General features: G+C 59.9%; 54 protein-coding genes and 1 tRNA gene. 31 read left to right on the top strand and 24 right to left on the bottom strand.

What is annotated here, in order from left to right:
• Window positions 1–80: 80 nt before the first annotated feature.
• Window positions 81–1238 (bottom strand): glutamine-hydrolyzing carbamoyl-phosphate synthase small subunit, encoded by a 1158-nt coding sequence (carA, locus tag V7Q10_RS10190; RefSeq protein WP_333868983.1) that lies wholly within the window; start codon window positions 1236–1238, stop codon window positions 81–83.
• Window positions 1239–1413: 175 nt separating this feature from the next.
• Here carA and V7Q10_RS10185 point away from each other — a divergent pair, with 175 nt between their 5' ends.
• On the top strand, window positions 1414–1866 hold the full coding sequence (locus V7Q10_RS10185; RefSeq protein WP_333868982.1) for a GatB/YqeY domain-containing protein: 453 nt from the start codon (window positions 1414–1416) through the stop codon (window positions 1864–1866).
• Between the two features lie 155 nt (window positions 1867–2021).
• On the opposite strand, the gene V7Q10_RS10180 is transcribed toward V7Q10_RS10185, so the two are convergent.
• The 4 genes from V7Q10_RS10180 to lipB all read right to left on the bottom strand — a co-directional run bounded on the left by V7Q10_RS10180 (window position 2022) and on the right by lipB (window position 5760).
• Window positions 2022–2504 (bottom strand): DUF2244 domain-containing protein, encoded by a 483-nt coding sequence (locus V7Q10_RS10180; RefSeq protein WP_333868981.1) that lies wholly within the window; start codon window positions 2502–2504, stop codon window positions 2022–2024.
• Between the two features lie 103 nt (window positions 2505–2607).
• Complete coding sequence (gene ctaD, locus V7Q10_RS10175) at window positions 2608–4278, bottom strand: cytochrome c oxidase subunit I (RefSeq protein ID WP_333868980.1); 1671 nt, start codon at window positions 4276–4278, stop codon at window positions 2608–2610.
• A 279-nt stretch (window positions 4279–4557) separates the two neighbouring features.
• Entirely contained in the window at window positions 4558–4995 is a 438-nt protein-coding gene (locus tag V7Q10_RS10170; protein WP_333868979.1) for a c-type cytochrome, read from the bottom strand.
• 105 nt (window positions 4996–5100) lie between these two features.
• Complete coding sequence (gene lipB / locus V7Q10_RS10165; protein WP_333868978.1) at window positions 5101–5760, bottom strand: lipoyl(octanoyl) transferase LipB; 660 nt, start codon at window positions 5758–5760, stop codon at window positions 5101–5103.
• A 155-nt stretch (window positions 5761–5915) separates the two neighbouring features.
• On the opposite strand from lipB, the gene V7Q10_RS10160 reads away from it, so the two are divergent.
• A tRNA-Leu gene (locus V7Q10_RS10160) sits at window positions 5916–6002 on the top strand.
• Between the two features lie 184 nt (window positions 6003–6186).
• Complete coding sequence (locus V7Q10_RS10155; RefSeq protein ID WP_333868977.1) at window positions 6187–7566, top strand: amidase family protein; 1380 nt, start codon at window positions 6187–6189, stop codon at window positions 7564–7566.
• Here the strand turns inward: V7Q10_RS10155 and V7Q10_RS10150 are convergent.
• A complete protein-coding gene (locus tag V7Q10_RS10150) occupies window positions 7563–8258 on the bottom strand; it encodes a GntR family transcriptional regulator (protein ID WP_333868976.1) in 696 nt (231 codons plus the stop codon). The two genes, V7Q10_RS10155 and V7Q10_RS10150, sit on opposite strands and share 4 nt — an antisense overlap.
• Window positions 8259–8506: 248 nt before the next feature.
• Between V7Q10_RS10150 and V7Q10_RS10145 the strand changes: the two genes are divergently transcribed.
• From V7Q10_RS10145 to V7Q10_RS10110, 8 genes are all read left to right on the top strand, one after another.
• A complete protein-coding gene (locus V7Q10_RS10145; protein WP_333868975.1) occupies window positions 8507–9487 on the top strand; it encodes an ABC transporter ATP-binding protein in 981 nt (326 codons plus the stop codon).
• A 49-nt stretch (window positions 9488–9536) separates the two neighbouring features.
• Window positions 9537–10808, top strand: a complete 1272-nt coding sequence (locus tag V7Q10_RS10140; protein WP_333868974.1) for an ABC transporter substrate-binding protein — start codon at window positions 9537–9539, stop codon at window positions 10806–10808.
• Window positions 10809–10869: 61 nt separating this feature from the next.
• Window positions 10870–11724 (top strand): ABC transporter permease, encoded by an 855-nt coding sequence (locus tag V7Q10_RS10135; RefSeq protein WP_442885855.1) that lies wholly within the window; start codon window positions 10870–10872, stop codon window positions 11722–11724.
• Window positions 11724–12563, top strand: a complete 840-nt coding sequence (locus V7Q10_RS10130; RefSeq protein WP_333868972.1) for an ABC transporter permease — start codon at window positions 11724–11726, stop codon at window positions 12561–12563. The genes V7Q10_RS10135 and V7Q10_RS10130 overlap by 1 nt, the downstream gene beginning before the upstream one ends.
• On the top strand, window positions 12563–13216 hold the full coding sequence (locus tag V7Q10_RS10125) for an aspartate/glutamate racemase family protein (protein WP_333868971.1): 654 nt from the start codon (window positions 12563–12565) through the stop codon (window positions 13214–13216). The genes V7Q10_RS10130 and V7Q10_RS10125 overlap by 1 nt, the downstream gene beginning before the upstream one ends.
• Window positions 13217–13233: 17 nt before the next feature.
• On the top strand, window positions 13234–14136 hold the full coding sequence (locus V7Q10_RS10120; RefSeq protein WP_333868970.1) for a polysaccharide deacetylase family protein: 903 nt from the start codon (window positions 13234–13236) through the stop codon (window positions 14134–14136).
• Window positions 14137–14210: 74 nt separating this feature from the next.
• Window positions 14211–14423, top strand: a complete 213-nt coding sequence (locus V7Q10_RS10115) for a hypothetical protein (RefSeq protein ID WP_333868969.1) — start codon at window positions 14211–14213, stop codon at window positions 14421–14423.
• Window positions 14416–15333, top strand: a complete 918-nt coding sequence (locus tag V7Q10_RS10110; protein WP_333868968.1) for a CobW family GTP-binding protein — start codon at window positions 14416–14418, stop codon at window positions 15331–15333. Before V7Q10_RS10115 ends, V7Q10_RS10110 begins: the two co-directional genes overlap by 8 nt.
• An 8-nt stretch (window positions 15334–15341) precedes the next feature.
• Here the strand turns inward: V7Q10_RS10110 and V7Q10_RS10105 are convergent, their stop codons facing one another.
• The 5 genes from V7Q10_RS10105 to V7Q10_RS10085 all read right to left on the bottom strand — a co-directional run bounded on the left by V7Q10_RS10105 (window position 15342) and on the right by V7Q10_RS10085 (window position 20264).
• On the bottom strand, window positions 15342–15518 hold the full coding sequence (locus V7Q10_RS10105; protein WP_333868967.1) for a hypothetical protein: 177 nt from the start codon (window positions 15516–15518) through the stop codon (window positions 15342–15344).
• Window positions 15519–15637: 119 nt separating this feature from the next.
• Window positions 15638–16210 carry a pyridoxamine 5'-phosphate oxidase family protein gene (locus V7Q10_RS10100; protein WP_333868966.1) on the bottom strand — a complete coding sequence of 191 codons (573 nt, stop codon included), beginning with the start codon at window positions 16208–16210 and terminating at the stop codon, window positions 15638–15640.
• Window positions 16197–17237, bottom strand: coding sequence for a lipocalin-like domain-containing protein (locus V7Q10_RS10095; RefSeq protein ID WP_333868965.1), 1041 nt, complete (start codon window positions 17235–17237; stop codon window positions 16197–16199). The genes V7Q10_RS10100 and V7Q10_RS10095 overlap by 14 nt, the downstream gene beginning before the upstream one ends.
• Window positions 17227–19617 (bottom strand): ABC transporter permease, encoded by a 2391-nt coding sequence (locus V7Q10_RS10090; protein WP_333868964.1) that lies wholly within the window; start codon window positions 19615–19617, stop codon window positions 17227–17229. The genes V7Q10_RS10095 and V7Q10_RS10090 overlap by 11 nt, the downstream gene beginning before the upstream one ends.
• Entirely contained in the window at window positions 19614–20264 is a 651-nt protein-coding gene (locus tag V7Q10_RS10085) for an ABC transporter ATP-binding protein (protein ID WP_333868963.1), read from the bottom strand. Before V7Q10_RS10085 ends, V7Q10_RS10090 begins: the two co-directional genes overlap by 4 nt.
• A gap of 427 nt (window positions 20265–20691) precedes the next feature.
• Here V7Q10_RS10085 and V7Q10_RS10080 point away from each other — a divergent pair, with 427 nt between their 5' ends.
• From V7Q10_RS10080 to speB, 5 genes are all read left to right on the top strand, one after another.
• Window positions 20692–21795 carry an ABC transporter ATP-binding protein gene (locus V7Q10_RS10080; RefSeq protein WP_333868962.1) on the top strand — a complete coding sequence of 368 codons (1104 nt, stop codon included), beginning with the start codon at window positions 20692–20694 and terminating at the stop codon, window positions 21793–21795.
• 76 nt (window positions 21796–21871) lie between these two features.
• Window positions 21872–22945: an ABC transporter substrate-binding protein gene (locus V7Q10_RS10075; RefSeq protein ID WP_333868961.1), complete on the top strand. Its 1074-nt coding sequence runs from the start codon at window positions 21872–21874 to the stop codon at window positions 22943–22945.
• Window positions 22946–23016: 71 nt separating this feature from the next.
• Window positions 23017–24279 (top strand): ABC transporter permease, encoded by a 1263-nt coding sequence (locus V7Q10_RS10070; RefSeq protein WP_333868960.1) that lies wholly within the window; start codon window positions 23017–23019, stop codon window positions 24277–24279.
• Window positions 24280–24289: 10 nt separating this feature from the next.
• Window positions 24290–25210, top strand: a complete 921-nt coding sequence (locus V7Q10_RS10065) for an ABC transporter permease (RefSeq protein ID WP_333868959.1) — start codon at window positions 24290–24292, stop codon at window positions 25208–25210.
• 9 nt (window positions 25211–25219) lie between these two features.
• The gene (gene speB / locus V7Q10_RS10060; RefSeq protein WP_333868958.1) at window positions 25220–26188 is read left to right on the top strand and encodes an agmatinase; all 969 of its coding nucleotides are present in this window, start codon (window positions 25220–25222) and stop codon (window positions 26186–26188) included.
• Here speB and V7Q10_RS10055 read toward each other — a convergent pair.
• Genes V7Q10_RS10055 through V7Q10_RS10025 form a run of 7 tightly spaced genes read right to left on the bottom strand, consistent with a single transcriptional unit; the run spans window position 26171 to window position 32458 of the window.
• Window positions 26171–27109, bottom strand: a complete 939-nt coding sequence (locus V7Q10_RS10055) for an AEC family transporter (RefSeq protein ID WP_333868957.1) — start codon at window positions 27107–27109, stop codon at window positions 26171–26173. The genes speB and V7Q10_RS10055 overlap by 18 nt on opposite strands.
• Window positions 27106–27906, bottom strand: coding sequence for an MBL fold metallo-hydrolase (locus V7Q10_RS10050; RefSeq protein WP_333868956.1), 801 nt, complete (start codon window positions 27904–27906; stop codon window positions 27106–27108). The genes V7Q10_RS10055 and V7Q10_RS10050 overlap by 4 nt, the downstream gene beginning before the upstream one ends.
• The gene (locus V7Q10_RS10045; RefSeq protein WP_333868955.1) at window positions 27906–28694 is read right to left on the bottom strand and encodes a TatD family hydrolase; all 789 of its coding nucleotides are present in this window, start codon (window positions 28692–28694) and stop codon (window positions 27906–27908) included. Before V7Q10_RS10045 ends, V7Q10_RS10050 begins: the two co-directional genes overlap by 1 nt.
• Window positions 28695–28704: 10 nt before the next feature.
• Window positions 28705–29823 (bottom strand): DNA polymerase III subunit delta', encoded by a 1119-nt coding sequence (locus V7Q10_RS10040; RefSeq protein ID WP_333868954.1) that lies wholly within the window; start codon window positions 29821–29823, stop codon window positions 28705–28707.
• Complete coding sequence (gene tmk / locus V7Q10_RS10035) at window positions 29820–30440, bottom strand: dTMP kinase (RefSeq protein WP_333868953.1); 621 nt, start codon at window positions 30438–30440, stop codon at window positions 29820–29822. The genes V7Q10_RS10040 and tmk overlap by 4 nt, the downstream gene beginning before the upstream one ends.
• The gene (locus V7Q10_RS10030) at window positions 30440–31606 is read right to left on the bottom strand and encodes a D-alanyl-D-alanine carboxypeptidase family protein (RefSeq protein ID WP_333868952.1); all 1167 of its coding nucleotides are present in this window, start codon (window positions 31604–31606) and stop codon (window positions 30440–30442) included. Before V7Q10_RS10030 ends, tmk begins: the two co-directional genes overlap by 1 nt.
• Window positions 31607–31609: 3 nt before the next feature.
• Window positions 31610–32458 carry an SPOR domain-containing protein gene (locus V7Q10_RS10025; RefSeq protein ID WP_333868951.1) on the bottom strand — a complete coding sequence of 283 codons (849 nt, stop codon included), beginning with the start codon at window positions 32456–32458 and terminating at the stop codon, window positions 31610–31612.
• Window positions 32459–32809: 351 nt separating this feature from the next.
• On the opposite strand from V7Q10_RS10025, the gene V7Q10_RS10020 reads away from it, so the two are divergent.
• From V7Q10_RS10020 to V7Q10_RS10000, 5 genes are all read left to right on the top strand, one after another.
• Complete coding sequence (locus tag V7Q10_RS10020) at window positions 32810–33721, top strand: lipid A-modifier LpxR family protein (RefSeq protein WP_333868950.1); 912 nt, start codon at window positions 32810–32812, stop codon at window positions 33719–33721.
• A 194-nt stretch (window positions 33722–33915) separates the two neighbouring features.
• Complete coding sequence (locus tag V7Q10_RS10015) at window positions 33916–34914, top strand: Hint domain-containing protein (RefSeq protein WP_333868949.1); 999 nt, start codon at window positions 33916–33918, stop codon at window positions 34912–34914.
• A gap of 260 nt (window positions 34915–35174) precedes the next feature.
• Window positions 35175–35795 (top strand): 30S ribosomal protein S4, encoded by a 621-nt coding sequence (gene rpsD, locus V7Q10_RS10010; protein WP_333868948.1) that lies wholly within the window; start codon window positions 35175–35177, stop codon window positions 35793–35795.
• Window positions 35796–35939: 144 nt separating this feature from the next.
• Window positions 35940–37025 (top strand): histidinol-phosphate transaminase, encoded by a 1086-nt coding sequence (gene hisC / locus V7Q10_RS10005; RefSeq protein ID WP_333868947.1) that lies wholly within the window; start codon window positions 35940–35942, stop codon window positions 37023–37025.
• 2 nt (window positions 37026–37027) lie between these two features.
• Window positions 37028–37960, top strand: a complete 933-nt coding sequence (locus V7Q10_RS10000) for a prephenate/arogenate dehydrogenase family protein (protein ID WP_333868984.1) — start codon at window positions 37028–37030, stop codon at window positions 37958–37960.
• Here V7Q10_RS10000 and V7Q10_RS09995 read toward each other — a convergent pair.
• Window positions 37957–38946: a DUF2125 domain-containing protein gene (locus tag V7Q10_RS09995; protein ID WP_333868946.1), complete on the bottom strand. Its 990-nt coding sequence runs from the start codon at window positions 38944–38946 to the stop codon at window positions 37957–37959. The genes V7Q10_RS10000 and V7Q10_RS09995 overlap by 4 nt on opposite strands.
• 62 nt (window positions 38947–39008) lie before the next feature.
• On the opposite strand from V7Q10_RS09995, the gene V7Q10_RS09990 reads away from it, so the two are divergent.
• The 3 genes from V7Q10_RS09990 to V7Q10_RS09980 all read left to right on the top strand — a co-directional run bounded on the left by V7Q10_RS09990 (window position 39009) and on the right by V7Q10_RS09980 (window position 42356).
• A complete protein-coding gene (locus V7Q10_RS09990; protein ID WP_333868945.1) occupies window positions 39009–39542 on the top strand; it encodes a gamma-glutamylcyclotransferase in 534 nt (177 codons plus the stop codon).
• Between the two features lie 71 nt (window positions 39543–39613).
• Window positions 39614–40783 (top strand): biopolymer transporter ExbB, encoded by a 1170-nt coding sequence (locus V7Q10_RS09985; protein ID WP_333868944.1) that lies wholly within the window; start codon window positions 39614–39616, stop codon window positions 40781–40783.
• 1 nt (window position 40784) lies between these two features.
• Complete coding sequence (locus V7Q10_RS09980; RefSeq protein ID WP_333868943.1) at window positions 40785–42356, top strand: peptidoglycan -binding protein; 1572 nt, start codon at window positions 40785–40787, stop codon at window positions 42354–42356.
• On the opposite strand, the gene V7Q10_RS09975 is transcribed toward V7Q10_RS09980, so the two are convergent.
• The 3 genes from V7Q10_RS09975 to gloB form a co-directional block, all read right to left on the bottom strand.
• Window positions 42353–43288 (bottom strand): M23 family metallopeptidase, encoded by a 936-nt coding sequence (locus V7Q10_RS09975; RefSeq protein ID WP_333868942.1) that lies wholly within the window; start codon window positions 43286–43288, stop codon window positions 42353–42355. The genes V7Q10_RS09980 and V7Q10_RS09975 overlap by 4 nt on opposite strands.
• A complete protein-coding gene (clpA, locus tag V7Q10_RS09970; protein ID WP_333868941.1) occupies window positions 43285–45606 on the bottom strand; it encodes an ATP-dependent Clp protease ATP-binding subunit ClpA in 2322 nt (773 codons plus the stop codon). Before clpA ends, V7Q10_RS09975 begins: the two co-directional genes overlap by 4 nt.
• Window positions 45607–45777: 171 nt before the next feature.
• Entirely contained in the window at window positions 45778–46545 is a 768-nt protein-coding gene (gene gloB, locus V7Q10_RS09965; RefSeq protein ID WP_333868940.1) for a hydroxyacylglutathione hydrolase, read from the bottom strand.
• A 100-nt stretch (window positions 46546–46645) separates the two neighbouring features.
• Between gloB and V7Q10_RS09960 the strand changes: the two genes are divergently transcribed.
• Complete coding sequence (locus tag V7Q10_RS09960) at window positions 46646–47419, top strand: class I SAM-dependent methyltransferase (protein ID WP_333868939.1); 774 nt, start codon at window positions 46646–46648, stop codon at window positions 47417–47419.
• Here V7Q10_RS09960 and V7Q10_RS09955 read toward each other — a convergent pair.
• Window positions 47406–49286 (bottom strand): hypothetical protein, encoded by a 1881-nt coding sequence (locus tag V7Q10_RS09955; protein WP_333868938.1) that lies wholly within the window; start codon window positions 49284–49286, stop codon window positions 47406–47408. The genes V7Q10_RS09960 and V7Q10_RS09955 overlap by 14 nt on opposite strands.
• 380 nt (window positions 49287–49666) lie before the next feature.
• Between V7Q10_RS09955 and V7Q10_RS09950 the strand changes: the two genes are divergently transcribed.
• The 6 genes from V7Q10_RS09950 to V7Q10_RS09925 all read left to right on the top strand — a co-directional run bounded on the left by V7Q10_RS09950 (window position 49667) and on the right by V7Q10_RS09925 (window position 54972).
• Window positions 49667–50227 (top strand): F0F1 ATP synthase subunit delta, encoded by a 561-nt coding sequence (locus V7Q10_RS09950; RefSeq protein WP_333868937.1) that lies wholly within the window; start codon window positions 49667–49669, stop codon window positions 50225–50227.
• A complete protein-coding gene (gene atpA, locus V7Q10_RS09945; RefSeq protein WP_333868936.1) occupies window positions 50227–51765 on the top strand; it encodes a F0F1 ATP synthase subunit alpha in 1539 nt (512 codons plus the stop codon). Before V7Q10_RS09950 ends, atpA begins: the two co-directional genes overlap by 1 nt.
• Window positions 51766–51788: 23 nt before the next feature.
• A complete protein-coding gene (locus tag V7Q10_RS09940; protein WP_333868935.1) occupies window positions 51789–52655 on the top strand; it encodes a F0F1 ATP synthase subunit gamma in 867 nt (288 codons plus the stop codon).
• 17 nt (window positions 52656–52672) lie between these two features.
• The gene (gene atpD, locus V7Q10_RS09935) at window positions 52673–54115 is read left to right on the top strand and encodes a F0F1 ATP synthase subunit beta (RefSeq protein WP_333868934.1); all 1443 of its coding nucleotides are present in this window, start codon (window positions 52673–52675) and stop codon (window positions 54113–54115) included.
• Window positions 54116–54124: 9 nt separating this feature from the next.
• Window positions 54125–54517, top strand: coding sequence for a F0F1 ATP synthase subunit epsilon (locus V7Q10_RS09930; protein ID WP_333868933.1), 393 nt, complete (start codon window positions 54125–54127; stop codon window positions 54515–54517).
• A gap of 104 nt (window positions 54518–54621) precedes the next feature.
• The gene (locus V7Q10_RS09925) at window positions 54622–54972 is read left to right on the top strand and encodes an H-type lectin domain-containing protein (protein WP_333868932.1); all 351 of its coding nucleotides are present in this window, start codon (window positions 54622–54624) and stop codon (window positions 54970–54972) included.
• On the opposite strand, the gene V7Q10_RS09920 is transcribed toward V7Q10_RS09925, so the two are convergent.
• Window positions 54969–56183 (bottom strand): methyl-accepting chemotaxis protein (locus V7Q10_RS09920; RefSeq protein ID WP_333868931.1); only part of this gene is annotated, 1215 nt, incomplete at its 5' end. The two genes, V7Q10_RS09925 and V7Q10_RS09920, sit on opposite strands and share 4 nt — an antisense overlap.

Here is a 56183-nt window from a genome sequence, read left to right as displayed (position 1 = left end):
ATAACGGACATCTTGCCTCCGGACGGTCAGATCACTCTGCGTCCGAAGGGTTAATCTTTGCTTAAGATCAGGCGGCGTCTTTAGCCGCGGCGCGCGCGCATGGCGGTGGCAAAGCGGTCAAACAGATAATAGCTGTCTTGCGGGCCGGGCGAGGCTTCGGGGTGGTATTGTACCGAAAACACCGGCTTGCCCTCGACCGCGATGCCGCAGTTCGATCCATCAAACAACGAGACATGGGTTTCCAAAACACCCTTCGGCAGGGTCTGGCTGTCAACGGTAAAGCCATGGTTCATCGAGGTAATTTCAACCTTACCCGTGGTGAGGTCTTTCACCGGATGGTTGGCGCCATGATGGCCGTGGTTCATTTTCACCGTGGTCGCCCCCAGTGCCAAGGCAAGCATCTGGTGGCCCAGACAAATGCCAAACACTGGCAGATCCTTGGCCAGAACGCCCTGAATCATCGGCACCGCATAGGCCCCCGTCGCCGCCGGATCGCCCGGACCGTTCGACAGGAACACCCCCTCTGGGTTCAGGGCCAGCACATCTTCGGCGGTTGCGGTTGCGGGCAAGACGGTGACATCGCAGCCGGCCGAAGCAAGGCAGCGCAGGATATTGCGCTTGGCACCGTAATCAATCGCCACCACGCGCAGGCCGTCGCCCTGACGTTTGGTATAGCCCTCGGGCCAAGCCCAAAGCTGTTCGTCCCAGCGGTAGGATTGTGTGCAAGACACATCCTTGGCAAGGTCGAGCCCAACCAGACCTGCCCAAGCGCGGGCCTTGGCAACCAAAGCGCCGACATCAAACTTGCCGTCAGGATCATGCGCCAAGGCGACATGTGGCGCGCCTTGTTGGCGGATGGCACGGGTCAGGCGGCGGGTGTCGATGCCGCCCACGCCAATGCGGCCCTTCGAGGCCAGCCAGACCTGCAAATCCGAAGTCGAACGCCAGTTTGACGGCTCGGTCGGATCCCATTTCACCACCATGCCGGCGGCGACAGGGGTTGCGGTCTCGTCGTCTTCAAGATTGACGCCGGTGTTGCCGATATGGGGGAAGGTGAAGGTCACGACTTGGCCGGCATAGGACGGGTCTGTCATGATCTCTTGATAGCCGGTCATGGCGGTGTTGAAGACCAGCTCTGCCACTGTCTCTCCAACAGCGCCGAAGCCTTTGCCGTAGAACACCGAACCGTCAGAGAGGGCGATGCAAGCGGTCGGATGGTCTTTGGTGGAGGTGGGCATTGTGGCGACTCCCATTGGCAAAATCTGCCGGACACTAGTTGCGCGGGCGGCAAGGGTCAAGGGTTTGCGGCAAATGGATTTTACAACAAAATCAATGCGTTGATATTTGGCGGCTTGGTTGCGCGAAATCTGGTGCGGGTGTAGGATCGCGGCAATGATTTAAGGAGTGCGAAAGATGGAGTTGCGCGAGCGGCTAGGGGCGGCGGTGAAGGATGCGATGCGGGCCAAACAGGCCGAGCGGCTTTCGACGCTGCGGATGATGACGTCTGCGATCAAGGATCGTGAAATTGCCGCACGCGGCGAAGCGGGAGAGATTGGCGAGGCCGATCTGCTGGCGCTGTTTGGCAAGATGGTCAAGCAACGCCAAGAAAGCGCCAAGGCCTATGCCGTAGGCGGGCGGCCAGAGTTGGAAGCCAAAGAGCTGACCGAGATCGAGGTGATCTCGGAGTTTTTGCCGCAGCAGTTGGAGGCGGAGGCGGTGAGCCAAGCAATCGCCTCTGCGATTGCCGAGGTTTCTGCCAGCAGTATCAAGGACATGGGCAAGGTCATGGGCGTGCTGAAGGCGAAATACACCGGGCAGATGGATTTTGGCGCGGTGGGTGCTTTGATCAAGGCGCAGCTGGGCTGAGGCTTTGGCGATTTAGGTTTTGCAAAAAGGCATGGCATTTGGCCGTGCCTTTTTTTTGGCCTTGCGCGCGGGGCTGCGGGGGAATGGGGGTTTCACACCCCCAAAGCCCTGCGGGCTTTCCCCCCGTGGGATATTTTTAGACAGATGAAGACGGTTTAGCGGTGGCGTTGCAGGGCGTCTTGCAGTTCGCCGCGCAATTGCAGGCGTTCGGCGGGCGAGAGGAAGGCACCGAGTTCAACCTCGCGCGGGCCGCCTTGCAGGGTCAGGTAGTTTGGCACCGGACCAGAGCTTGCATGCAGGATGATGCGGACCCAATGCGGATTGGCGGCCCAGGTTTGCACGCCTTTGCGGCCATGATGGGTCAGGGTGAGTTCGGTTTCAGACAGGGTAAGGTCTTCGAGGATTTCGCCGTCGCGAAAGCTGCGGTTGAGCGCCCACCAGATGCCGGCGATGGCGGCCAGCAGAAAGGGCAGCAGGCCCCAAAGCGCCATGGTGCCGATCAGGGCTGCCAGCGGCAGGGCGATCAGGCTGATGGTGATTGACAAAAACCACACCATGCCGCGGCGGGGCAGGCTGCGATAGGGCCAGAGATGCAGGTGAGTTTCACCGTTTTGAGGGGGGAGCCATTCGTAGGGCATGGGGCTTTGCTTTGATCTGCGGGGTTGCGTCCAAGGTAGCGCGGGGCGGGTTAAAAAAAAGCCCCGCATCGCTGCGGGGCCTTTGATTGTTTTGCCGCTGGCCTTAGTGGCCGTGGGCGTGGTCCCAATCTTCGCGCTTTGGCAGCTGCTCGAAGGTATGTTCGGGCGGCGGGCAAGGCAGGGTCCATTCCAGCGTGTCGGCGTATTCGTTCCAGTAGTTGTTCTGGGTGATCTTTTTGCCCCAGAGCAAGGAATAGAACACGATGCCGATGAAGAACAGGAAGGAGGCGAAGGACAAGAAAGCGCCCAACGACGACACATGGTTCCAATAGGCGTATGCCTCTGGATAGTCGATGTAGCGGCGCGGCATGCCTTGGCGACCCAGGAAGTGTTGTGGGAAGAAGGTCAGGTTGGCGCCGATGAACATCGCCCAGAAGTGCAGCTTGCCTGCCCATTCAGGATACTCGCGGCCCGACATTTTGCCAAACCAGAAGTAGATGCCGGCAAAGATACCGAACACGGCGCCCAAGCTCATCACATAGTGGAAGTGCGCGATGACATAATAGGTGTCGTGATAGGCGCGGTCCACGGGGGCTTGGCTGAGAACGATGCCGGTGACGCCGCCCACGGTGAAGAGGAACAAGAAGCCAAAGGCCCAGAGCATTGGGGTTTTGAACTCGATCGAGCCGCCCCACATGGTGGCGATCCAGGAGAAGATCTTAATGCCGGTTGGCACTGCGATCACCATGGTCGCCAGCATGAAGTAGGACTGCTGGGTGACCGACATGCCGACGGTATACATGTGGTGCGCCCAGACGACAAAGCCCAGAACACCGATGGCAACCATTGCGTAGACCATTGGCAGATAGCCAAAGATCGGCTTTTTCGAGAAGGTCGAGATCACCTGAGAGATGATGCCGAACGCCGGGATCACGATGATGTAAACTTCGGGGTGACCAAAGAACCACAGGATGTGCTGATAGAGGATCGGATCGCCGCCACCAGCGGGGTCGAAGAAGGTGGTGCCGAAGTTCCGGTCGGTCAGCAGCATGGTGATCGCGCCTGCCAGAACCGGCAAGGACAGCAGGATCAGCCAGGCGGTCACGAAGATCGACCAGCCGAAAAGCGGCACTTTGTGCAGGGTCATCCCCGGCGCGCGCATGTTCAAGAAGGTTGTGATCATGTTGATCGCGCCCAGGATCGACGAGGCACCCGACAGGTGGACTGCAAAGATCGCAAGGTCCATCGAATAGCCGCCTTCACGCACCGAAAGCGGTGGGTAAAGCACCCAGCCGACGCCCGAACCCAGCTGATCATCGCCACCTGGCGACAACAGCGAGGCCACGGCAAGCGAGGTGCCCGCAACATACATCCAATAGGACAGGTTGTTCATCCGCGGGAAGGCCATGTCTGGCGCACCGATTTGCAGCGGCATGAAGTAGTTGCCAAAGCCGCCAAACAGCGCCGGAATAACCACAAAGAACATCATCAAGATGCCGTGCGCGGTAACAGTGGTGTTCCAGAAGTGGCCGTTCGGGGTGCATTCGCGTGTGGCGTCTGCGACAAAGCGCATCCCCTCCATGCACATGTATTGCACGCCGGGTTCCATCAGCTCCATCCGCATATACACGGTGAAGACCACCGAGATAAAGCCGACTAGCGCCGAGGTGAACAGGTACAGAATCCCGATATCTTTATGGTTCGTCGACATGAACCAGCGGGTGAAGAACCCGCGTGTGTCATGATCGTGGCCATGGATGGCTGCGTCGGCCATTGGCATCTCCCGTTATCATTGCATCTTCTCCGCGCATGGCGACGCCATAACGGATTACAAGACCTGTTTAGTTTGCAGGCGGGGCTAGGGCAATGTCTGACTTTGATCCAGATCAATTTTTCCCGCAGATTTTGCGCGATTTTTACACGGTTTCGGCCGCTTGGCCCTGCCTGAGACGCAATGTCGCAGAGCGGGATATGCGGCGTTTTGTCGCCCAAGCAATAGAAAACCGGCCGCGCGTTTTCACGCGGGCCGGTGTCATTTGCGGCTGTACGCTTCTTATTGCGCGGGTTTGACCGAGGCCAGATAGGCCGCCATGTCTTCGCCGCCCGAGGTCAGCTTGAACGCCATCTTGGATTTCGCCTTGGCGTCGCCGGTTTTCTCTTTCAGCCAAGCGGTCGGGTCTGCGACGTAAACCGCAAGGCTCGCTTCATCCCACACCGAGCCATCCGCGCCCGCGGCTTTGATCGAATCGCCGTAGTTAAAGCCTTCAAGGCTGCCGATCTGACGGCCAATCACGCCGTAAAGATTCGGGCCGACTTTGCCGCCTTTGACGATCGCTGTGCCATCATCGGCCACGATCGAATGACAGGCTTTGCATTTCTTGAAATCAGATTCGCCCTTGGCGGCATCACCTGCAAAAGCAGGGGCAGCAAGCAGGGCAAAAGCAAGCGCGGGAATCAGGCTGTGTTTGGTCATGGTGTCCTCATCAAACATATGGCGGGGCTTTGGTCTGATCGGCAAACCAATACGCCCTTGGCAGGCGGTCAGTTTGCCGTGTTGGGCTGGAAAATGCAAATGTCGGATGGTCGCAGGCAGCGCCTAGGGAAAAAACCGGGGAAATGTCGTCATCAGCGCCGCGTCCAGATCGGCAAGGGTGACAGGCAGGCCCAGATCAACAAGCGAGGTGACGCCATGTTCGCGGATGCCGCAGGGCACAATGCCCGAGAAATGCGACAAATCCGGTTCGACATTGATCGAAATGCCGTGAAAGCTGACCCATTTGCGCAGCTTGACCCCGATTGCGGCGATTTTGTCTTCGCGCAGGCTGCCATCTGGATTGGGGGCAAGATCGTGGCGCACCACCCAGACGCCAACACGGCCGCTGCGACGCTCGCCGCGCACATTGAACTCGGCCAAAGTGGCGATAACCCAGTTTTCCAAGGCACAGACAAATTGGCGCACATCGCGGCCACGGGTGTTTAGGTCCAACATCGTATAGGCCACCCGCTGGCCGGGGCCATGGTAGGTATATTGGCCGCCGCGCCCGGCCACAAAGACCGGAAAGCGGTCGGGGTCGGTCAGATCCGCGCTTTGGGCCGAGGTGCCTGCGGTATAAAGTGGCGGGTGTTCCAGCAGCCAAATCGCCTCGGGGGCGGTGCCTGCGGCAATCTCGGCAACACGGGCCTCCATCGCGGCCAGAGTTTCAACATAGGGGGCAAGACCTGCCAGATGCTGCCATTCGACCCGATCTTGTGCCATTTTGCCCCGCCTCTCGCTGCCGCGCTGTCAGAAATGGCCCGCCTTGACGGCGATTGCAACCACGCTGCGGCGCAGAGTTTGAAACCTATGCAGAATCCCTCTTTTCATCGGCAAGATCTGTCGCTAGATAGCCCCCATCCTAGCCGGATCTAAGTGCGGATGTGGCGGAATTGGTAGACGCGCAGCGTTGAGGTCGCTGTTCTTTAATCGGAGTGAAGGTTCGAGTCCTTTCATCCGCACCAATCCGGCAGGGATTTAAACAGAATCATGGCCTTGGCCGCTCTTGCGCCCCGGTTCTGCATCCCCCATCAGAAAATCATCTATCCTTGGGCGCAAAGACGGCTTTGCCTTGCCGCTTTGGGGTTCTCTTTTCGGTGCAGGCGCGGCAGGCTTGTGCAGAGCCTGATTTTGCACATGGGGGCCCCGATGCCGCAGCTTTACAGCCTGACCGCAACCGAAATGCGTGCAGCCCTTGGCGCGGGGGAGACCTCGGCGCGCGCGCTTGTGGCTTCGGCCTTGGCGCGCGTTGATGCGGTGAACCCGCGGCTGAATGCGATTGTGCAGCGCTGCGACGAAGAGGCTTTGGCCCAAGCCGATGCGCAGGACCGCGCCTTTGCCGCAGGCGAAGTGCTGGGTCCGATGGCGGGGGTTCCGGTGACGATCAAGGTGATCACCGATCAGGCGGGATTTGCCACCACCAATGGTTTGCGCCTGCAACAGGGGTTGATGGCGACCCAAGACAGCCCCGTGGTGGCCAATCTGCGCCGCGCGGGGGCGATCATCATTGGCCGCAGCAATACGCCTGCGTTTTCCCTGCGCTGGTTTACCCGCAATTCCCTGCATGGGGCGACGATCAACCCGCGCAATCCAGACCTGACCCCCGGCGGATCTTCGGGTGGGGCGGCGGCCGCGGTGGCCAGCGGCATGGGGCCGATTGGGCATGGCACTGATATTGCCGGATCGGTGCGCTATCCGGCCTATGCCTGCGGCGTGCATGGCCTGCGCCCCTCGCTTGGGCGGGTGCCTGCGTTCAATGCCACGGGGGCGGATCGCTTGATCGGGGCGCAGTTGATGGCGGTTTCGGGGCCGATTGCGCGCTCGATTGCCGATTTGCGGCTGGCGCTGACGGCGATGGCGGTGCCCGACAGCCGCGATCCTTGGTCAATGCCGGTGCCGCTGATGGGCCCTGCCGCGCCGCGCCGTTTGGCGCTGTGTCTCGCGCCCGAAGGCATGGTGGTGGACCCTGCCATTCGCGCAGCGCTGCGCCAAGCCGCCGATAAGGCCGAAGCTGCGGGCTGGCAGGTCGATGAGGTGCAACCGCCGCCCTTGCGCGAAGCCGTGGCGGTGCAACTGCGCCTTTGGCTGGCCGAGATGCGCCGCACCGGTGGCGCCGCGATCTATGCCGAGGGCGATCCTGACGCGATTTTTGTTTATGAAAACCTGTGCCGTCACGCGCCCGAACCCGATCTGAACGGCTTTATGGACCTGTTTGCCACCCGCTCGCGCTTGGTGCGGCAATGGCGGGCGTTTTTTGCAGACTACCCCGTGCTGCTGTGCCCGGTTTCGGGCGAATTGCCCTTTGCCGATCACCGCGATGTCGCCTCGCAAAGCGATTTCGATGCGGTGATCGAGGCGCAGACCCTGCAAATCGGCCTGCCTCTGATGGGGCTGCCGGGGCTGACGGTGACCACGGGCGCGCTGGGCAATACGCCCTTCGGGGTGCAGCTGGTGGCCGATCAGTTCCGCGAAGATCTGCTGCTGGATCTGGGCGATCTTCTTGGCGCCGACATTCCCGTGGTGGGCTAGGCCTGCCGCAAGATATCGCGCAGCGACCCGCCGACCTGCGGCTTTTCACGCAGATCAAGGTTGGCCAAAAGGTCCACCAGATGCCCCTTCATCAGGTCTTCGGCCCGCGCGCCGTCGCGCGCGGCAATGGCGTCGGTCAGCGCGTGATGCGCGTGGCTTTCGCACAGCGCCTGCGGGCGACGCCAATAGAGCGCCACAATCAAAGACGAGCGCGCCACAAGCGTCGAGATCATCGCAGCGATGGTGGCTTGATCCGCCAGATCGGCAATCGCCATGTGATAAAGCCCCGACAGATAGACCGCCTTGCCCAGATCGCCCGCCTGCAAGGCCTGATGCTCTGCCGCGATATGTTTGTGCAACAGCTTGACAGCGGCAGGCGTGGCACGCTCTGCCGCCGAACGCGCGGTGCGGGGTTCCAACAGGGCGCGGGCCTCAAAGACCTCACGCGCCTCGCGCACCCCCGGGTCTGCGACAAAAGCACCACGATTGCGGATGATCGTCACCAAGCCCTCATGCGCCAAAGCCTGCAAGGCGGTGCGGGCAATCGAACGGCCCACACCAAAGACATCGCTGACCTCGTCTTCGACCAGTTTCGACCCCGGCGCCACGCGATGCGCCAAAATGGCCCGCCGCAGCGACCCCACGATATCGTCTGAACTGGGATTAAGCGGCAGATCGGATTGCAGAAGCATGGGTCTAAATCACCTTTGGCATGGCTCTGTCCTAAGATGATTCCCCTCAAAAGCCAACAGCCGCGCCTTGTCGGCAGTTTTATGATAAATTGTAGACAATTTGAGATTACTTTGCGGGCAATGTGAAAAGTTAGTGCCGCGTAAATAAGCGGATAAAGTTTTCCGGCCAAGCAAGAAGGGCGCAGGCTTGCCACGACCAAGGCTGGCACCGCCATGATCACCTCAAGACCTGAATTTGGGGGATAGGCGTGCGCACTTTGCTTGATTTGGAACTTGTGGCTCTGACCAAACGCTATGGCAGCACGGTGGCTGTCGATGCGGTCAGCCATCTGTTTCCAAGTGGCAGCTATGTCTGCCTGCTGGGGCCTTCGGGCTGCGGCAAATCGTCAACGCTGCGGATGATTGCGGGGCATGAGGCGGTCAGCGATGGCGCGATCATTCTGGCGGGCAAGGATATCTCGAAGCTGCCGCCCGCCCAGCGTGGCACCGCGATGATGTTTCAAAACTATGCGCTGTTCCCGCATCTAAGCGTGATCGACAATGTTGCCTTCAGCCTGAAAATGAAGGGCGTCGAGAAGCCCGAGCGGCACCGTGCTGCCGCTGAAATGCTTGAACTGGTGGATATGGCGGCGATGGCGCAGCGGATGCCGGCGCAGCTGTCAGGCGGCCAACAACAGCGTATTGCGCTGGCCCGTGCGCTGATCACCAAACCGCAGGTGTTGCTGCTGGACGAGCCTTTGTCGGCACTGGACCCCTTCTTGCGCATTCGGATGCGGGCCGAACTGAAACGGTTGCAGCGCGAATTGGGCATCACCTTTTTGCATGTCACCCATGGCCAGGACGAGGCCTTGGCTCTGGCCGATCAGGTGGTGGTGATGAACAACGCGGTGATCGAACAGGCGGGCTCGGCGCGCGATGTGTTCAACGCCCCCAACACCGAATTTGTCGCGCGCTTTATGGGCGGGCATAATGTGCTGACACTTGCAGGCCAAAAACAAGCGCTGCGCGCCGACCGCACCCGCCTTGCCCGCAGCGGCGAAGGCCTGCCCGCCACGGTCATCTCTGTGGAGTTTCAAGGCGCGCACGTCGCCGTGGGCCTAAGTGGCACGACCGGCGGCGAGTTTACCGCTTTGGTCCCCGAGGCCGATTTCTACGCAGATCCTTTCGCGCTGGGCGATGCCGCGGTCGCGGCTTGGTCGCCCCAGCATCTTCATTCCCTAGCCAAGTGAAACCCTTCGGGAGCAACCCGAGATAATTTTAACCAACAGAGGACTTAAAATGTCGAAACCAAAGATTTCCTACAGCCGCCGCTCGATCCTGAAAGGTGCTGCCGCTTTCTCGGCGGCCTCAACGCTGTCTGCGCCGATGATCTGGGCGCAAGATATCAAAAACGTCACCCTGCGCCAGTTTGGCACTGGCGTGTCGAACCTGAACGATGCGGCGGTGAAGGTGAAAGAGGATCTGGGCTTTACCCTAGAGATGACGGCGCTGGATTCCGACAGCGTGACCCAGCGCGCGGCAACCCAGCCCAAAAGCTTTGACATCGCCGATATTGAATATTGGATCTGCAAAAAGGTCTGGCCAACCGGCAATTTGCAGGCGATGGACACCAGCAAGATCAAACTGTTCGACAAGATCTCGCCGATTTTCACCACTGGCAAGCTGACGCCCGAAAGCGTGGTGGCCCAAGGCACCGCACCTTCGACGGTGGGTTTTGTTGCCGATCAGGGTGCCAAGGAATTCGCCCCCGAGGTCACAAATTGGATGACGCTGATCCCCACGATCTATAACGCCGATACGCTGGGCATCCGCCCCGACCTGATTGGTCGCCCGATCGAAAGCTGGGCCGAATTGCTGAACCCTGAATTCAAGGGCAAGGCCTCGATCCTTGATATTTCGTCGATCGGGATCATGGATATGGCGATGGTCTGCGAAGCCATGGGCGAGATCAAATATGCCGACAAAGGCAATATGACCACCGATGAGATCGACAAGACCATCGCGATCTTTATCGAAGCAAAAAAGGCTGGCCAGTTCCGCGCATTCTGGAAATCCTTTGACGAAAGCGTCAACCTGATGGCTTCGGGCGAGGTGGTTATTCAGTCGATGTGGTCGCCTGCAATCACCGCTGTGAAATCGCAGGGCATTGCTTGCGTTTATCAGCCGCTGAAGGAAGGCTATCGCAGCTGGGGTGGCGGTTTGGGTCTGTCGGCCAACCTTTCGGGCATCGAGCTTGAGGCGGCTTATGAATATATCAACTGGTATATCTCGGGCTGGGTTGGCGGTTATCTGATGCGCCAAGGCTATTATTCGGCGGTGCCAGAAACCTCGAAAGAGTTCATGGACGCAAACGAGTGGGGCTATTGGTACGAAGGCAAGGCCGCGACCGGCGATATCACCAGCCCAACCGGCCAGAAACTGGCAAGTGCTGGCGATCTGCGCGATGGCGGGTCTTACAGCGACCGTATGGGCAAGGTCGCCTGCTGGAACGCCGTGATGGACGAAAACCAATATATGGTGCGCAAGTGGAACGAGTTTATCGCCGCTTGATCTGAACCTTTGGCCGCCCGTTGCTGGGCGGCCGCTTTTTTTCTGGATGATCCCTATGGCGATGCCCCGTTCTAACACGGCCACCGGATGGCTGCTTGCCGCCCCGCTGACGCTGGTGCTTGCCGCCTTTTTGGTGCTGCCGATCGTGATGATCGTGATCGTCAGCTTTTGGGGCGCGACCGAGTTTTCGATCTATCCCGCCTTTGAATTCGACAATTACAGATACCTGTTCGGGTCATCTGTTGCATGGCAGGTCTTTGGCACCACCTTTCGCTACGCCTTTGTCACTTGGGCGCTGACGCTGAGCATCGGCTTTACCGTCGCTTATTTTCTGGCCTTTCATGTGCGGACGCTGACCTGGCAGATCACCTTGGCGCTGATCTGTACCGTGCCGTTCTGGACCTCGAACATCATCCGCATGATCTCTTGGATCCCGTTTCTGGGCCGCAATGGCATTGCCAATTCAACACTGTTGTCGATGGGCGTGATCGATCAACCGCTGGAGTGGTTGTTGTTTTCCGACTTTTCGGTGCTGCTGACCTTTGTGCATATCAACACGTTCTTCATGATTGTGCCGATCCTGAACACGCTGCTGCGGATCGACAAATCGCTGATCGAGGCTGCGCGCGATGCAGGCGCCACCGGCCCGCAGATCTTGTGGAACGTGATCCTGCCGCTGGCCAAGCCCGGCATCATGATCGGCACGATTTTCGTGCTGACGCTGGTGATGGGCGATTTCATCACGGTGCGCTTCATGTCGGGCAGCCAATCGGCCAATGTCGGGCGGCTGATTTCAAACGACGTCGGGCTTTTGCAATACCCCTCGGCTGCGGCCACTTCTGTTGTGCTGCTCTGCACGGTGCTGATCGTGGTGGCGGGGCTGTTGCGGCTTGTCGATATTCGCAAGGAGTTGTGATGGAACAGCGGTCGCGGTCTTTCTATGTTTTGGCGAGTTTTTTCGGGCTTTATGTGCTGTTTCTATACGGCCCCACGATCACCATTGGCATCTTGTCGTTTCAGGGGCCCGGCGGCGGGCTGACCTTTCCGATGCGGGGCGTTTCATTGCATTGGTATGACGAGCTGTTTCAGCAACAGGCGGTGGGCGATATCTGGGGCGCGTGGCGGCGCTCGGTGGCTTTGGGGCTGATGGTGATGGTGACGACCGTGGTCGTCTCGGTCATGGGCGGGCTGGCGTTTCGCAAGCGGTTTCGCGGCTCGGGCGTCTTGTTTTACCTGATCATCACCAGCCTGACGATCCCTTCGATCCTGATCTCGCTGGGGGTTGGGCTGATCTTTTCGCAAAGCGGGCTGGATGTGCATTGGTCCACCTCGGCCTTTGGCGCGCAGCTGACATGGACCTTGCCCTTTGGTCTGCTGATCATGTTTGCAGTGTTTAACCGTTTTGACAAAAGTTATGAAGAGGCCGCCCGCGACCAAGGCGCAAGCAATTGGCAAACCCTGCGCCATGTGGTCTTGCCGATCATCGCGCCCAGTTTGATCGGCGTGGCGCTGTTTGGTTTTACCCTGTCTTATGACGAGTTCGCCCGCACGCTGCTGACGGCAGGCAGCTATAACACCCTGCCGTTGGAAATCTTTGGCATGACAACCAATGTCACCTCGCCGGTGCTTTATGCTTTGGGCACGCTGACGACGGTGTTTTCGCTGGCGGTGATCGGGATTTGCCTTGGCTTTGTGCTGATGGCGCAGCGCAGACGCGCGCGGGCGGGCTCTGATGCGGGTAAGGGGCTGGTCTGATGCGCTTGCTGGTGATCAACCCAAATGCCACCGCTTCGATGACGGAAAAGATCGCAATCGCCGCGCGTGCCGCGGTGCCTGCGGGGGTAGAGGTGACTGCGCTGACCAATCACGCCGGGCCTGCTTCGATCCAAGGGCCTGCGGATGGATTGGCTGCCACGGCGGGGCTCTTGGATCTGCTGCGGGGCGCGCAGGCCGATGCGATTGTGATCGCCTGCTTTGACGATACCGCCTTGGCCGAGGCGCGCGCGCTGGCCAATGTGCCGGTCGTGGGTCTGTGCGAGGCCGCCTGCCACGCCGCGATGATGCTGGGCAAAGGCTATTCCATTGTCACCACGCTGTCGGTTTCTGTGCCAGTGATCGCGGAAAATCTGCAAGCCTACGGTCTTGCCACGTCCTGCCTGCGCATCCGCGCCAGCGAGGTGCCGGTGCTGGACCTTGAACGCGAAGGCAGTGCGGCCGAGGCCAAGATCTCGGCTGAAATCGGGCGCGCGGTGTCCGAGGATCACGCGCAAGCCATCGTGCTGGGCTGCGCTGGCATGGCCGATCTGGCCCGCCGACTGTCTGATGCCCATGGGCTGGTGGTGATCGACGGCGTGGCTGCGGCTTGCGGCATGGCGGTGGTCTTGGCTGGGCTGACGGCAAAATCATAACTCAAACGGAGGACGCGATGACCAAGAAAATTCTCTGCGGCTTTGGCACCGATATCGACTCGGTTGCGGGCTGGATCGGGTCTTATGGCGGCGGCGACAGCCCCTCGGACATTCAGCGCGGAATTTTTGCCACCGAAGTCGGTGTGCCGCGCCTGCTGCGTCTGTTTGACAAATACGCGATGAAAACCAGCTTTTTCATACCCGGCCACAGCCTTGAAACCTTTCCCAAAGAGATGGAGATGATCGTCAAAGCCGGTCACGAAATCGGCGCGCATGGCTATTTGCACGAAAACCCCGTGGCGATGACGCCCAGCCAAGAAGAAGACGTTCTGGTCAAATCCATCGAGCTGATCGAGGCGCTGACAGGGCAAAAGCCGCGTGGCTATGTGGCGCCTTGGTGGGAGATGTCGGCCTCGACAGCGGCACTTTTGCTGAAATACGGCTTTGACTATGATCACAGCCAAGGCTACCGCGATTTTCTGCCGTTTTATGCGCGGGTGGGCGATGCGTGGAACGTGATTGATTATTCCAAACGCGCGGCCGATTGGATGCATCCCTTAAAGCATGGCCATGAGATCGACCTTGTTGGCATTGCGGCCAATTGGTATGTCGATGACCTGCCGCCGATGATGTTTATCAAGGGCGCGCCGAACAGCCACGGCTTTGTAAACCCCCGCGACATCGAACAAATGTGGCGCGATCAGTTCGATTGGGTTTACCGCGAGATTGACTATGGCATCTTCCCGATCACCATTCACCCCGATGTTTCTGGCCGCCCACAGGTGTTGCTGATGCTTGAGAGGTTGATCGACTATATCAACAGCCATGCCGGCATCGAATGGGTGCCCTTCGAGACCATGGCCACCGATTTTCGAGCGCGCTTTCCCTTTGAGGGCGCCGCCCGCCCGCCGTTGATCTGATGTGTTCGGGTTGCGGGGCGCCGCCGCTTGCGGGCCATTGGACAGATGCAGGCGGGGCGAGTGCGGCGGACCGTTTGCGTATCAGGGCGGCCCGCGCGCAGGTCTTGGCGCGGGTTTTGGCGCCGCATGGGCTTGGGGTGCGCGACGGGCTTTTGGTGCCGGGGCTGACGCTGCTGGCTTCGGGCGGGCGGCAGGCTTTGGTGGCCGATCTGGATGCGCTTTGGGCGGCGGCGGCGCGGCTGAACGGGCAGGGCGTTGACCCTTTGGCGGGGCCGATGGGTGGCTGATCTGATGCGCCTGACGATTTTGGCGGGGTTTTTGGGCGCGGGCAAGACCACATGGCTGCGCCATCAGCGCCATATCGGGGCCTTTGCCGACTGTCATATCATCGTCAACGAAGCCGCTGACCAAGCGATTGACGATCTGCTGTTGCAAGATACCGCCCGTCTTAGCCTGATCGCGGGTGGCTGTGTCTGCTGCGATGCCCGCGATCGGCTGAAACGGGTGCTGCATCAGATCTGCGATGCCCAAAGCACAGGGCAGGGGCCAAGCGAGATTTTGCTGGAAACAAGCGGCTTGGCAGAGCCTGCGGCGATTGTGGCGATGTTGGCGGCAGATCCGATCTTGCAGCGTCACATTCGGCTGCAAGAGGTGATTGTGCTGGTTGATGCGCGTGAAGCGCCTGCCCAGATTGGCCGCGAACCGCTGTGCCGCGCGCAAATCGGCGCCGCAGATCGGATCATCCTGACCAAGATTGATCAGACGCCACAGCCCTTGCATGCGCTGCGCCTTGGTCTTGCGGCCCTTGCGCCAGCCGCCAAGGTTACGGCCGCTGTGCAGGGCGTCGCCGTGGATTTGCCAGCGCTTGACCCCAAGGCGCAACCCCTGCGCTGGGCGCAGGCGCGCGGCGCACCGATCATCGCGCATACGCTTGATCTGACGGGGGTTGATTGGCCCAGCCTCTCGGTCTGGCTCTCGGCTTTGGTGCATCAGCACGGAGAAAATATCTTGCGGATCAAGGGGATCGTTGACACCCCCGCGGGCAGTCTTTTGCTGCAATCCGTTGGCCGCACCATTCAGCCGCCCGAGCAGCGCAGCGACCCGCCGGGGCGGTTGGTGGTGATTGGACGCGGCACCAGCCTTTGCGCGCTGACGGCCTCGTTGCGCCTTTGGGCGGGGCTGGCGGCCCCCGACTGAGTGCGGGGCTATTTCTTGCTGCGGGCTGATTTCTCTTCCTTGGTCATCTTATTGTTCCAAGCGTTGTTGCTCAGCCCCAATTCGCGCGGCAGCGGTTTTGTCTTGCCGACACTGACCGCACCGCCCTTTTTCAGAAACTCCTGAATAAGCGCGTCATCGGTGGTTTCTTTTGGCACATGTTTCATTGTCACACCCCTTCGCTGCAAAGGCGCGATGGTCGCGCGCCATATTCGGTGAACCAAGTCCCCCGACGCCCAGACTATGGCGCAGCGCGGCGGGCGCGTCCATGGCCTAAGCCTGACCGCTAGGGCGCAAGCCATTGTCCCTGCCACAGAGTTTCGCGATCAAAGCGGGCGCGGCGGTGCTCTGGCCCCAGATAAACGGCGTCAATCGCCCAAACCGTGCAGCGCAGCACGGCAAAGCTGTCGGCATCGGGGCGTTTCTCATAGGCCAAATCCGTTGCAATCGGCTGGCCGGGGCGGGGGAGGGTGCCATAGCTTTGCCGCGAGGGATCGGGCACCCGCGCCCAGATCGCCGCCACCTCGGGGCCAGACAGAACCTGAACCTGCACCGACAGGCGGCTTTGCAGCTGCATCTCGGCGTCCCAAATATGCAGGGCGGCGCGCGCGCAGTGGCGCAGGGCGGCGACCTTGGCCGAATAAAGGTCGGTGTGCAGATCCAACGTTCCAGCCACAGGATCAGCCGCGCGCAAGACCACGGTGCGGGCCTCGGGCCAGCCATCTGGCGACAGCGTTGCCAAGGTGGGATGGCGGGCAGGGGCCTGCCGATTGGCCACCCCGTGCAGCAGTCGCGCCCAAACCTGCGCGTGCAGGCCGGTCAGATCAGCCGCCCAAGCCTGCGGATCACTTGTCATCATAGCCCGTCATCTCCAAATATCCGACGCCGCTGTGGCTGCCTGTGATGGTGATCGGCCCCTCCCAATAGGGCACCGAGGTGGTCATCCAAGCGTTTGGGTTCAGCGCGTCAATCGTCACATCTACCCCGTGGTCTGGCAAGCGCAGTTGCCATTTGGTCGGCAGATCGCGCCCCGCGATGCGCTGGCGCATCAGCGGTTGGGCGCTAAAGGCGCCATCGGGCAATGCGGTCGCCGTGCCATCGGCGGCAATCCATGTGGCCGAGGTGTAATCGCTTGCGCCACGCAGCACAAAGCCCATCAGCTTGTCGCCACTGTCAAAAGACAGCGAAAACCAATCCCAGCCGCGCTGATCTGCGGCCAAGGGCTGCGACGACCATTCGCGGTCAAGCCAAGCCGTGCCGGTGACCGCAACCGGCCCTTCGGGCAGGGTGATCTGGCCTGCAACCTGAAAGAAAGGTTGCGAATAATACTGGCTTGCCTGCCCTGCGGCGGATTTCACCGAATAGCCGTTTTGCCCGTGCAGCACCAAAGGCCCTTTGGCGTCAAGTTGCAGATCATAGCCGAAATCGCTGCCGCTGGCCTGCATCTGCAAGTGATCGAAATCGGGGCCCTGCAAGGCCCAATCGTCGATCCAAGCGGCAAAAGGGGCGGCAGTTACGCCCGCTTGACCAATGCCGCCGCGCCCCAAACGCTCGGCCACGAAATGCGCGGTTGGCGTGGTCAGGGCGGCATGGCCCATCCAGATCTGTGGGCTGGCAAAGCCCTGCGCCTGAAACGGAGCAAGCGCGGTGCGAAACAGCGTCCACTGCGCGCCATAAGCCGTGCCATCGGGGCCGGTCAGGTTGGCGGTGACATACCACCATTCGATGCGAAAGCTGGGGTGGGCGGCGTGATCGGCGGGAAACTGCAACCTTGTGTTGGGCGAAGGCTGCGCAAAATCGCCCGCCGTGGCGCCAAGCCCTGCAAAGCCCTGCGCCAAGGCTTGGCAGGGCAGCAAGATCGCCAATAGAAACGCCTTAACGTTCATTGCGAAACACCCCCAAAAGCGCGACCGGCGGCATCCGCCACAGCCGCCACGCAGGCCAAGCTGCCGCCACCGCCGCCGCCGTCAGCGCAAAGCCTGCCAGCCGCAGATAATCCAGTGGGAACAGATACATCGGCAACCGCCAGCCAAAGGCCTCGACATTGACAAAGGCAAGCAGGGCCCAAGCCAGCGCCAGACCCAAGGGCAGCGCCAGCGCGCCGGTCAGCGCCGCCAGCACCACGGCGCGCAAAAGATCCAGCAGCGCCAGCTTGCGCCGCGTCATCCCCAAGGCCCAAACCGGCGCAAGCTGCGGCAAGCGCAGGGCTGCCAGCGTCAAAAGGCTCATCAGGATCGCAAAGCTCGCCACCGCCAGCGTCAGAATGTTCAGCGCCGTGGTCACCACAAAGGTGCGCTCGAACACCGCCAAGGATAACGCCTTTATCGCGGCCTGATCGACAATCGCAGGGCTGGCAAGCCCCAGATCGGCCTGAAGGCTGGCGCGCAAGGCGGGGATTTTCGCAGGCTCAAGCCGCAGGCCAAAGCGCAGGGCGGTGACGGCGGGGAACTGCTGGCGAAACAGCGGTTCGGTCAGAATGACTTGGCCAATCGGGTTGCCATAATCGCCGTAAATCCCCAACACCGGCAGGCGAAGCCCCGCGCCAAGTGGCACCAATGCCCCCAGATCAAGGCCCGCGCGGCGGTAAAGCTGTTCGTTGATCAACACGCCCTCGCCGCGCGCCAAGGCCTGCCAGACATCGGGCGTGGCGCGCAAAAGCCGCCAATTGTCGCGGTAGGTGGCATGATCGCGCGCGCCGTAAATCTGTGCAGGCTGCCCCGCCACGGCTTGCGAGGTGGATAAGATCGGCAAGACCGCATCGACGCGTCCCTCGCCCTCGAGCGCCTGAATGGCTTGGGCTTGGGCGGCGTCTTGGGCGGTGACGTAAAGCTCGGAGGCCAAGCGCTGATCCAGAAAGCCGATGAAGGTCAACCGAAACGACGAGACCATGGTTGAAACCCCAACATTGGCCGCCATCGCCAGCAACAGCGCCATCAGCGCCAGTGAAAGTCCGGGCAGTTGCTGGCGGCTGTCGGCCCAAAACCACTGCGCTACGGGGCCGCGCGCCAGCGCCTCGCCCCAGCCGATCAGCCGCGCCAACAGGGGCGGCAGGGCCAGCGCGCCGCCAATCAACAAGGCCCCCAGCATCGCAAATCCGGCCAGCAAGCCCTGACCCCAAAGCGCAATCGCCGCTGCCAGCGTCAAAAGCGCAAAGGCCGCCGCCGCCAACAGCGGGCCGCGCTGTGCTTGTGCCCAAGCCTGCGGTTGCGCGCTTGCCAGCAGCGGCATCCGCGCCAGTGACCACAGCGCCCCGCCCCCCGCGATTGCGGTGCCGCCAAAGGCAATCGCCAGACCTGAAAGCCACCAGATCGGCTGCAACGACAGCTGCCCCGAGACATCGGCGCCATAAAGCCCGCGCAGCGTCGCCGCCACATCGGGCAGCAAGGCCGCCGCAATCACCAGCCCAAGTGCGACGCCGATGCTGCCGCCTATCAGGGCCAAGCTTGCCAGTTCCACCGCCATCAGAACAATCAACCGCCGCAAGGGCGCACCCAAGGCCCGCAGGCTGCGCAGCATCGCGCGGCGCTGCTCAAACGCCAAACCAATCGCGCCATGCACGATGAACAGCCCCACCGCAAACGACAGCAAGCCAAAGGCTGTCAGGTTTAAATGAAAGCTGTCGGTCAGCTTGGCGATATCGCTTTCGGCCTGCGGCTGGGTCAGCATCAGAGCGGGGGCCACCTGTGCCAAGGGCTGGCGGCTTAGCGGCTGGTCGGGGGAGAGGATCAGCCGGTCAATCTGGCCTTCGCGGCCCAACAGGCGCTGGGCAATGCCGATGTCGGTTACGGCGGTATTGGGGGCCAGATCTGGCGTGGCAATGGTTTGCGCGCCAGTTTCGGCCAGCTGGGCCAACGTGTCTTGGCGGGCAAAGATCTGGCCGTTGCCTGTGAAAAACGCCCCGATATCGCCGCCGCTGATCACGCCCGCCGCCGCCATGCCTGCGGGGGCGGTCAGCGGGTCGATGCCGATCAGCCGCACCGCGCCAAAATCGCCCTCGACCACCGGCGAGACCAACCAGCCCGCGCGCCGCAAGGCGACATAGCTTTGCACTGTGATCGGCTGGCCGGTTTTCGTGGTAATCTGGGCAAAGCGTGCCTCGCCCAAAGTCGCGGCTGCGGCGTCATAGCTGGCGCGGGCCTCGGCATTTATCGCCTGCACCCCAGACCAAAGCGCCGTCCCCAAGGCCAGCCCCGCAAGCAGGGTAAACAGCTGCAACGGATTGCGCCGCCAATGGCCCAGCAGGGCCGATAGGATCGCCCTGTTCACGAAATCTGCCCCGCGCGCAGATGCAGTCTGCGGTCCAGCCGTGCCGCCAAGCGCTGCGAATGGGTGACAAGCACCAGCCCCGCGCCGGTCTCGGCGACCAATTCGCACAACACATCAAAAACCGTGTCGGCGGTGGTTTCGTCCAGATTTCCCGTCGGCTCGTCGGCCAGCACCAGCGCTGGTTTGGGGGCAAGCGTGCGGGCAATCGCGACGCGCTGTTGTTGGCCACCTGACAGTTGTTCGGGGTATTTGTGCAGATGATCTTGCAGGCCCAAGCGCGCGGCCAAGGCCTGGGCCAGATCGGCGTCAAAACAGCCCGAAAGCCGGGCTTGAAAGGCGATATTGGCGGCAACTGTCAGCGAGGGGATCAGGTTGAACTGCTGGAAAATCACCCCAACCGTGCCGCGCCGCAGGCCTGCGCGGCCTGCGTCATCAAGCCCGGTCAGATCGGTGCCATTGATCGCCACCACACCGCCGTCGGCACTGTCGAGCCCACCCGCCAGATGCAACAGCGTGCTTTTGCCCGAGCCAGACTCGCCGGTCAGCGCCAGCATCTCGCCCGCGGCCATGTCAAAAGACACCCCGCGCAACACGGCAGTTTCGGCCTTTGGATAGGTTTTGGTAACGTCTTGCAACCGCAGTAACATCTGATTTCCCTTTCGTTTAGAGATAGCCTGCATCGCGCCACGGGAAAGGCTTTGACTGCAGAAGCTGTGCGGTTTTTTGGCGCGCTTGATTTGACCAAGCGGTGAAAAACGCGACGCGTCTGTGTCAGGCGTGCCGCTGATTCCAATGGCATATTCTTCTTTGGGGGAATCAAAACTGCGCTTGCGCCGCATTGCGGCAAGCCTCAGCGGAAAACCGCTCTTGCCGTAAGGGAAGCTGCGCAGCCGAATGGTCTGCAAAATGCTTGTAAAGTGGCGTTCTGGACTAAGAAGACGGCGTTATTTGCCCAATCGGTCGGCAATCTGCGTGCGATTGATGTCATGCGCATTCGGGAATTGCCTTTGTCGCTCTGGATGCATAGCCTACGACCAAGCGCAGGAAAACTGCCGGACACATGGGGAGATTGGCGTGGTTGCATCCAGCCCGAACGACGCTTTCGTCGCGTTTGAACACGTTCAGAAAAGTTATGATGGCGTTCAGCTTGTCGTGAAAGACCTGAACCTTGCGATTGGCAAGGGCGAGTTTTTGACCATGCTTGGGCCATCAGGCTCTGGCAAGACAACGTGTCTGATGATGTTGGCGGGGTTTGAAACCGCCACCAATGGCGAGATCAAGCTGGATGGCGTCAATATCAACGAAGTGCCGCCGCACAAGCGCGGCATCGGCATGGTGTTTCAGAATTACGCCCTGTTCCCGCATATGACTGTGGGCGAAAACCTTGCCTTCCCACTGGAAGTGCGCGGCATGGGCAAATCCGAGCGCGACGCCAAGGTGAAGCGCGCTTTGGATATGGTGCAGATGGGCGAATTTGCCAATCGCCGGCCGGCACAGCTTTCGGGTGGCCAGCAACAGCGGATCGCTTTGGCGCGGGCCTTGGTGTTTGATCCCTCGCTGGTGTTGATGGACGAACCCTTGGGCGCTTTGGACAAGCAGCTGCGTGAACACATGCAGTATGAGATCAAGCGCCTGCACGAAAGCCTTGGCATTACCGTGGTTTATGTGACCCACGATCAAGGCGAAGCCTTGACGATGAGCGACCGCGTCGCGGTGTTCAACGATGGCCGCATCCAGCAGCTTGCCTCGCCTTCTGATTTGTATGAACGCCCCGACAACAGCTTTGTGGCGCAGTTCATCGGCGAGAATAACAAGCTGCCGGGCACGATTGAAACGATCAATGGCGATCATTGCACCGTGCGTCTGGCCAATGGCGAAGTGATTGATGCGACCCCGGTGAACGTGTCTGAAAAAGGCGCGCAGACGCTGGTTTCGATCCGTCCCGAGCGGGTGGAATTCAAAACCGAGATGATGCCGGAAGGTGCGCATACCATCGACGCCGAGGTGATGGAGTTCATCTATATGGGCGATCTGTTCCGCACCCGTCTGCGGGTTGCAGGTTCGGACGAATTCGTGATTAAATCGCGCAATACCATGGGGCAGCGCATGCTGCGTCCTGGTGAGAAGATCAAGATCGGTTGGGCGCCACAAGATGCCCGCGCGCTTGATCCAATGTAAGGCCCCAGCTTTGGGGTGTGCTGCAAAGGACGCAGCCTGAAATATCGTCCTAAACAACAACTATGGGAGCTACCGAATGAAGAAACTTCTCGTTCTGTCCACCGCCCTGACCGCTGTTTCGTTTGCCGCACAGGCTGACGTCACGGTGATGTCGTGGGGTGGTGCTTATACCAAAAGCCAGGTCGAGGCTTATCACAAGCCCTTCACCGCGGCGACTGGCATCAATGTGATCTCGGTTGACAGCGACAACCCAGCACCACAGATCAAAACCCAGGTCGAAGCCGGCAACGTTTCGATCGACGTCGGCGACGTGGAATATGCTGACGCAATCCGCCTGTGCGACGAAGGCATGCTCGAGCCAATCGGCATGGATGTGCTGCCAGCGGGTGCTGATGGCACCCCAGCGGCAGACGACTTCCTGCCCGGCGCTGTGACCGATTGCGCTGTTTCAACCATCGTGTTCTCGACCGTTTACGGCTATGACAACACCAAATTCCCAGACGCCAAGCCAACCACCATGGCGGATTTCTTCGACACCACGAAGTTCCCCGGCAAGCGTGGCCTGCGTAAGGGCGCAAAAGCAAACCTCGAGATGGCTTTGATGGCTGACGGCGTTCCTGCCGCTGACGTCTATGCAACCTTGGGCACCCCAGAGGGCGTTGATCGCGCTTTCGCCAAGCTCGACACCATCAAGAGCGACGTGATCTGGTGGGAAGCTGGCGCACAGCCACCACAGCTGTTGGCTGACGGCGAAGTCATGATGTCGACCGCCTATAACGGCCGTCTGTTCGCGGCTGCTGTGGCAGAGGGCAAGCCCTTTACCACCGTTTGGGATGGTCAGGTTTACGAATACGACTTGTTCGTTATTCCAAAGGGCGCGCCTAACAAGGACGCTGCTATGGAGTTCGTGAAGTTCGCGACCTCGACCCAAGCTTTGGCCGATCAGGCCAAGTGGATCGCCTACGGCCCTGCGCGGAAATCTTCCGGCGCGCTGGTTGGTCTTTACAACGACGGCAAGACCGAAATGGCCCCCTATATGCCAACTTCGGCAGCGAACCTGGGCAACGCTCTGGCGTCTTCCTATGAGTTCTGGGTTGACCATGACGGCGAGTTGAACGACCGCTTCAACGCATGGCTTGCCTCGAACTAATCTGAAAACGGGCGCGGGGGAAACTTCGCGCCCGAATTCTGTTGTTTACGTCGATTTTCGAAGGATGGATGATGGCCGATCTTGCTGCCAATGACCCTGTATTGCTGACAACCTCGGACGGGCGACCGCTTCAAGAGGCCTTGGCGCAGGCGCAATCAAAAGCCAAATGGCGCGCCTTTATGTTGGTTGCACCGCTTTTGTCCTTTATCCTGATCACCTTCGTGTCACCGATTGTGCAGGTCTTGCATCAATCGGTCTACAACCCGAAATTTTCTGAAAATATGCCGCAGATCTCGGCTTGGTTTGACCAAAACCCCAATGGTACCGAACCTGACGAGGCCGCCTATACTGCGCTGGTGGCCGATCTTGTGGCCGCAGGGGCTGCAAAAACCGTGGCCGTCGCAGGCGAGCGGGTCAACTACGAGATGCCAGGTACGCGGTCTTTGTTCACCAAAGCCGGACGCGAGGCCAAAAAGCTGCAACCGCCCTTCATGGAGTCTTTGACAAAGCTGGATGAAAACTGGGCCTCGCCCGAGCTTTGGGGCGTGATGCGGCGGGTGTCGCATGCCTATACTGGCGATTTCTATCTGGCGGCCGTCGATCTGGAACGTTCGCCCACCGGTTCGATCCAACAGGTGCCGGAAAACGAGCGGGTCTATGTGAATCTGTTTGTGCGCACTTTTGCGCTGTCGGCTGCGATTACCTTTATGTGTCTGCTGATTGGCTATCCGGTGGCGTTTTTGCTGGCCGCTCTGCCGATGCGCTATGCCAGTCTGCTGATGATCATGGTGCTTTTGCCGTTCTGGACCTCGCTTTTGGTGCGGACCACCGCTTGGATGGTGCTGTTGCAGGGCCAAGGCGTGGTGAACAGTCTGCTGGTATGGGCCGGTATCATCGCAGAAGATCAGCGTTTGGTGATGATCAACAACCTGATGGGCACGATGATTGCGATGACGCATATTCTGCTGCCCTTTATGATCTTGCCGCTTTATTCGGTGATGAAGCCGATCCCGCCCAGCTATGTGCGGGCAGCGCGCAGCCTTGGCGCAACCTCTTGGACTGCTTTCCGCAGGGTCTATCTGCCGCAAACCATTCCTGGCATCGGCGCGGGCGGGCTCTTGGTCTTCATCCTGTCGGTTGGCTATTACATCACACCGGCTTTGGTTGGTGGCGCGTCGGGGCAGCTGATCTCGAACCTGATCGCCTTCCATGTCAACAAATCAAACAACTGGTCGCTGGCTGCGGCGCTGGCGACGATCCTGCTGGCCTCGATCCTGCTGCTGTACTGGCTTTACGACAAGCTGGTTGGCATCGACAAATTGAAACTGGGTTAAGGGGCACATCATGGCACTTCCGATTTACGCCTCTCCGCTGGAACGGGCTTGGTATTATACATTCCGGGTTCTTTGCGGGCTGATCTTTCTGTTCTTGATCGCGCCGATCCTGATCGTGATCCCGCTGTCGTTCAACGCAGAGCCCTATTTCACCTTTACCGAAAAGATGCTGTCGCTGGATCCTACGGGCTATTCCTTGCGCTGGTATGACCTGCTGCTGACCCACCCGAATGTGCCCACCGATGTGCCGCGTGATGCGGCTTGGTGGGCGACGGTCTGGCAGGATGCGGCTTGGGTGAATGCGGCGAAAAACTCGGTGATCGTCGGCTTTTTCGCCACCATCACGGCAACCTTTCTGGGCACGCTGGCAGCTCTTGGCCTGTCGCGCCCCGAGATGCCCTACCGCCGCGCCATCATGGCGGTGCTGATCTCGCCGATGATCGTGCCCTTGATCATCATCACGCTGGGCCTGTTCTTTTTCTACTCGAGCATCGGCATCAACAAATGGGGTGTGCCCTATTTGGGCGTGATCATGGCGCACGCCACACTTGGCATTCCTTTTGTCATCATCACCGTGACCGCGACCCTGTCGGGCTTTGACCATTCGCTGACCCGCGCCAGTGCCAGCCTTGGCGCCTCGCCCACCACGACGTTTTTCAAGGTGACGATGCCGCTGATCTTGCCGGGTATGATTTCGGGCGCGCTGTTTGCCTTTGTCACCTCGTTTGACGAAGTCGTAGTGGTGCTGTTTGTCGGTGCGAATGACGAGCAGACCATTCCGCGCCAGATGTGGAACGGTATCCGCGAGGCAATCTCTCCGGCGATCTTGTCGGTGGCGACGATCCTTGTGGTGTTCTCGATCACGCTGCTGGCGACTGTTGAATTGTTGCGCCGGCGCTCAGAGCGTCTGCGCGGGATCTCTCCTCACTAAGGATAAATGATGTCAGGGCATGGCTATGAAACGGGGCGGTTGAACCTGCCCTTTGTCGGGATCGCCACCTTTGGCAAGCGCCCCTATGTGCAAGACTGGACCCAGATCGACGCCGATGTGGCGGTGATGGGCGCGCCCTTTGACGCGGGCACGCAGTTTCGCGCCGGTGCCCGCTTTGGGCCGCGCTCGGTGCGCGAGGCCTCGACGCTGTTCAGCTTTGGCCATGCCGGGGCCTATGACCATGAAGACGATTGCACCTACCTGCCGGAATCGGTGCGGATCGTTGATATTGGCGATGCCGATATCGTGCATACCGACACCGCGCGCAGCCATGCCAATATCTGCACAGGGGTAAAGGCGATGCTGGCCGCAGGCGCGCTGCCGATTGTGATTGGCGGCGATCATTCGGTGAATATCCCGATTATCGAAGCCTTCGAGGGCCAAGGCGATATCCACATCCTGCAGATCGACGCGCATCTGGATTTTGTGGATGAACGTCACGGCGTGCGGGTGGGCCATGGCTCGCCGATGCGGCGGGCGGCCGAAAAGCCTTGGGTGACAGGGCTGACGCAAGTCGGCATTCGCAATGTGTCGTCCACCGCGCGCGAAGGCTACGAGGCGGCGCGCGCCATGGGATCGGACATCTTGTCGGTGCGACAGGCGCGCGGTTTAGGGATGCAGGCGGTGATCGACCGCATTCCGGCAGGCGCGCGGGTCTATGTCACGCTGGATATCGACGGCTTTTGCCCCTCGATCGCGCCGGGAACCGGCACGCCCAGCCATGGCGGGTTTCTGTATTACGAGGTGCTGGAAATGCTGCAAGCCGTGGCCAAGCGCCACGAGATCGTCGGCATGGATCTGGTCGAAGTCGCGCCCGACTATGACCAAACCCAATCGACCAGCATTCTGGCGGCGCAGATCTTGCTGAACTTCTTGGGCTTTATCTTCGAGGCGCGGGCGTCACGGCAGCAGGTGTAGCCAGCCCCAAGTGGTAAAGATCGACAGCGCCGTGGCGATCAGCACCGAAGAGGCCGCCACCCGTTTGCCGACGCCATACATATGCGCGAACATATAGGCATTGACCCCCGGTGCCATCGCCGCGGTGACAGTGGCCGAGCGCAGGCTTGCGGTATCCAGACCAAAGCCATAGTGCCCCAAACCATAGGTAATCGCTGGGTGGATCAGCAAAGACGAGGCACAGACCATCGCAATCGTAGCGCGGTCGCCTTCGGGGCGATAGCGCCACAGCACCCCGCCCAGCCCAAACAGCGCCACCGGAATGCCCGACCGCGCCATCATTTCGACCGCCGAGGCTGCAAAATTGGGCACCGTAAGGCCCGATAGGTTGACAGCAAAGCCGCAAAGAATGCCGATGACCAGCGGCTGTGTGATCACGCCCTTGGACACTTGCACCAGCAGGGCAGGCACATTGCTGACCTTGCCGCGCGAACGCGCCCATTCCATCATCAAGATGCCAAAGCTATAAAGGATCGGTGCATGGATCGAGATGATCGCGTAATTTCCGGCAAGCGCCGCCGAGCCATAGGCGCGCTCGGTGATCGGCAGGCCCAGCAGCAGGGTGTTGGAAAACAGCCCCGCAAAGCCAATGGCCACACAATCGGCCAGTGGGCGCTTGAAAATCAGCAAAGCGCCAAAGAAGGCAAAGCCAAAGCCCGCGAAAGCCCCGGCATAAAACGACAGCATCAGCCCCGGATTATAGGCCTGCGTCAGATCCAGCGCCGAGATGGATTTGAACAGCAGCACCGGAAGCGCAAAGGTTTGCGCATAGCGCATCACGCCATCGACATTGCTCTCTGAAAACACCCCCGCGCGGGCGGCGGCATAGCCAAAGCCGATCAGCAGAAACACCGGCAGAATAACGTCCAGCAGCGCGCTCATGGGTGATCAAACGTCAGTTGCAAACCGTCATAGGCGGGGGTGATCTGATCGGGCAGTTCGGCCACCAGCGTGGCGTAATCCATATCCAGATGCATATTGGTCAAAACCGCCTGCGCGGGGTTCGCTCGCGCGATCCACTCAAGCGACAGCGCCAAATGCGCATGGGTCGGGTGCGGCGTGCGGCGCAGCGCGTCCAAAATCCAGACCTTAAGCCCCATCAGATGCGGCCAAGCCTCTTCAGGGATCGCCACGACATCGGGCAGATAGGCCAGCCCCGCCACCCGAAACCCCAGCGCATTCATCGAGCCGTGATCGACGGTAAAAGGCTGAAAGCCAATTGGGCCAGCCGCGCCCGAAATCTCGAACGCGCCATGGATCGCATGCAGATCCAGCATCGGTGGATAGGGCGAGCCTTCGGGCTGCACAAAGGCATAGGCAAAGCGCGACAGCAATTGATCTTGGGTCGGCGCATCGGCCCAAACCGGCAGGCGTGCGCGTTGGTTCATCACGATCTGGCGCAGATCGTCGATGCCATGCACATGATCGGCGTGCGAATGGGTGTAGACCACAGCGTCAAGCGTGCCGATATTGGCGTCCAGCAATTGGTGGTGCATGTCGGGGGTGGTGTCGATCAGCACACGGGTGATTGCCGCGCCCTCGATCCGCTCGACCAGCAAAGAACAGCGGCGGCGGCGGTTTTTCGGATTGGCGGGGTCGCAATCGCCCCAATGCCCGCCCAAACGCGGCACGCCGCCCGATGATCCGCAGCCAAGCACGGTAAAGCGCATCTGTGCCATCAGATTGCCTTTGCGCGGGTAAAGAGCCGGTCGAAATTCGCGGTCGTGGCGGCGGCAAAGGCCTCTTCGCTGACACCAAAAACGCCTGCTCCAGCTTTGGCGGTAAAGGCTGTGTAGGCGGGCTCGTTGCGTCGGCCGCGATGGGGTGGCGGCGCCAGATAGGGGCTGTCGGTTTCCAGCAAAATCCGGTCCAGCGGCGCGCGGGCAAAGATGTCGCGCAGCTCTTGGCTTTTGGGAAAGGCGGTGATGCCCGACATCGACAGATAAAACCCCATGTCCAAAGCAGCGCGGCCCAAAGCCTCGGAAGAGGAAAAGCAATGCATCACGCAGGTATAGGGCTTGGCCTCCATCCCCTCGGCCAGAATGCGGGCCATGTCGTCGTCAGCGCCGCGCGCATGGATGATCAGCGGCAGGCCGGTTTCTTGGGCGGCCTGAATGTGAATGCGCAGGCTGGTCTTTTGCAGCTCGGCCGAGTCGGCGGTGTAGTGATAATCAAGCCCGGTTTCGCCAATGCCGACAAACAGCGGATCTTCGGCCAGCGCCACCAGCTCGGCCACCGTCACCGGCGCATGTTCGGCCGCCGACATCGGATGCACGCCCGCCGCATAATAGACGCCGTCATAGCTGTGGGCGATCTCGCGGACGCGGGGCAGGTTCGGCAATTTGGTGCAGATCGTCACCATGCGCGACACCCCTGCGGCGCGGGCGCGGGCGATCACCTCGGGCAGTTCCTCGGCAAAGTCGGGAAAATCAAGGTGGCAGTGGCTGTCTACGATTTCGAATGCCATGCGGTGCCCCCTAGGCCAGCCTGGCCGACGTCTCGTTGATGTGTAAAAGCATATCCATCAGAAGGGCGGCAGGGTCAAGGTTCACTGCCCGGGCTTTGCGCGCACGCAGGCCAAGATGTTGCGCCGCATCGGCCCATTCGCGCGCCTGATAGGGGCTGGGCGAGAGCCGCGAAATCAGATCGGCTTCGCCGCGCGCGGCCTCGGGTGGCAGCAGCTGAAGCGTGCCCGCGCGGGCCAGCCGTGCCAAAAACAGATCCAGCAGCGTAACGCTTAGGTCAAACTGCGCCTCGGCACCCTTGCCTGCCGATTTCTCGGCAAAGTTGAGCGCGCGGGGGCGGTCAAGTCGGGGCAGGGTGGCAAACAGGCTGATCAGCGCCTCGTAATGCCGCAAGCCGTCCAGATTGGTCATCCGAAACGCCTCGCCCACCGATCCGCCTGCCAATTCGGCCAGGGCGGTCGCCTCGGAGGCCGCGACCTCGCCGCCCGCTTGGGTCAGCGCTTCGGACAGATCTTGCGGCGACAAAGCCCCCAGCCGCAGCTCGCGGCAGCGCGAGCGGATGGTGGGCAACAGCTTGGCCGGCTGATGCGAGATCATCAAGATCGTCACCCGTGCGGGCGGTTCTTCCAGCAGTTTCAACAGCGCATTGGCGGCCGAGACGTTCATCTCGTCGATGCTGTCGATGATCGCGACGCGCCTGCCGCCATCTGCCGCCGAAAGCGCGAAAAAGCTTTTCATCTTGCGCACTTCGTCAACGGTGATGTCTTGCTTGAGCCGCGCGGCTTTTTCGTCATAGGGGCGGCGCAGCAAAAACAACCGCGATTCCGTCAGGGCGGCAAGCCTGTGGGCGACGGGGTGGCTGTCGGGGATGTCCAAGTTTTGCGGGGGCGGTGCGGCAAACATGCCGCCGTCGTCATCGGGCGTGGCCAGCAAAAACCGCGCGATTTTCCACGCCAGCGTGGCTTTGCCGACACCGCGCGGGCCGGTGACCAGCCAACCATGATGCAGATGCTTGCCGTTAAAGGCCGCCAGAAACGCCGCCTCGGCTTTGCTTTGGCCGATCAGCCGTGCAGTTTGGCGCGGATGCGGTGCGCCCTCGATGCGGTCGGGTTCGGGATGGCCCTCGCTCATGGCAGATGCGCCAAGGCGGCGGCGGTCACGGCCTGCGCCACATCTTCGGCCGCCCCAGTGCCGTCGATGATGCGAAACCGCTGCGGCGCTGCCGCCGCCAGTGCCAGAAACCCCGCGCGCGCCTTTTCCAAAAAGCCAAGCCCCATGCCTTCAAACCGCATCTCGCTGCCCGCGCGGGCAATGGCACGACGCAGGCCAAGGCTGGGGTCGATGTCGATCAGAAAGGTCAGGTCAGGTTCCACCCCGATCATCAGGCTGTGCAGCGCATCGACCGTGGCCCGCAGATCGCCGCGTGTAAGGCCCTGATAGATCCGGCTGCTGTCGGCAAAGCGGTCGCAGATCACCACCTCGCCGCGCGCCAAGGCGGGACGGATGGTTTTTTCCAGATGGTCGCGGCGCGCGGCGGTAAACAGCAACAACTCGGTCTCGGTGGACCAGCGGTCGGCAGCCCCCTCCAGCACCAGACGGCGAATTTCCTCGGCCCCAGCCGAGCCGCCCGGCTCGCGCGTCAGGGTCACAGTTAAGCCGCGCGCGCGCAAAGCCTCGGCCAAAAGCCGCGCTTGGGTGGATTTACCCGAGCCGTCGATGCCTTCAAAGCTAAGAAACACCCCCGCCATCAGCCCGCCGTCGCCGATTTGGCGATATATTCGGCGTAAAGCTTTTGTGCCGCGGCGCTCATCCGCGCCAAGAAACCGGCTTGAGCCACATCAGAGGCAGTCAGCAAGGGCACGCGGCGTTCAGGCAATCCGGGGACGTCGATCACCAGCTCGGCCACTTGACGGCCCTTGGCAATCGGCGCCGCCAGCGGGCCGTTATAGACCACCTCGGCCTGTAAGCCGTCTTGGGCAAGCGCGGGGATCAGCAGGCGAATATCCTCGGCAGGCATCAGACCAACGGTCTTTTCTGCGCCCAAAAACACCTCGGCCTCGGCAATAGAATCACCGGCCTTTGCCGTGGTTTTCAGCGCAAATTGCCGAAAGGCCCAAGTCGAGATCTTTTCCGCCTCGGAGGCGCGTTCGGGGGCCGTCGCAAGCCCCGAGATCGCAAAGATCACCCGCCGCTCGCCTTGTTTGACAGACCCGACCATGCCAAAGCCCGACTCTTCGGTATGTCCGGTTTTCAACCCATCGGCGCCGATGCCCAAGCCCAAAAGCGGGTTGCGGTTGTTGGCATTGGCAGGTGAGCGGTTTTTATAGTTGAAATCGGTTTCGGCAAAGACGGTGTAAAGCTCGGGGAATTCGGTGATCAGGCGCTGCGCAAGGATGCCCAGATCCTTCATGCTCATGCGTTGGCCGGGATCTGGCCAGCCCGAGGAATTGGTGAAATGCGATTGTGTCAGGCCAATCGCCTTGCCGCGCTGCGTCATCTGATCGGCAAAGGCGGTTTCCGAGCCGGCAAGCCCCTCGGCCACCGCCACACAGGCATCATTGCCCGAGTTGACGATCATGCCGCGGATCAAATCATGCACCGTTGGGCGGTCACCCTTTTGCAAGAACATCGTCGAGCCACCGGCTTCAGTAAAGCTCATCGCGTGATCCGACACGCCAAAGGTGGTGTCCATGCTGACGCGCCCATCCTTGAGCGCTTCGAACAGCATGTTCACTGTCATCAGTTTTGACATCGAAGCTGGCGGGACAGCGGCGTCACCGTTCTTATCCAGCAGCACGGTGTCTGTGGTCACATCATAGACCCAAGCTGTGGTCGCTTGGGTTTCAAAGGCCTGCGCGGGGGCACAGATCAGCGAGGTCCAAATCAGGGCGGCGGACAAAAGCCGGAGGGTCATAGCTTAGCCTTTCAGAAAGTAGGCGTCTTTGAAGCCTGCTTTTTTAACTTTTCCCAAGGCCGCAGCATCACCACGGGTTGTGACGCTCCAAAAGGGTTTGCCTTGGCTTGTCTCGGGGCGAATATCTGCCGCGATGCCTGCGGTCTTTAGGTTTGCCGCTGCGCGTTTGGCATTGGCTTCGATTGAAAAAATGCCGATTTGAATGGTGCTGCCGCTGGTTTTGGCCGGTTTTGCAGCTGTGGGGGTCAATGTGCCTGCGGGGATGGTCTGAGTTTGCACGCTGGGGGCTGCGGCGGGTTTTGCCGCAAAGACTTCGGCGGGCGTCGGGCTGGGCGGTGCTGTCTCGGCCGCTACGGTTTCCGCCGAATCCAGATTGGGCTTATTGGCGTCGGTGATGGCGGCGGCCTCTTCGCGGCGCAGCGCGGTGACGACGATCTTGGCAGGCTCCCCGGCCAGAAGCCCCAGCGCGCTTGCCGCATCTGACGAGATTTGCAGCTTGGGGCCGGGATTGTTGATCTCGCGGCGAAACAGCGCCCCGATCACGAACTTGCCATTGGCCGGATTGCGCAGGATCACCCGCTCGGGGTCTTTGGCATCGGGCGAGGCAACCCAGACGCCGCCAAGCGAGGGACGACCATCCCAAAGCGCGGTATCGGTGGTTTGAAAAATCTGCGGCGCTTCTACGTCGCGGTCAATCAATTTGACCGACTTTGCGCCCGCAACCGCTTGGGCGGGCTGGCTTGCGCTGGATGTTGGCAGACCTGCCAAGATGCCGCTGCCGTCTTGGCAGGCACTTAGCCCAAAGCCGGCCGTGACGGCCACCAAAAGACCCCGAATTGTCGAAGCTGACATGCCCACTCCTCTGCGCGAAATTCGCTGCCTCGCGCTTGATGATACCCACCTTTTTGGTGGCTTAAATGCTGCTTTGGCCCAATTAAGCCAATTTGACGCGATGATACAGCCAAGGTCGCAGGCTGGGAAGGGTGCGCGCAAGAATTGGTTTAAATCCTGCGTGAACTTGCCAGTCTCGCCGCAGCTCAAGCGCTTGCGACAGCAAAATTCTGAATTTTGGCAACATTAGTCCTTTGTTTTCCATTTTGTTGCCACAGTGAGGGGGCAGAGCTGTTCGAGGTACCATTTGGGGTACGGAGTCGGCGCGCTGTCGCTTTTGTGGGCCCTAGGCTTGCGGCGGAAAGGTATTTTATGACGCGTTTGTTTTGGTTTATCGCCGTTCTTGCGGTTTTGGCTGGTCTTCCGCTTGCGGCGCAAGAGCGGGTTACCTTGGGCTGGGGGCGCATGTTCAGCAATGATGCGATTGGCGATGGCCATGATCGCTGGCGCAGCGGCAGCTATCAACTTAGCCTGCTGCGCGGCGAGAGTTTTTCGGGGCATCTGCCGAAAACCCCCGGCGCTTTGCTGGAGTTTCGGGTGAATTCCCAGATCATTGCGCCGGCAAACCTGGGCAAAACTGCGCCAGGCGATCGGCAGTATGTTGGCATGTTGTCCTTTGGCGCGCATACGGTCTTTGCGTGGCGCGGCTATGATATCAACCTTGGAAGTGATCTGGTGATTGTCGGGCCGCAAACCGGTGTCGGCAGCTTTCATAAGTGGATTCATAGGGTTCTTGATTTAACCGGCCCCAAAACGGTGTCGCGTCAGATTGGCGATGGGCTTTATCCAAGCCTGCTGGCCGAAGTGGGGCGCGATGTTGTGATGGCGCCAAATGTCACGCTGCGCCCCTTTGTCGAGGCGCAGATCGGGGCCGAAAGCCTGATGCGGGTGGGGGGTGATCTGGTGATTGGCAGCTTGGGGCAGGGCGCGATTATGGCGCGCGATATGGTCAGCGGCCAGCGCTATCGCATTGTCGAGGCCGACCACAATCTTGGCTACAGTCTGGTGATGGGGGGCGATGTGGCAAGGGTTGCTGACTCGGTGTTTTTGCCTGTCGGTGGCGCTGCGGTGATGTCTTCTCAGCGCAGCCGGCTGCGGGCGGGTGTGCATTGGCAGGGACAAAAATCCTCGGTGTTTTATGGGGTAAGCTATCTGAGCCGCGAATTTGAAAGCCAGCCCGAAGGCCAACTTATTGGCGGCCTTAGCCTGAGTCTGAAGTTCTAAGCCGCAAGTTTCGCAATATTGTTGCTATTTGGTCATAGATTACATCCTAAAGGTCTGTTAACCTATTCTTACGAGCAGTCAAAACTATAAAAAACGACAAAACGAGCAGGCAAACAGGCATGAATACGGGCTCTTTGGGCACGTTCGTCATATCCTGGTCTCAGACAGAAATAGATGGCCTTAAGGCTGCGCGCATGGATCTTTTGACTGTCGGCACCGTTTGGCGCTGGACAGGGACGGCTGTGCGCGTGGATGGACCTCAGGGCCTGCTGCGACTGAATGAGGCCGAGGGGGCGGCGGAGTTAAGAAAACGGGCGGCGCGCATGGTGCGCCGGCTGGTCGGGGCAGCGGTGACGGGTGAGGCCGATCTGAAACCTGGCAATGATGAGCCGGTGCAGAGGCTGCCGGATCAATCCTTTATCGTAACTGATGGCCACCAAAGCTTTACCATCACCATTATCGCCGTGCCGGATACTGGCGCGCAATTGTTGATGTTTATTGGCGATCTGCCACCTTCGGATCAGGATCTTTGGGTGGTGCGCACTTCGATTGACCGCAGCCAGTCGGCGGCGGGCGCGCGGGCGGCGGGGGGGGTGATTTGCTTTACCCCCGAGACCCGCATCGCAACCCCCGAGGGGGCGCGGCAAATCCGTGACCTGAAAGCTGGCGATCAGATTTTGACGCGAGATAATGGCCCGCAGCAGGTGCTTTGGACCGGATTTCGGCGAATGTCGGGCGCAAGGCTTTATGCCATGCCGCATTTGCGACCGATCCGCTTTAAACGCAGCGCAATGGGGCTTTATCGGCCAGAGGAAGATTTGCTGGTCTCGCCGCAGCACCGGATGCTGGTGCGCGGCGCCGCGGCGCAGGCTTTGTTCAATACCCCAGAGGTCTTGGTGGCGGCCGAAGATCTGATCAATGATGTCACGATCACGGTGGACCATCAGTTGACCGAGGTGACCTATGTGCATATCTTATTGGAACAACACAATATTGTCTGGGCCAATGGCTTGGAGACCGAAAGCTTTCACCCCTCGAACACTTCGATGGATACGGTTGATCCGCTGCACTTGCGGTCTTTGAAAGCGATTCTGCCGCAGGTCGAGGCGAACCCGCACGCCTATGGCGATTATGCGCGGCGCAATCTTTCGGGCTCGGAGGCGGCGATTTTGCGGTATGAGTTGGCGGCCTGAGCCGGCCCAGAGCGGGGGGCTGTCTGCCCCCCACCGCGTGCGGGCGCACGCGTCCCCCCGAGGATATTTTAACCAAGATGAAAGCAGGAAAGAAAGTCTGGGGCGGCTTGTTGACTCTGGGGGGCTGGGCTGTATAAGCCGCGTCAGTGCCGGATGAGAGTCCGGCGCTTTTCATTGGTGTTGGTGGTCCTTGCAAAAGGAACCCTGTCGGGCTTCGGCCAAAGGACAACGCCCTTCACGTCTTAAGAAGGAGATCAGAGATGACAAAACGTACCTCTGCCAAATACAAAATTGACCGCCGTATGGGCGAAAACATCTGGGGCCGTCCTAAGTCCCCAGTGAACAAGCGTGAATACGGCCCCGGCCAGCACGGTCAGCGTCGCAAGAACAAGCTTTCGGATTTCGGCACCCAGCTGCGTGCCAAGCAGAAACTGAAGGGCTATTACGGCGATTTGACCGAAAAGCAGTTCCGCAAGATCTACACGGAAGCAGAACGTGTTAAGGGCGACACCGGCGAGATGTTGGTAGGTTTGCTGGAGCGTCGTCTGGACGCTGTGGTTTACCGCGCAAAGTTCGTGCCAACCGTTTTCGCAGCGCGTCAGTTCGTGAACCACGGCCATGTCACCGTCAACGGTCAGCGCGTGAACATCGCGTCTTACCGCGTCAAGGAAGGCGATGTGATCGCCGTTCGTGAAAAGTCGCGTCAAATGGCTGCGATCGTGGAAGCGATTGCTTTGACCGAGCGTGACGTTCCTGACTATCTGGAAGTTGACAACCAAAAGCTGACCGCGACCTTCGTGCGGACGCCTGGCCTGTCGGACGTGCCTTATCCGGTTCAGATGGAACCAAACTTGGTCGTCGAATACTACGCAAAGAACTAAGATCTGTTGCATCGCAACCCGAAAGGCCCGCTTTATGCGGGCCTTTTTGCTTTTGCGCCCAAGCTGTTGCGGCTTTGATCAATTGTTGCTGGTGTTGGCCCGTGGCCGCGGGTAAAACCCCCGATGAAGTGTTTGGGGAATCCGATGAACGACTTTATCCGCCCACAGCCCGGCATTCTGGAGATCGCGCTTTACGAGGGCGGTAAGGCCTCGGTTGCGGGCGTGGCCAATGTGCTGAAGCTGTCGTCAAATGAGAACCCCTTTGGCCCTTCGGACAAGGCGAAAGAGGCTTTTGCGCGGTCTGTGCATCAGCTGCACCGCTATCCTTCGACCGATCATCTGGCCTTGCGCAGCGCGATTGCCGATGTGCACGGGCTTGACGCGGGCCGCGTTATCTGTGGCGTTGGATCCGATGAGATTATTCACATGCTGTGCCAAGCCTATGCCGGGCCGGGCGATGAGGTGGTTTTCACCGAGCATGGGTTTTTGATGTATCGCATCTCGACCATGGCGGCGGGGGCTGTGCCTGTCGAGGTGCAAGAGCGCGAGCGCACCACGGATGTTGACGCCATTCTGAAGGCCTGCACCCGTCGCACCAAACTGGTGTTTATTGCCAATCCGAACAACCCGACCGGCACAATGATTTCGGCGGCCGAGGTCGAGCATTTGGCCGCAAATCTGCCGCCGCAAGCGATTTTGGTGCTGGATGGGGCCTATGCTGAATATGTCGAGGGCTTTGACGCAGGGCTATCGCTGATTGAGGCGCGCGAGAATGTGGTGATGACGCGGACCTTCTCGAAGATCTACGGGCTTGGTGGGCTGCGCATTGGCTGGGGTTACGGGCCCAAGCATATCGTGGATGTGCTGAACCGCATTCGCGGGCCGTTCAATCTGTCGAACACCCAGCTGGAAACTGCCGAGGCTGCGGTGCGCGATCAGGACTATGTCACGCGGTGTCGCGCCGATAACGCGCGGATGCGGCATTGGCTGGCAGAGGCTTTGGCCGAGCATGGTGTGCCTTCGGATACCTCGCTTGCCAATTTCATTCTGGCGCGCTTTGCTTCGGCCGAAGAGGCGGAGGCTTGTGATATTTTTCTGCAATCGCAAGGGCTTTTGTTGCGGCGGGTCGCCAGTTACAAGCTGCCGCATTGCCTGCGGATCACCATTGGTGACGAATCTGCCTGCCGCCGGATTGCCCATGCCATCGGTCAGTTCAAGGCGCAGGCATGAGCGTGCCGATCTACAACCGTGTCGCGCTGATCGGGCTGGGGCTGATCGCCTCGTCGATGGCGCATGCGATGCGGGCGGGCGGTTTGGCGGGCGAGATTGTCGGCCATGCCAAATCGGCCGAAACGCGGGCAACGGCGCTGGAGATCGGCATTTGTGACCGCGTTTATGCCACCGCGGCCGAGGCCGTGGCGGGGGCTGATCTGGTGGTGCTTGCGGTGCCGGTGGGAGCGATGGCTGCGATTGCCGCAGAGATCGGGCCGCATTTGGCGGCTGGCGCGACCGTCACCGATGTGGGGTCGGTCAAGCAGGCGGTGATTGCTGCGGTGGCGCCGCATGTGCCTGCGGGCTGTCATTTCATTCCCGGCCATCCGATGGCGGGGACCGAATATTCGGGGCCGCGTTCGGGTTTTGCCACGCTTTACAAAAACCGCTGGTGGCTTTTGACCCCTGATGCCGAAACCGATGCGGCGGCACTTCTTCGCCTGCGCAGCTTGCTCGAGGCGATGGGGGCCAAGGTTGATAGCATGGATGCGGCGCATCACGATCTGGTTTTGGCCGTGGTCAGCCATACGCCGCATTTGATCGCCTATACGATGGTTGGCGTTGCCGATCACTTGGCGCAGGTCTCGAATTCCGAAGTCATCCAATATTCCGCCACGGGTTTTCGCGATTTTACCCGGATCGCGGCCAGCGACCCGGTGATGTGGCGTGATGTGTTTTTAACCAATAAAGATGCTGTTTTGGATATTTTGGGCCGCTTTACCGAAGAGCTGTTCGTGCTACAGCGCGCCATTCGTATGGGCGATGGCGAGCAGCTGCACGATTATTTCACCCGCACCCGCGCCATTCGGCGTGGCATTATCGAGGCAGGGCAAGACACTTCAGCCCCCGATTTTGGCCGTGTGCCCAGCGAAAAGCTGCAAGACAAAACCTAGGGCCAGCTCAGCAAAGGCGCTGGACCAAGCGGCAGTGGGCCAAGCTGCATCCGACCGTTTTTAGCAACAAGCGTCAGGGTCAGATCCTCTGGTGCGCCGTTTTGGCTGGCCAAGTTTTGCAAAATTGTCGTCATCGTCTGCTGCATCTGCGGTTGCACCAGCCCCAGCGAGACCAAAAGTGGTGGTAACATTTGCCAGCCTTGCAGATCAATTTGAATATCGCCGGCCGCATAGCCCATTGCATCGGCGGTGATGCGGCCCGTTGCGTTCAGGCGCAAATCGCCCCAGATCAACCGCAGCGCATCCAGATCAATCTCGCTTGGTCGCGGCTGGCGTTGCGCTGCGCTGCGGTCCAACGCGGCGGTTAGGCTGACATGTGCATCCAGATAGCCCTCGTCGATCTTTGCTGGCAAGCCCGCGGCGGCCAGCTTTGGCGTCAGACTTGCATCCGTCAGCAGATCGGCCAGACGTAGCCCGAGGCGATAGCGATGCGCCGCCGTCGGGTCTTCGCGCAGCGACGCCAGCAGGCTTGCAGCACTGATCTGCCAGCCCGCATTCGAGATCAGCTGCAAATCGCGGCTTTGCGTCACCACTTCGCGCAGGGTTAGATCGCTGTCAGGATGCACCATCACATCGCCCATCATCTGGCTGCTGTTCAGGGTAAGGGTCTGATCCTGATAGGTGATTTTTTGCCCCGTCGGCAGGGCTGCGATCAAATGCCAAGGCTTCCATGTCATGGCAAAGACCTGCGCAAAGGGGGTTTGCCAGCGCAGTGGCAGATCGGGGCTGCGCAGCGCCAGATCGGTTATGGTCAGATCAAAGCGGTTCGGAATGCCCTGCACCTCGACGCTCGCCGCGCTGATCTGATCTTCGGGCTGGGCTTTGATCCAAGCCGAGACCGAGGTTTCGATCGTCGTGGCACCCACCCACCAATAGCCAGTCCAAGCCGCAGTTGCAGCCAAAGCGATCCACAAAAGCCAGCGCATCTCTTCCCCTTTTCATTTTCCGCGCCCAGCACTACACCGCGCAGCAGCGGAGGGCTAGGCGGATGACAACGGCGATGTGGGTTTTTGGCTATGGCTCCTTAATCTGGAACCCCGAATTTCCTGTGGCAGAGCGTCGCATCGCGCGGTTGGCAGATTGGCAGCGTTCCTTTTGTATGTGGTCGATCCATCATCGCGGCACCGAGGTCGAACCGGGGCTGGTCTTGGCGCTGGATCAGGCGGCGGGCAAATTTTGCGACGGTGTTGGCTTTCGCGTGCAGCCTGGCGCCGAGGCGGAAACCTTGGCAGCCTTGCGTGCGCGCGAGTTGATTTCTTCGGCCTATCTCGAGCGCGTCTTGCCCTTGGATTTGGCGGGTGGCGATAGGGTGCAGGCCTTGGCCTATGTGATTGATCCCGCGCATGTGCAATATTGCGGCGGCATGGCGCTGGCCGCGCAGGCGCAGATTATTGCGCAGGCCGTGGGCGGGCGCGGGCCAAACCGCGATTATCTTTACGCCACCGCCCAACATCTTGCCGATTTGGGTATAGAAGACCCAGATCTTAGCTGGCTGGCGGCAGAAGTTCGCAAGATCAGCTAGAGTTTTACTTGGCAGGCGGTGTCAGCCTGCTATGGTTTGACCAAGCAGAACAGACGGATAGCAGCGCCGAAATGGAAAAATCCAAACTTCAGGCTATCTACTTTAGCCAACCGATCCGCCAGTTTTTCACCATGTTTCTGGTGGTGATTTTGGTGCTTGTGGGGGCTTGGCTGATCCATTCCAAGGTGGTTGGCATCGTCAATGCCAACCCCTGGCTGAATGGCGGCATCGCTTTGGTGTTTCTGCTGGGGGTAGTCACCTGTTTCTGGCAGGTTTTCACGCTGGCGCAATCAGTGTCCTGGATCGAACGCTTTGTGCGCCATGACGTTGGCTTTGAAGACGCGAAACCGCCGCAACTGTTGGCGCCTTTGGCGCATTTGCTGCGCACGCGTGGCGCGCGGATGCAGATTTCTTCCTCCTCGGCGCGCTCGATCTTGGAATCGGTCGAAAGCCGGATAGACGAGGCGCGCGACATCACGCGGTATCTGACCAACCTCTTGGTTTTCCTTGGTCTTTTGGGCACCTTTTACGGGCTTGCCACCACGGTTCCGGCGGTGGTGGAAACCATCCGCTCGCTTGCCCCACAAGAGGGCGAGACTGGGCTCGAAGTGTTTGGCAAGCTGATGTCAGGGCTGGAAAGCCAGCTTGGTGGCATGGGCACGGCGTTTTCGTCGTCGCTTTTGGGGCTTGCGGGGTCTTTGGTTGTGGGCCTGCTCGAGCTGTTTGCAGGCCACGGGCAGAACCGTTTTGCGCGTGAACTGGAGGAATGGCTGTCTTCGATCACCCGCGTTGGCTTTGCCGCAGGCGATGGCGAGGGCGGCGAGACCGCAGCGACCTCCGCCGTGCTTGACCATTTGGCCGAGCAGATCGAGGTCATGCAAAGCCTGTTTGCGCAGGTCGAGGCCAACCGCGCGGGAGGCGAGCGGGCGTTGCTAGAGCTGGGACAAGCCTTGGCACAGCTGTCGCAAAACCTAAGCGGTGAAACCGGACAGGCCGAGGCGCTGAACCGGATTGCCGAGGGGCAAGAGCGGCTGATCGCTGCGCTGACGGGGGCCGAGGGCGGCGCGCATTCGGATGCCGAAAGCCGGATGCGGCTTCGGTCGATTGATGTGCAACTGCTTCGAATCTTTGAAGAAATGGCAGCAGGGCGACAAGAGAGCCTTGCTGACCTGCGGGGTGATCTCTCGGCGCTGACGGCCTCGGTGCGCCAGCTTGCCCGCGGCGTTCCGGGGCGCGGCTAAGATGGCGCTGCGCCGCAAACGCGACAGTTCGATGATCTGGCCGGGCTTTGTGGATGCCGTCACCACGCTGCTGATGGTGCTGATGTTCGTGCTGACGATCTTTACCGTGATGCAATCGGTGCTGCGCGACACCATCACCACCCAATCGACCGAGCTTGATAAGCTGACTGCGCAGATTGCGGGTCTGGCTGATGCTTTGGGGCTGGAACGCGCCAAAGTTTCCGATCTGAACGCGCAGGTTGGCGCGCTGACCAGCAATCTGGACGCCGCCCGCACCAAGGGCGAAGAACAAACTGCACTGATTGCCACGCTTTCAGGGCAGATTTCGGCAAAAGAAGCCGAGCTTGCTGCGGCGCAGGGGCGGATTGCCAGTTTTGAAGCGCAGGTCGCTTCGCTTTTGACCGAACGTGACAGCGCCCGCGGGCAGGTGGCCGATTTACAGGCAGCACAAGACAAGTTGCTGTCAGATCAAGAGATCATGCAGCTTGCCCTCGCCAAAGCCCGCCAAGAGGTTGATAAAGCAGCAGAAGAGGCGCGATTGGCCGCGGCCCGCGCCGACGCTATGAACGCCTTGGTCAAGGATTTGCAGGCAAAAGATGGCGCCAATCAGACTAAGCTTTCCGAAGCAGAGGCCGCGCGTTTGGTCGATGCGGCGGCCTTGGTGGCGCTGCGCGACAAGCTGAAAGGCTCGGATGCCGAGCTGACTGCGATGACTTTGGCGCTGGAAGAACAGCGCAAACGTGCCGAAGAAACCCTGACGCTTTTGGCCGCCGCCCGCAGCCAAGCCGCCCTGAACGCAAGCGCTGGCGATAACAAGGCCAACCTTCTTGCTGTGGCCGAACAGGCGCTGACTGCCGAGCAAGAGAAATCTTTGCAAGCCGCGCGGCAGGTCGAGGCGCTGAACCAACAGATCGCAGCGCTGCGGGCGCAACTGGGGCAATTGCAGGGCATCTTGGACGCCTCTGCCGCCAAAGACGCCGACGCAAACGTACAAATTCAAGCGCTTGGCAGCCAGTTGAACGCAGCTTTGGCGCAGGTGGCATCGGAACAAAAACGCCGTGCCGAGCTGGAAGAGGCCGAGCGCAAACGGCTAGAGTTGCAAAACGCCGATCTGGAAAAATTCCGCAGCGAGTTTTTCGGCGAGCTGTCGCAACTTTTGGCGGGGCGGCAGGGCGTGCGGGTGGTGGGCGACCGCTTTGTGTTTTCTTCGGAGGTGTTGTTTACCGCGGGCTCTGCGGATCTTTCTTCCGAGGGGCAGGCACAAATCGCCTCTGTGGCGCAGATTTTGGATGATATCGCGGGAAAAATTCCGTCCTCGATCAATTGGATCATTCGGGTTGATGGCCATACCGACAATGTGCCGCTGCTGGGGACCGGTATTTTCAAGGACAATTGGCAGTTAAGCCAAGCCCGCGCGCTGTCGGTGGTGCGATTTATGCAAGACAGTCTGGGATTTCCGCCCGAACGCATGGCGGCAACTGGTTTTGGCGAGTATCAACCCGTGGCCTTGGGCGATAGTGCTGATGCGCGGGCGCAAAACCGTCGAATTGAATTAAAATTGACCGAGCGCTAGGGGGTCAGCTCTAGGCCAAGGCTTTGGCGGCCCAGTTCCGTCGCGCCTCGCATCAAACGGGCGGTTCCTTCGTAGTGGCCTTGCGGCCAAGCTTTTGTTTTTAAACGCCGCCCTGTGGCACGAAAACCAAGGGCCTGCGATTTTTCGATCACGCTGCGCTCTTGCAAAACATGGCCCGCGGGGCCCGTTAGCTCGAATAAGATCGCATCGCCCGGTTTGACGCCGTAGAAATAGGCCCACAGCACCAGCGCGGGGGCGGTCTGCGGCAGGTCGCGGCTTTGAAGGCCGGCCTTGATCGCCGCATAATCGGGCACCGCGGTGGCAATCCCGATTTGCAGCAGCCCGCCTGCGACATAGGGCAGCGTTTCTTGCCAAAGGCTAGCGGTTTGTGGTCCGCAGGTTGCAAGCGGATCGGGCGCGAAAGGGTCAACGGTGACACCATTATGGCGCAGGGCCAGATGCAGATGCGGAAAATCGGCCATGCCGGATTGACCAACTTGGCCCAACACATCGCCTTGGGCCAGAACCTCGCCCAGCCGGACAGAGATAGAGCCTTGTTTCAAATGGCAATATTGGGTTTCCCAGCCATCGCCGTGGTCTAGCAGCACGCCATTGCCGCATTCTTTTCCCGCGAGTTTTGGCGCAAAGTCGGCGACACCGTCGCGCAGTCCCTTCACGGTTCCAGCTTGGGCTGCCAAAACATCGACCCCCGCCTGCATGGCGGCGCGGGTCGGCAGCGCAAGATCGGTGCCGTCGTGGCCGTCATAGCTTAGGCTGCCACAGGTGAAATCAGCTGCCTTTGGTCCGGTGTCATGGTCGATATATTGCTGGATATAGCAGGTTTTTCCCAGATCACAGCGCAGAGGAAAGCCCAAATTAAAGGCCCCCGCCGGTGAGGCGAGGGCCAATGTTATCAACAGGCTACGGATCATTCTGCCGTAAGCAGCGGGGTTTTGGTGCTGGAAAGCCGTGGCTTTTGCGGCTCTTCATAGGTCAGCACAAGCGCGTCGTCTTTGACGCCTACATGCACAATGCCGCCCTTGACCAATTTGCCGAACAGCAATTCTTCGGCCAGCGGGCGTTTGATGTGTTCTTGGATCACGCGGCCCAGCGGACGCGCGCCCATTTTGTCATCATAGCCCTTTTCACCCAGCCAAGCCGCAGCCTCGGGGGTCAGGTCGATTTGGACGTTGCGATCCATCAGCTGCGCTTCCAGTTGCAGCACGAATTTGGTCACCACCTCCATGATGACATCCTTCGACAGCGGCGCGAAGGAAATCACCGCATCCAGACGGTTGCGGAATTCGGGCGTAAACGTCCGTTCGATCGCCGCGGTGTCTTCGCCGGTGCGGCGCGCGCGGCCAAAGCCGATCGCCTCTTTCGCCTGTTCCGAGGCGCCGGCGTTCGAGGTCATGATCAAGATCACATTGCGGAAATCGACAGTGCGGCCGTTATGGTCTGTCAGCTTGCCGTGGTCCATCACCTGCAACAGGATGTTATAGACGTCGGGGTGGGCTTTTTCCATTTCGTCCAGCAGCAGCACGCAATGCGGGTCTTGATCGACGCCGTCGGTCAGCATGCCGCCTTGGTCAAAGCCAACATAGCCGGGCGGCGCGCCGATCAGCCGCGAGACCGCGTGTTTCTCCATATATTCCGACATATCGAACCGCAGCAGCTTCAGGCCAAGCGAGCTTGCCAGTTGCTTTGCCACCTCGGTTTTGCCAACACCTGTTGGGCCTGCAAACAGATAGTTGCCAATCGGCTTTTCAGGTTCGCGCAGACCCGCACGGGCAAGTTTGATCGCCGAACAAAGCGATTCAACCGCCTTATCTTGACCAAAGACCACGCGCTTAAGGGTTTTTTCCAGATCGCGCAGGGTTTCAGCATCATCTTTCGACACCGATTTCGCCGGAATACGGGCGATTTTGGCAACCACAGCCTCGATCTCTTTGGCACCAAGGGTCTTACGACGCTTGGAATCCGACAACAGATGCTGGGCGGCCCCTGCCTCGTCGATCACATCAATGGCCGAGTCCGGCAGTTTGCGGTCGTGAATATAGCGCGCAGCAAGTTCGACAGCCGATTTGATCGCGTCATTGGTGTAGCGCAGATCGTGGTGTTCTTCGAAATGCGGTTTCAGACCCATCAGGATCTTGATCGCATCAGGCACAGAGGGTTCGTTCACATCGATCTTTTGGAAGCGCCGCGCCAAGGCCCGGTCTTTTTCAAAGTGCTGACGGAATTCTTTGTAGGTGGTCGAGCCCATGCAGCGCATTTTGCCGCCTGAAAGTGCTGGTTTCAGCAGGTTCGAAGCATCCATCGCCCCGCCCGAGGTGGCCCCCGCGCCGATTACGGTGTGGATTTCGTCGATGAACAGGATCGCATCGGGGTGATCCTCTAGCTCTTTCATCACGGCTTTCAGACGTTCTTCAAAGTCGCCGCGATAGCGCGTTCCGGCCAAAAGTGCGCCCATATCAAGGCTGTAGATCGTGGCATGGGCCAAAATCTCGGGCGTCTCGTGGTTGACGATTTTGCGCGCCAGACCTTCGGCGATTGCGGTTTTGCCCACACCCGGATCGCCCACCAAAAGCGGGTTGTTTTTGCGCCGACGGCACAAGACCTGAATGCAGCGTTCTACCTCAGACTCGCGGCCGATCAGCGGGTCGACATCGCCCTTGCGCGCCTTGACGTTCAGATCAATGCAATATTTCGACAGCGCAGATTCCTTAACCTCGCCGGCCTCGGCCTTGGGGGTTTCATGATGCGGCTCTTCGGCGCCAGTCAGCGGACGCTGTTCGCCGTAGGACGGGTCTTTGGCCACGCCATGGGCGATGAAATTCACCGCGTCATAGCGCGTCATATCCTGTTCTTGCAGGAAAAACGCCGCATTCGATTCGCGTTCGGCAAAAATGGCGACAAGCACATTGGCGCCGGTCACTTCCGAGCGGCCCGAGGATTGCACATGGATCGCGGCGCGCTGGATCACGCGTTGAAACGCCGCGGTTGGCACGGCTTCCGAGCCTTCGACATCGGTCACAAGTGTTGACAGATCATCGTCGATAAAGCTGGCAAGTGTTTTGCGCAGCAGGTCTAGATCGACCGAGCAGGCCTTCATCACGCGGGCCGCGTCGGGTTCGTCGATCAGGGACAATAACAGATGTTCAAGCGTCGCCAATTCGTGGCGGCGCGAATTTGCAAGCGCCAAAGCGCCGTGAATGGCTTGTTCAAGCGTGGTCGAAAATGATGGCACTGGTTTCGTGCTCCTGTCCTGCGGGTCGAATGGTCCTTACGGCCCATCTCAACCATGACCTCATAGTGTAAAGGATCGGTTTTATTTCCCGATCTTCAAGCCCTAAATCGGCAAGTTTTCGGAATTTCGCGGTTAAGGTGTAAAAAGTGATCGTTGCGTCGCAGTTTGGGCCTAGAAGCTGTCCTTCATGCTGCGCAAACGCGCAAAAACTTCGGCGTCGCTGGCCAAAGTCATTCCTAACGTTGCTCTGATATAAGGGTCATTGGCGCGAAGAAAAGGGTTGGTCGCCAATTCTCCTGACAGGCGCGAGGGAACGGTGGCGCGACGCTCGGCGCGGGCTTTGGTAACCTTGGCGATGCGGGCCTGCAAGGCCTCGTTCTGCGGATCCACCGTTGCGGCAAAGGCAAGGTTCGAGGTGGTATATTCATGGCCCGAACAGATCAGTGTCTCGGGCGGCAGGGCGCGCAGCTTGGCAAGGCTTGCGAACATTTGATCTGGCGTGCCTTCAAACAACCGGCCACAGCCTGCGGCCATCAGGCTGTCGGCGGTAAAGGCAAAGCCCGAGCTGGGCAGATAAAACGCAATATGGCCAAGGGTATGGCCTGAAACATCCAGCACATGGGCCAGTTCCGTGCCAATGGCGATGCTGTCGCCTTCGGCCAATGCGCGCGTCAAAGGCGGCAGGCGGTGAGCATCGGCGGCTGCCCCCAGCACAGCGGCAGAGGTCGCCTCGACCAGAGCGGTGACGCCGTCGATATGATCCCAATGGTGATGGGTCAGCCAGATCGCATCCAAGCCCCAGCTGCGCTTTTGCAGCTCGGCCAAAATCGGGGCTGCGTCGGGCGCATCAATCAACACGGTTTCCCCCGAGCCTGCATCGTGCAACAGATAAGCGTAATTGTCTTTAAGGCAGGGGATGGTCACAAGCTCGAGGGTCATGGGCGGCCTTTCACAGGGGCAGGGACGGCAACGCAGGGTAGCCTTGCGGCGTGTTTTGGGTATGATTAAGCCAGTTTGGCGGGAAAGGTCTGGGTCTGCAATGCATCTTGATGTGCTTGATCTGCGCAACTTTTACTATCGCACCCGTTTGGGGCGCGTGGCGCAGCGGGCGATCCGAGATCAGCTGGTGCGGATGTGGCCGCCTGTCAAAGGCCAGACGGTGGCGGGCTTTGGCTTTGCCGTGCCCTTGTTGCGGCCCTATCTTGAGGATGCGCGGCGGGTGATCGGGCTGATGCCGGGGCCGCAGGGGGTGATGCCTTGGCCAGCGGGATTGGCGAATGTTTCGGTGCTTTGCGAAGAAACTCAATGGCCGCTGCCGACGGGGCATGTGGACCGGCTGGTGCTGATGCACGGGCTTGAGACATCAGACAACCCGACGGCTGTGCTTGAAGAGGCGCATCGGGTGCTGGGGCCGGGGGGGCGCATTGTGATCGTGGTGCCCAACCGCGCTGGACTTTGGGCGCGGCGCGACGCGACACCCTTTGGGCAGGGGCGTCCCTATTCGGTCCGCCAGTTGGAAGGCCAATTGAAGGAGCATGGCTTTCGGGTCGAGCGCAGCATGACGCTTTTGTTCGCGCCGCCCTCGGAAAGCCGGTTTTGGCTGCGCACTTCGGCATTTTGGGAAGACTTTGGCCGCAATCTGCCTTGGCTCGCGGGCGGCGTGCTGCTGGTCGAGGCCAGCAAGCAGATCTATGCCCCCACGCGCGGCACATTGGCCAAGGCCATGCGCCGCCCTCTGCGGGTACTGGAGGGCGTGGGGGCGGCGGTGCCAAGTCCGCACAGCCTGTCAGAGGCGATTGTCAGAGGCGATTGACCGTTAGCTGACTGTCGCCCAGTGCGATGGCATCCTCGATCAGGGGAATGCCCTCATCAACCACCGCCACGGTGACGCCGCCGATCCTGATCTCGGTGCTGTTGACCTCGACGCCATTGCCAGCGGTGTTGTAGTGGAAGCTGATGGGTCCGGTCAGGCCGGGATCGACGTTGATCGTCAGATGATCCTGGCCCAAGAGCTTGATATGCGCGGCCCCATTGGCGGCAAGCTCGGTTGCCGTCAGGTTCAGGGTAAGGTCGTCGGTCCCCAGATCGCCCGCTTCGCCGGTGTTGAAATACTGGCCCGCGCGGCCGACCAGCACATCATCGCCCGCCCCGCCTTTCATCGTGAGGATACCGGTGCCTGCGCGGGCCTCGATATGATCAATGCCGTCACCGCCCAGAAAGGTGGCATGGTCGGCGGCAGTCAGATTGGATGCGGTGCCATCATCGCGGATGAGGATTGAATCGTTGCCAGCCCCGCCATCGAAAACGACGTTGCCCAGAAGGCCGCCTTGATGGTCGGGCAGAGTATGAGCGCCAGAAGGGGCATTCATCACATAGCTGTCGTCGCCCGTGCCGCCATAGACAATATGGGCGGCTCCGGTGGCGGTAAAGCTGTCGTCGCCCGCGCCGAGATCGGCTACGACCTGTCCGGTTGCTGCGGTGGTGATCACATCATCGCCTGCCCCGGTGTTCAGAAAGGCATTGGTCTGGCCGACCAGATGATCCGGACCTGCGGTTCCCGTGACCGAATTCAGCACATTGCCGATCGGCGCTTGCCCAGTGCCGTCTACTGACGAGACGATCTGGATGGAGTTCAGGTCGAAACCCGTAACATCCTGCAATCGCAGGGTATTGGTCAGCATGGTTTGCGTGGCATCGGCGGGATGCCAGTGCAGGGTTACATCAGTATAGCCCTGCGCGGTGTTCTCGACGCTGCTGGCGTGATCAAAGATGTGGCTGGCATTCTGCCCGCCCGTGCTTTCCACCATCAGGTGATCCTGCGTTGGATCAAAATCGGTGATGACCATCGCATCAACCGTTGAATAGGCCGTGGGTTCGACCAGATTGATGGCAAAGCTGTCGTGGCCCGCGCCGCCGGTTGCAACCACCGGTCCGGTATCCGTGCCAAGGAAGTGGCTGCCGGCTCCGCTGAGAATCATCCTATCGTCGCCCGCACCCCCGTCCCCATGCGCGCCGAAAGAGAGTGCGATCACGTCATTGCCCGCGTCGCCTTGGGCAAAGGTGTTTTCGCCCGCAGAGATGAAGTCGCGGCCATCGCCGCCAAAGAGATGCGGGTCGAGGCCAAGGATGACTGAGCCGCCGCCCGACATCACATCATTACCGCTGTCACCAAAGGCCTGCCCTGCCGAAGCGGTCATCACATCATTGCCATCGCCGCCGTGGATCGTTGCATGTGGCCCCGAGGTGTAGCCAAATTCACTGGCGTTCAGCGTGTCATCGCCCCCATCGCCCCAACCGCTGGCGCTGGCGTTGATGTCCAGAAAATCGTGGCCGTCGCCGCCGTGGCTTTGGCTGCTGTCCAGCCCGGTCAGGCTGTCATCGCCAAGGCCGCCATAGGCGGTGCTGTCATCATGCGCGTCGATTGTGTCTTGGCCTTGATTGCCATAGCCGGTTGCCGTGCCCGTCAGGCTCAGGTGATCATCGCCCCCCCAGCCAGACAGAAGCCCGTGATCCGCCGCAAGCGTGTCAGCGCCCATGGTGCCGTGGACATGATCGGGGTCACTTGGATCAGGATGTTGCGGGTCGGTGGAATCACCCTGCGACGTATCACCGCCAGAGCCATCAAAAAGACTGTAAACACCGCCAAGCGCCAGCAGCGCGCCCCAAAAAAGAAGTTCCATCGTTACACCTGAAACTGAATGTTTTTCATCTTAGAGGCGATCTCGACATTTTGTAAAGAAAATTGTTTTAAATGAATTGGTTGCCCCAAAAAATATCCCCTGAAAGTGTTAACGTTTGGTGCGAGTTTACAAGGCGGAAACAATGCCAAGAATTTGCCGTCAAGTGAGGCACAGCCGATTTGCCTTGCCTGACTGAATTCTGCAGGCTGGCCTTGGTGATATGATTGCGCAAGTTTCTTTCGCCTTGCCTGTTGCGAGGCGGCGCTTGCTCTGCTAGAGACGCCCGAAATCGAAAGACGCATGCCCTAAGTATGCGCCGCAGTCGGGCTGAAATCCGAAGGCGGTCCACGCGAAGGGCCTAATTCAGCGGAAGGGTTGACGTGTCCGAACCAGCTTCAATCTCCTTGAACATCGCTTCGCGCTATGCGCAGGCCCTGTTCGAGATTGCAAAAGACGAAAAAGGCCTAGCAACGCTTGAGGCCGATACCGATGCGCTGGGGGCTGCTTTGACAGCCAGCCCCGAGCTTGCCGGCATGATCGCCTCGCCGGTCGTGACCCGCGAAGACCAATCGCGTGCCATGGCTGCCGTTGTGGCAGCAATGGGGCTTTCGTCCGCAATGGCGAACACCATCGCGCTGATGGCCAGCAAGCGCCGCTTGTTCGTGCTGCCGCAATTGGTGGCCAATCTGCGCGCTCGCATCGCGATTGAAAAAGGCGAAGTCACTGCCGAGGTTACCTCGGCCGCAGCTTTGTCGCCTGCACAGGCCACTGCACTGGTCGAAGCCTTGAAGGCCAAGGTCGGCAAGGACGTCAAATTGAACACTACCGTCGATGAAAGCCTCATCGGTGGTCTAATCGTCAAGCTCGGCTCGACCATGATCGACACCTCGGTCAAGGCGAAGCTCGCGGCACTTCAGAATGCAATGAAAGAGGTTGGGTGATGGGAATTCAGGCTGCTGAGATCTCTGCGATCCTTAAGGAGCAGATCAAGAACTTCGGCAAGGACGCTGCTGTGGCAGAAGTCGGCCGTGTGCTGTCCGTAGGGGATGGTATCGCGCGCGTTCACGGCTTGGACAATGTCCAAGCAGGTGAGATGGTGGAATTCCCCGGCGGGATCCGCGGCATGGCGCTGAACCTTGAAGTCGACAACGTTGGTGTTGTTATCTTCGGTTCCGACCGTGACATCAAAGAAGGCGATACCGTCAAGCGCACCAAGTCCATCGTGGACGTTCCAGTTGGCAACGGCCTGTTGGGCCGCGTTGTTGACGGCCTTGGCAACCCGATCGACGGCAAAGGCCCGATCGAGTCGACCGAGCGTCGCATTGCTGACCAAAAAGCACCGGGCATCATTCCGCGTAAGGGTGTGCACGAGCCAATGGCAACCGGCCTTAAGGCTGTTGACGCTATGATCCCAGTTGGCCGTGGCCAGCGCGAATTGATCATCGGTGACCGTCAGACCGGCAAAACCGCCGTGGCTTTGGACACCATTCTGAACCAGAAGTCCTATAACGAGGCTGCTGGCGACGACGAAAACAAAAAGCTGTACTGCATCTATGTAGCTATCGGTCAAAAGCGTTCGACCGTTGCGCAGTTGGTGAAGAAGCTGGAAGAAACCGGCGCGATTGACTACACAATCGTGGTGGCAGCTACCGCATCCGACCCAGCACCTTTGCAGTTCCTTGCGCCCTATTCGGCAACCGCAATGGCGGAGTTCTTCCGCGACAACGGCCGCCATGCGCTGATCATCTATGATGACTTGTCCAAGCAGGCCGTGTCTTATCGTCAGATGTCGCTGTTGCTGCGCCGCCCACCAGGCCGCGAAGCCTATCCTGGCGACGTTTTCTATCTGCACAGCCGCTTGCTGGAGCGGTCGTCGAAACTGAACGCCGATTTCGGTTCGGGCTCGCTGACAGCTTTGCCGATCATCGAAACCCAAGGCGGCGACGTTTCGGCCTTTATTCCAACCAACGTGATCTCGATCACCGACGGCCAGATCTTCTTGGAAACCGAATTGTTCTACCAAGGCATCCGCCCTGCTGTGAACACCGGTCTGTCGGTTTCGCGCGTGGGATCTTCGGCACAAACCAACGCTATGAAGTCGGTGGCTGGTAAAGTGAAACTGGAACTGGCGCAGTATCGCGAAATGGCTGCCTTTGCGCAGTTCGGTTCGGATCTTGACGCTTCGACCCAGGCTTTGTTGAACCGTGGCGCCCGCTTGACCGAACTGATGAAGCAGCCGCAATACGCGCCGCTGACCGGTTCCGAAATCGTTTGCGTGATCTTTGCAGGCACCGCCGGTTACCTCGACAAAGTCGCGGTGAAAGACGTTGGCCGCTATGAAGCTGGTTTGCTGAAGCACCTGCGTGGGGCTGGCAAGGCGCTGTTGGATGACATCACCAACAACGACCGCAAAGTCTCGGGCGATCTGGAAAAAGCAATCCGCGCAGAGCTTGACGCTTTCGCGAAAGACTTCGCCTGAGGGCGGGGCAGGGGAGATAAAGCATGCCCAGCCTTAAGGACTTAAAAAACAAAATTGCGAGTATCAAGAATACGCGCAAGATCACCAAGGCGATGCAGATGGTCTCTGCGGCGAAGCTTCGCCGTGCCCAAGAAGCTGCTGAAGCTGCCCGGCCCTATGCCGAGCGGATGAATGCAGTGATGGGCGGCTTGGCTGCCTCGGTTGGCACTTCGCCGACAGCGCCCCGGCTTTTGGCCGGGACGGGGTCGGACAAAGTGCAGCTTTTGGTTGTGATGACCTCGGAACGTGGTCTGGCTGGCGGGTTCAACTCGAACATCGTCAAACTGGCCCGCAACCGCGCAAACGAGCTGCTTGCAGCTGGCAAAACGGTCAAGATCTTGACCGTTGGCAAAAAAGGGCGTGAACAACTGCGCCGTGATTATGCTGCCTATATGGTTGGCCATATTGACATGTCAGAGGTCAAGCGGGTGGGCTATGTCAACGCGCAGGCAATTGCGCGTGATGTGTTGTCGCGGTTCGAGGCTGGTGAATGCGATGTGGTGACGATCTTCTATAGCCGGTTCCAATCGGTTATCGCGCAGATCCCAACCGCGCAGCAAATCATTCCGGCTCAGTATGAAGGCGGCGCTATTTCGGCGCTTTATGATTACGAGCCCAGCGAAGAAGCCATTCTGGCTGATTTGCTGCCGCGTGGAGTTGCGACGCAATTCTTTACCGCTCTGCTGGAAAACGGCGCCTCTGAACAGGGCGCGCGGATGAGCGCTATGGACAACGCGACGCGCAACGCAGGCGATATGATCACCAAATACACGACCATCTATAACCGCTCGCGCCAAGCTGCGATCACCACCGAGCTTATCGAAATCATCGCGGGCGCCGAGGCGCTCTGAGAAACCGGAGAAACATTATGGCAAAAGCACCGAAAGCAGCTGCCGCGGCAGGCAAGATCACTCAGGTGATCGGCGCCGTGGTTGATGTGCAGTTCGAAGGCGCACTTCCCGCAATTTTGAACGCACTGACCTGTGACAACAACGGCAAGCAGTTGGTCCTTGAAGTGGCCCAGCACCTTGGCGAAAACACCGTTCGCGCCGTGGCTATGGATGCGACCGAAGGTCTGGTTCGTGGCGCAGGCGTCACCGACACCGGCGCGCCTATTCAGGTGCCCGTCGGCAAGGCAACGCTTGGCCGGATCATGAACGTCATCGGCGAGCCCGTTGACGAGCGTGGCCCTGTCAATGCAACCGAAACCCGCTCGATCCACCAGCCGGCTCCGACCTTTGCGGAACAGGCAACCGAAAGCCAGATCCTTGTGACCGGCATCAAGGTGATCGACCTTTTGGCTCCCTATACCAAGGGCGGCAAAATCGGTCTGTTCGGCGGCGCAGGCGTTGGCAAGACCGTTCTGATCATGGAACTGATCAACAACATCGCAAAAGTGCACTCGGGCGTGTCCGTGTTCGCCGGTGTTGGCGAGCGGACCCGTGAAGGCAACGACCTTTATCACGAGATGATCGAATCCGGCGTTATTGACTTGGAAGACATGACCAAGTCGAAAATCGCGCTTGTTTACGGCCAGATGAACGAACCACCAGGCGCGCGTATGCGTATCGCTTTGTCGGGTCTGACCATGGCAGAGCAGTTCCGCGACGAGACCGGCGCAGACGTTTTGTTCTTTGTGGACAACATCTTCCGCTTTACCCAAGCCGGTTCGGAAGTTTCGGCTTTGCTTGGCCGTATTCCTTCCGCTGTGGGCTATCAGCCAACGCTGGCAACCGACATGGGTATGATGCAGGAGCGCATCACCTCGACCAAGAACGGCTCGATCACCTCGGTGCAAGCCGTTTATGTTCCTGCCGATGACTTGACCGACCCTGCTCCAGCAACCTCGTTTGCGCACCTTGACGCAACCACGGTTCTGGATCGCTCGATCTCGGAAAAAGGCATCTATCCGGCTGTGGACCCACTTGGCTCGACCTCGCGTCTGCTCGACCCGCTGATCATCGGTGAAGAGCATTACACCGTGGCAACCGACGTTCAAAAGGTGCTTCAGCGCTATAAATCGCTGCAAGACATCATCGCCATCCTTGGCATGGACGAACTTTCGGAAGACGACAAAACCGCCGTGGCCCGTGCGCGTAAGCTCGAGCGTTTCTTGTCGCAGCCTTTCGACGTGGCAAAGATCTTCACCGGCTCTGACGGTGTGCAGGTTCCGCTGGAAGACACCATCCGGTCGTTCAAGGCTGTTGTGGCGGGTGAATACGATCACCTGCCGGAAGCTGCCTTCTACATGGTTGGTGGCATCGACGACGTTATCGCCAAAGCACAGCGTCTTGCCGCTGCTGCGGCATAAGGGGGCGACATGGCTGGAACGCTGCAATTTGACCTTGTGTCGCCGGAACGTAGGCTTGCCTCTGTTGTCGCGACCGAAGTCAACATCCCTGGCGCCGATGGCGACCTGACGGCGATGGAGGGGCATGCACCCACCATCACCACCCTGCGGGCTGGCGTGTTGAAAATCGCCTCGGCTGATGGTGTGAAGTCCTTTGTGGTCACCGGCGGTTTCGCCGAGATCTCGGCCTCTTCGGTTTCGGTTTTGGCCGAACGTGCGGTACCGGTTGAAGAGTTGACCGCGGCGCTGATGGATCAGCTGATTGCGGATGCCTCTGAAGCAACGGCGGTTGCCGTTGACAAGGATGCCGCTGACAAGGCCATGGCCGATCTGGTGGCGATGCGCGCAGCTGCTGGCTTCTGATTATGCCTTTTTAGATAAAAGCCCCGCAATTTGCGGGGCTTTTTCTATTTTCTCTCCACCTTAGCGCGAAACTCTTGTTAGATTGCTTCAAGGTCGGGGTTATTATGAAACGTATCGCGTCAAGTTCAGTGGGTATTCTGCAAGGCTCACGGGTTTTGTTTGCCGATTTTGCAGTCGGCGGCATGATGTGGACAGGACAGGGCGAACGCGAAAGTCGCCATCTCGTCACCTTTGCAGAGGCGTTTGTCGCCCCACCTACCGTGCATGTTTCGATCTCGATGTGGGATATGGACAATCAGCATAACGCGCGCGCTGATATCAGTGCCGAGCATGTCTCAGAGATAGGGTTTCAACTGGTTTTTCGCACTTGGGGCGATAGCCGCATCGCCCGCGTGCGCGCCGATTGGATGGCCATCGGTGCGGCGAAAGATGAAGACGACTGGCAGCTTTATTAAAAGCTATAGGCCAGTCGCAGCCCGCCCCAATGCTGGCCTTTGACCATAATCGGCGCAGAGACGTCTTTCATCATTACAAATTTTCCGCCGCCCATATCGCGGCGATAGATCTGCATCAGGAAGGGTGCGGTCGAGCGGCCCGCCCCCAAGCCGACGCGGTCATCAAACACCCGCCGGTTGCGGCAATGGGCGGCGTTCCACACCGGATCAGAGCCCTGCTTGGCCGAGAATTTTCGGTTATGGGTGGGAAGATAGCCATTTTGATCGACAGCGGCGCAGAACACCACCCGCGGATCAAGATCTAAGGCGCTTTCCAGCACGGGTGGGAAATAGCGGTCGGTGATTGGCGTAAAGCGCGCCATCAGCTGCGGTGGATTGCTGCCCTCGATCGGGGTATAGTCGGTGCGGAAGAGGCTGTGCATGCTGATTTCTTCGGCATCAACTGCTTGTTCCAGCATCTCTCCCAGTGTTTGGGCGCGGGTTTGCACCTCTGAGATCAGGTTTTGGTCTGCTGTGGTGCCCCCAATTTCGAAGGCGCGCTGCACCATCGTATCGCCCAGTTTCATCAGGCCGTTCACGCGTCGGCGCGCCTCGCCAACCAGATTGGCTTGGCCCCGACCATCCTCGATAATAGTGTCAAACTTTGGTCCAAAGCTTTGGATTGCGCTGCGCATGGCATCGGCCTGCTGCTTGACCTCGACCAGCGTTTCCGCCCCGGATTGCGATTGGGTCTCCATCGCCGTCAGCGCGGTTTCTGCGGCAGTCAGCTCTTTCAGGCCGGTCGCTGCCGAGCCAATAATGCCCTGCGCTTCGGTTTGCAACGCGCGGATTTCGCGTTCCAGAGTGGTGGCTGTGGTCGAGATGCCTGCGGCCGAATCAGTGGTCTGCTGTGCCAAAATTTTGATCGCGTCGGCGACAACGGCAAAACCACGGCCATTTTCGCCCGCGCGCGCAGCCTCGATCTTGGCATTGATCGCCAGCAGCTGCACCTCGCGCGCGATCGACAGGATGCGGCGGTTTTGTGATTGTGCTTCGGTCACGGCGCGGTCCACCGAGGCCAGTTTCGCCTCGACCTCTGTCACCCAATTCAGCACAAATTTGCTAGAGCCTGTGGCGGTTTGCAACTTGCCGGTCAAATCTTGCAGCGCGGCAATCAAGCCTGACATTGCGGTGTCAATATGGTCTGTGCCCCCCAACATCGAGTTGCTGAC

It is taken from the genome of Cypionkella sp. (genome assembly GCF_036782355.1).
In the GTDB taxonomy this organism is placed as follows: Bacteria; Pseudomonadota; Alphaproteobacteria; order Rhodobacterales; family Rhodobacteraceae; genus Cypionkella.
This window is presented reverse-complemented; position numbering and strand designations above follow the sequence as displayed.

What these genes read in the sequence shown, in the direction of transcription:
- carA (WP_333868983.1), bottom strand. Translation starts at nt 1,238, where the DNA reads ATGCCCACCTCCACCAAAGACCATCCGACCGCTTGCATCGCCCTCTCT.
- V7Q10_RS10185 (WP_333868982.1), top strand. Translation starts at nt 1,414, where the DNA reads ATGGAGTTGCGCGAGCGGCTAGGGGCGGCGGTGAAGGATGCGATGCGG.
- V7Q10_RS10180 (WP_333868981.1), bottom strand. Translation starts at nt 2,504, where the DNA reads ATGCCCTACGAATGGCTCCCCCCTCAAAACGGTGAAACTCACCTGCAT.
- ctaD (WP_333868980.1), bottom strand. Translation starts at nt 4,278, where the DNA reads ATGGCCGACGCAGCCATCCATGGCCACGATCATGACACACGCGGGTTC.
- V7Q10_RS10170 (WP_333868979.1), bottom strand. Translation starts at nt 4,995, where the DNA reads ATGTTTGATGAGGACACCATGACCAAACACAGCCTGATTCCCGCGCTT.
- lipB (WP_333868978.1), bottom strand. Translation starts at nt 5,760, where the DNA reads ATGGCACAAGATCGGGTCGAATGGCAGCATCTGGCAGGTCTTGCCCCC.
- V7Q10_RS10155 (WP_333868977.1), top strand. Translation starts at nt 6,187, where the DNA reads ATGCCGCAGCTTTACAGCCTGACCGCAACCGAAATGCGTGCAGCCCTT.
- V7Q10_RS10150 (WP_333868976.1), bottom strand. Translation starts at nt 8,258, where the DNA reads ATGCTTCTGCAATCCGATCTGCCGCTTAATCCCAGTTCAGACGATATC.
- V7Q10_RS10140 (WP_333868974.1), top strand. Translation starts at nt 9,537, where the DNA reads ATGTCGAAACCAAAGATTTCCTACAGCCGCCGCTCGATCCTGAAAGGT.
- V7Q10_RS10135 (WP_442885855.1), top strand. Translation starts at nt 10,870, where the DNA reads ATGCCCCGTTCTAACACGGCCACCGGATGGCTGCTTGCCGCCCCGCTG.
- V7Q10_RS10130 (WP_333868972.1), top strand. Translation starts at nt 11,724, where the DNA reads ATGGAACAGCGGTCGCGGTCTTTCTATGTTTTGGCGAGTTTTTTCGGG.
- V7Q10_RS10125 (WP_333868971.1), top strand. Translation starts at nt 12,563, where the DNA reads ATGCGCTTGCTGGTGATCAACCCAAATGCCACCGCTTCGATGACGGAA.
- V7Q10_RS10120 (WP_333868970.1), top strand. Translation starts at nt 13,234, where the DNA reads ATGACCAAGAAAATTCTCTGCGGCTTTGGCACCGATATCGACTCGGTT.
- V7Q10_RS10105 (WP_333868967.1), bottom strand. Translation starts at nt 15,518, where the DNA reads ATGAAACATGTGCCAAAAGAAACCACCGATGACGCGCTTATTCAGGAG.
- V7Q10_RS10100 (WP_333868966.1), bottom strand. Translation starts at nt 16,210, where the DNA reads ATGATGACAAGTGATCCGCAGGCTTGGGCGGCTGATCTGACCGGCCTG.
- V7Q10_RS10095 (WP_333868965.1), bottom strand. Translation starts at nt 17,237, where the DNA reads ATGAACGTTAAGGCGTTTCTATTGGCGATCTTGCTGCCCTGCCAAGCC.
- V7Q10_RS10085 (WP_333868963.1), bottom strand. Translation starts at nt 20,264, where the DNA reads ATGTTACTGCGGTTGCAAGACGTTACCAAAACCTATCCAAAGGCCGAA.
- V7Q10_RS10075 (WP_333868961.1), top strand. Translation starts at nt 21,872, where the DNA reads ATGAAGAAACTTCTCGTTCTGTCCACCGCCCTGACCGCTGTTTCGTTT.
- V7Q10_RS10070 (WP_333868960.1), top strand. Translation starts at nt 23,017, where the DNA reads ATGGCCGATCTTGCTGCCAATGACCCTGTATTGCTGACAACCTCGGAC.
- V7Q10_RS10065 (WP_333868959.1), top strand. Translation starts at nt 24,290, where the DNA reads ATGGCACTTCCGATTTACGCCTCTCCGCTGGAACGGGCTTGGTATTAT.
- speB (WP_333868958.1), top strand. Translation starts at nt 25,220, where the DNA reads ATGTCAGGGCATGGCTATGAAACGGGGCGGTTGAACCTGCCCTTTGTC.
- V7Q10_RS10055 (WP_333868957.1), bottom strand. Translation starts at nt 27,109, where the DNA reads ATGAGCGCGCTGCTGGACGTTATTCTGCCGGTGTTTCTGCTGATCGGC.
- V7Q10_RS10050 (WP_333868956.1), bottom strand. Translation starts at nt 27,906, where the DNA reads ATGGCACAGATGCGCTTTACCGTGCTTGGCTGCGGATCATCGGGCGGC.
- V7Q10_RS10045 (WP_333868955.1), bottom strand. Translation starts at nt 28,694, where the DNA reads ATGGCATTCGAAATCGTAGACAGCCACTGCCACCTTGATTTTCCCGAC.
- V7Q10_RS10040 (WP_333868954.1), bottom strand. Translation starts at nt 29,823, where the DNA reads ATGAGCGAGGGCCATCCCGAACCCGACCGCATCGAGGGCGCACCGCAT.
- tmk (WP_333868953.1), bottom strand. Translation starts at nt 30,440, where the DNA reads ATGGCGGGGGTGTTTCTTAGCTTTGAAGGCATCGACGGCTCGGGTAAA.
- V7Q10_RS10030 (WP_333868952.1), bottom strand. Translation starts at nt 31,606, where the DNA reads ATGACCCTCCGGCTTTTGTCCGCCGCCCTGATTTGGACCTCGCTGATC.
- V7Q10_RS10025 (WP_333868951.1), bottom strand. Translation starts at nt 32,458, where the DNA reads ATGTCAGCTTCGACAATTCGGGGTCTTTTGGTGGCCGTCACGGCCGGC.
- V7Q10_RS10020 (WP_333868950.1), top strand. Translation starts at nt 32,810, where the DNA reads ATGACGCGTTTGTTTTGGTTTATCGCCGTTCTTGCGGTTTTGGCTGGT.
- V7Q10_RS10015 (WP_333868949.1), top strand. Translation starts at nt 33,916, where the DNA reads ATGGATCTTTTGACTGTCGGCACCGTTTGGCGCTGGACAGGGACGGCT.
- rpsD (WP_333868948.1), top strand. Translation starts at nt 35,175, where the DNA reads ATGACAAAACGTACCTCTGCCAAATACAAAATTGACCGCCGTATGGGC.
- hisC (WP_333868947.1), top strand. Translation starts at nt 35,940, where the DNA reads ATGAACGACTTTATCCGCCCACAGCCCGGCATTCTGGAGATCGCGCTT.
- V7Q10_RS09995 (WP_333868946.1), bottom strand. Translation starts at nt 38,946, where the DNA reads ATGCGCTGGCTTTTGTGGATCGCTTTGGCTGCAACTGCGGCTTGGACT.
- V7Q10_RS09990 (WP_333868945.1), top strand. Translation starts at nt 39,009, where the DNA reads ATGACAACGGCGATGTGGGTTTTTGGCTATGGCTCCTTAATCTGGAAC.
- V7Q10_RS09985 (WP_333868944.1), top strand. Translation starts at nt 39,614, where the DNA reads ATGGAAAAATCCAAACTTCAGGCTATCTACTTTAGCCAACCGATCCGC.
- V7Q10_RS09980 (WP_333868943.1), top strand. Translation starts at nt 40,785, where the DNA reads ATGGCGCTGCGCCGCAAACGCGACAGTTCGATGATCTGGCCGGGCTTT.
- V7Q10_RS09975 (WP_333868942.1), bottom strand. Translation starts at nt 43,288, where the DNA reads ATGATCCGTAGCCTGTTGATAACATTGGCCCTCGCCTCACCGGCGGGG.
- gloB (WP_333868940.1), bottom strand. Translation starts at nt 46,545, where the DNA reads ATGACCCTCGAGCTTGTGACCATCCCCTGCCTTAAAGACAATTACGCT.
- V7Q10_RS09960 (WP_333868939.1), top strand. Translation starts at nt 46,646, where the DNA reads ATGCATCTTGATGTGCTTGATCTGCGCAACTTTTACTATCGCACCCGT.
- V7Q10_RS09955 (WP_333868938.1), bottom strand. Translation starts at nt 49,286, where the DNA reads ATGGAACTTCTTTTTTGGGGCGCGCTGCTGGCGCTTGGCGGTGTTTAC.
- atpA (WP_333868936.1), top strand. Translation starts at nt 50,227, where the DNA reads ATGGGAATTCAGGCTGCTGAGATCTCTGCGATCCTTAAGGAGCAGATC.
- V7Q10_RS09940 (WP_333868935.1), top strand. Translation starts at nt 51,789, where the DNA reads ATGCCCAGCCTTAAGGACTTAAAAAACAAAATTGCGAGTATCAAGAAT.
- atpD (WP_333868934.1), top strand. Translation starts at nt 52,673, where the DNA reads ATGGCAAAAGCACCGAAAGCAGCTGCCGCGGCAGGCAAGATCACTCAG.
- V7Q10_RS09930 (WP_333868933.1), top strand. Translation starts at nt 54,125, where the DNA reads ATGGCTGGAACGCTGCAATTTGACCTTGTGTCGCCGGAACGTAGGCTT.
- V7Q10_RS09925 (WP_333868932.1), top strand. Translation starts at nt 54,622, where the DNA reads ATGAAACGTATCGCGTCAAGTTCAGTGGGTATTCTGCAAGGCTCACGG.